This window comes from Enhygromyxa salina (assembly GCF_000737335.2).
GTDB classification, from domain to species: domain Bacteria; phylum Myxococcota_A; class Polyangia; order Nannocystales; family Nannocystaceae; genus Plesiocystis; species Plesiocystis salina_C.
This window is the reverse complement of the sequence record NZ_JMCC02000083.1, coordinates 1-56,777: the sequence shown is the minus strand read 5'-3', so window position 1 is coordinate 56,777 and position 56,777 is coordinate 1. Positions and strand designations below refer to the sequence as shown.

Genomic DNA, 56,777 nt, shown 5'->3' with positions numbered 1-56,777 from the left:
ATTCGGGCGACGGCGACGGCGACGGCGACTCGGGCGACGGCGACGGCGACGGCGACGGCGATTCGGGCGACGGCGACGGCGACTCGGGCGACGGCGACGGCGATTCGGGGGACGGCGACTCGGGCGACGGAGATGGCGACAGCACCGGCGACGGCGATGGCGACAACATCGGCTGCGATGGCGTCCCCAGCCCAGACGGCCAAGGAAACTGTCCGCCCCAGTGCGCGAGCTGTGCGGGTGGCCGCTGCCAGATTCAGTGCCTGATGGGCGGCGGCTGCAATGGCCAAGACCTGAGCTGTCCGCCCGGTTGGCCGTGCGACGTCGCCTGCGACGGCCAAGGCGCCTGCCAGGGCACAACCGTCAACTGTGCCGACGGCGACTGCTCGATCTCGTGCGGCAACAACGGCTCTTGCAACGACGCGACGATCGTCTGCGGCCAGGGCCAGTGCGATGTCGCGTGCACCGGCCAGGGCAGCTGCGGAAATACGGACGTCACGTGTGGCCCGGACTCGTGCGCGGTCACGTGCGGGGGCGGCGATAATTTCCAGCCGCAGAACCTCGACTGCGCCAACTCGTGCGATTGCAGCAGCCTCGGTTGCTGACGGTTCACGACCGCAGCCCCCTCGATTCCATCGTGCGAAGCATTCGACCTGCGCTGTTCGTGCTCGGGCTCTCGCTCGCAGGGTGCAGCACCGCTCCCGCCGCGCAGACGGTGGTGCGAGAGGAGATCGCCGGGCACCGCCTGCTCGTCCAGCTCGAACCTGCGCAGCCGGGGGTCCCGGTGCGATTCGCACACCCGGTCACCAGCAGCGAGCACGAGCTCGCCGAGCGCCTCGATACCCTGCTCGCGGAGCTCGCCTATGGGCGGCCCAAAGGTCGTCGGCTGGCCCGCCCGATCGAGCTCGAGGATCGCCAGCGTCTCGCCGCCGCGCTCGCGCGCGGGCTCACCCACGCCGGCCCGCGCGAGCGCGTTCGATTCTTGCTCAGCGTCGAGGACGACGCCCACACGCCGTGGCTCACCCCTGACGATCGCCAGACTCGGGGCATCGCGTTTGTCGACCTCGACGGTCGCTTTCACCTCGCGTTCGACCTGCTCGACGATCGCGTCGCGCCCGACGACGTCGATCCCTACGATCCAACCGAGCGGGCCCAGACCCGCGCGCGGCTCGTCACGGAGACCGGCGAGGATCTTGGCCCGGCCGACGACGGCGCGCCGCGGCTATGGGTGGCTTGGCGTCTGCTCGCAGACCCTGCCCCAGCCACCGCGGCGGACGATCTGGACGCGAACACGGCGAAGCTCGAGCTGCTGAACGAGCTGCTCCGCGACGGGATCATCGACCGCGAAGAATACGAGCGTCGGCGCGCTCCACTCGGCCCCCGCACTCCCCCGACCAGCCCGAAGGCCCGACGATGACCACGACCCTCTCGACCTTGTTCTTTCTGCTTGGCTTCTCGGGTCCGCCGGCGTCCGAGCCCGCTGCGAGCAGCGACACGCCCACCGACTCGGCCGCCGACTCGGCCACCGACCCGGCCACCGACCCGGCCGTCCAGGGCGAGCCCGAGAGCCCCAGCGAAGCCGCCCAGACAAACGCTGACGAAGGGCTGCCCACGGTCCGTCTGCTACCCGAGGCCCAGCGTCCGGACGAGGCCCACCCCGCGGCCAACGGCGCGAGCGAGTCCGCTGGTGGGCCGGGGCCGCGACGCAGCCTGAGCCCCGAGCCTGTCACCACCCACGGCGGCGGCGAGGTGGCCGAGAAGAGCTGGGGCTTCGAGTTCAACGGCTACCTCAACGCGCCGATGCAGCTTGGTATTGGTGAGCACCCGGACACGGGACGCACAACCTTGCACGCGCCGCTGGTGGCCGACGATCAATTCTTGAGCTGGCAGCACACCTCGCACATGCGGCGCAGCTGGTCGGAGCTGTACTTCTCCGTGGGCAACGACGTGGCCCGCGGAACCGCCGTCATCGAGGCCTTCAACTTCACGGACGTGGCCTGGAACCAGCAGCAAGCGCAGCTCGGCATTGGCCAGGCCTTTGTCACCCTCGCGCCGCGGTTTCGCAACAGCGCGGTCCGGCTGCGGGCCCGGGTTGGCGCGTTCGACAATCGCTATGGCATGTCCGGCCGCTACGACGTTGGCGAGTACGAGACCTATATCTTTGGGCGAACCCGCGCGATGGGCGAGACGGTCAGCGTGGCGATCCCCATCAAGAAATTCACGATCAACCTCGAGCACGGGTTTGGGGTCAACCGTCCGAACCCCAGCATCTACAACACCTCGCGGTTCACGGTGCTCAACCACGCGCACGCCGGGGTCGAGTGGAATGACAAGGTCGAGTTCAACTTCCACTATCTCGCCGCCTACGCGATGGAGGAAGATCGGCGCGGCGAGCTCAACCCCGAGAACCGCCGCGGGCGCATGCAGGTGTTCGGGCCCGAGCTGCGGGTCAACGCCAACCGAGCCGGCTACTGGTACCTTGGCTTCTCGATCATCGACGCCAACAAGGCGCGCACGGTTGGGCCCGCGATCGAGGTCATTCACGCCCAGGGCGGCGGCAACTTCACGCTGGGCGTTGTCGACAATTACCTCGAGGGCCCGACCCAGCAGTCCGACGGTGACGGCGGCGTGTACACGCTTGGCCTCCAGACCGAGCACAGCCTCAAGAAGATCCTCGAGGGTGACTCGTTCTGGGGCGCCGGCTGGGACGTGCGGCTGACCGTCTACGGCATGTTGAATTTCATCGACTCGCCAGACCCCGACGTGGACGGGACCCACAAGCTCAAGTATGGCGCCGATCTGTTCTACAGCGCCCTGCCCTGGCTGGGCGCCGCGCTGCGCTTTGATCGGGTGCAGCCGCACAGCAGCCTGCCCGACCAGAGCTTCGCTATCTTCTCGCCGCGCCTGGTGTTCCGCAGCTCCTGGCTGACCCGCGAGCAGATCTACATTCAATACTCGCGCTATTTCTACGCGCAGCGCGAGTGCGCCGACCCGGCCGAGTACTATTTTTGCGTCCAGCCGCCCGTGACCTCGGTCCTGCCCGACGGCTGGGGCGCGGCGTCGTTGGACAACGATCGTGGGAGTCCGCTCAACCTGCCGGACTACAACGTGATCACGATCGGTGCCAACATCTGGTGGTGAATCGAGCTCGATGAATACCTTGTCCAAGAGTGCCCAACGCCATGCAACCATCCTCCTGTTTGGCGCAACTGGCGACCTGGCCCAGCGAATGCTGCTGCCGTCGCTATTCGCCTTGCATGCAGATGGCCTGATCGCGCCCGACCTGCGGATTATCGGGACCGCGCGAACGCCACTTGACGACGCCGGGTTCCGCGAGCTAGCCCGCGCTGCGCTCGAGAAGCATCTCCCCGATGATCGCAAGGCTGGCGATCGGCTTCACGCCTTCTCGAGCCGCCTGTACTACCAGCCGCTCGACGCCTCGACCGTAGAAGGGTTCGACCGCTTGGCTGCCAAGGCAGGCGATATCTCCGGTGGCCTGTCGATCGTCCTGTCAACGGCGCCCTCGCTGTTCGAGCCCACGATCAAGGGCCTCGCGTCGGCGGGGCTGGCGGGCGACAACGTCCGCATTGGGCTCGAGAAGCCGCTTGGCACCAATTTTATCAGCTCGGCCAAGATCAACGACGCGGTGTCGGCGGCGTTCCCCGAACACCGGATTTTTCGCATCGATCACTATCTTGGCAAGGAGACGGTCCAGAACCTGATGGCGCTGCGCTTCGGCAACATGTTGTTCGAGCCGGTCTGGAATTCGGCGCATGTCGATCATGTCCAGATTACCGTCAGCGAGACCGTGGGGCTCGAGGGCCGCGCCGATTTTTATGATGGGGCCGGGGCGCTGCGTGACATGGTCCAAAATCACATGTTGCAGCTGCTCGCGCTGATCGCAATGGAGCCGCCCGGGGCGTTTGATGCCACGGCGATCCGCGATGAAAAGGTCAAGGTCCTGCGGGCCCTACGCCCGCTGAGCGAAGGCGACTGCGTGCGCGGTCAATACGGCCCCGGAACCTCGAGCGCGAAGTCGGTGCCCGGCTACGAGGGCGACCTGGGAAAGCCTTCGGACACCGAGACCTTCGTCGCGCTCCGGGCCCGGATCGACAATTGGCGGTGGCATGGTGTCCCGTTTTACCTGCGAACCGGCAAGCGCATGGCCGAGCGACGCAGCGAGATCGTCGTGCAATTCAAGTCCGTCCCCCACAATATTTTCAAGGGCCGCTACGGCAAGCTGCAGGCCAACACCTTGATTATTCGGCTACAGCCCGAGGAATATGTGCGGTTGCTGGTCATGGCCAAAGAGCCGGGGCTCGAGCGCGAGCGGGTGATCCTGCGCGAGGTGCCGCTCGACCTGTCGCTGAGCGAGGCGTTTCACGGGTCGCGGCGCCGGATCGCCTATGAGCGGCTGCTGCTCGACCTCGTCGAGGGTGACCAGACCTTGTTTGTCCGGCGTGACGAGGTCGAGGCGCAGTGGCGCTGGGTCGACGCGATCCGCCGAATTTGGGCTGAACAGGCCGAGGCGCCCAAGGGCTACACCGCAGGCAGCTGGGGGCCGGTCGCGGGTCTGGCGTTGACTGAACGCGACGGGCGTAGTTGGCATGAATAGTCGTCACGACATTCGGTGGTGCGACTGTTCAGACGCCCACGCCCTGGCAACCGCCGTCGCAAGTGCCATGCGCGATGCGATCGAGGCTGCGGTCGCCACCCGCGGCACGGCGTTTGTCGCGCTGTCGGGCGGGAACACGCCATGGCCTGCCTATGAAGCGCTATCCCACAACGAGCTGGCGTGGGATCGCGTTGTCATCATTCCAACCGACGATCGGCTGGTACCGTTTGGCGACCCCCTCTCCAACGTGACCGCGACGACGAAGATATTTGAACCGCTCGGCGCGCGGGTTCAGCCGCTGACGGACGCGACGGGCTCGGGTCCGATCGCAGACCAGCGCCTGCGCAGCCTGCCCTGGCCGCTCGACTTCGTCCTGCTCGGGGTTGGCGGCGACGGACACACCGCCTCGATCTTTCCAGGCAAGGACTTCGCTGCCGCGGTGGATCCCCACAATCCGGCGCGGGCGCTTGGGGTGACGCCTGATCCCCTGCCGCCTGAAGCGCCCGTTGCGCGAGTCAGCCTGACGCTCGCAGCGATCGCCGCCGCGCGAGCCGTGGCGGTCGCCGCGACCGGGTCGAACAAGCGCACCGTGATCGAGCGAGCAATTGAAGAGGGCAGCAATTCTGGCTTCCCTGTCGGCCGCGTGCTGGCGGCCATCCCCACGCCGGTCCGAGTATACTGGGCACCCCAATGACGCTACATCCCGACATCGAACGCGTGACCGCGCGCATCACCGAGCGCTCTCGAGCAAGCCGCGGCGCGTATCTGGATCTGGTCAATCGCCAGCGCGACGCCGGGACCCACCGCCCGCAGCTGTCGTGTGGCAACCTGGCGCACGGGTGCGCCGCGGCGGGTGCCGACCAAGCGCGGATCAAAGCCGGCAACGCGATGAACATCGGGGTTGTCACGGCCTACAACGACATGCTGTCGGCCCATCAGCCCTATGGCGTGTACCCGGATCAGATCAAGAGCTGGGCGCGCGAGGTCGGAGCGACGGCGCAGGTGGCGGGCGGCGTGCCGGCGATGTGCGACGGCGTGACCCAGGGTCAAGATGGCATGGAGTTGTCGCTGTTTAGCCGCGACGTGATCGCAATGGCGACCGGCGTGGCCCTTTCGCATCACATGTTCGAAGCCGCGCTGTTGCTCGGCATCTGCGACAAGATCGTGCCGGGCCTGCTGATCGGGGCGCTCCGCTTCGGGCACTTGCCCATGATCCTGGTCCCCGCCGGGCCCATGCCCTCGGGCCTTCCCAACCGGGACAAGGTCCGCATCCGCCAGCTTCACGCAGAGGGCAAGGCATCCAACTCCGAGCTGCTCGAAGCAGAGAGCGCCAGCTATCACAGTCCCGGGACCTGCACATTTTACGGTACCGCCAATTCAAACCAGATGATGATGGAGATGATGGGCCTGCACATGCCGGGCGCCAGCTTCGTCAACCCTGGCACGAAGCTGCGGCAGTCGCTGACCCGGGCCGCCGTCCACCGTGTGCTCGAGATCGGCTGGAACGGCCCTGACTACCGACCGCTCGGCAGGTGCATCGACGAAAAGGCGATCGTCAACGCGATCGTTGGCCTGCTCGCAACCGGCGGCTCGACCAATCACGTCATCCACCTGCCGGCAATTGCTCGGGCGGCGGGCGTGTTGATCGACTGGACCGACATCGACGAGCTCTCGCGCGTGGTCCCGCTGATCACCAGCATCTACCCCAACGGATCGGGCGACGTGAACGCCTTCGCAGCCGCTGGCGGCATGCCCTACGTGATCCGCGAGCTCGTGGGGGCCGGCCTCGCCCACGACGACATCGCTACGGTCTACGGCGACAAGCTGTCGGACGGCGCGAAGCAGCCGTCCCTCGTCGAGGACGCGCTGGTCTGGGCAGATGGACCCTCGGCGAGCACCAACAACGTCATGTTGCGGCCCGTGTCCGATCCGTTTCAGCCCGAAGGCGGCATGCGGCTGCTGCAGGGCAACCTTGGCCGGGCAACAATGAAGGTGAGCGCGGTCGCCCCAAGTCGCTGGACGATCGAGGCCCCGTGCCGCGTCTTTTGCGATCAGCATGCAGTGATCGCGGCGTTCGAGGCCGGGGAGCTCGACCAAGACACGGTGGTCGTCGTCCGCTTTCAGGGTCCCGCGGCCAACGGCATGCCCGAATTGCACAAGCTCACCCCGCCGCTGGGCGTGCTGCAGGATCGCGGCTTTCGCATCGCGCTGATCACCGATGGACGCATGTCGGGCGCGAGCGGAAAGATCCCGGCCGCGATCCACTGCAGCCCAGAGGCACAAAAGGGCGGCGGCCTTGGCCGGCTGCGCGACGGCGACATTGTCCGGGTCTGCGCCGAAGCCGGTGTTCTGGAAGCAAAAGTGGAACCCAAGACCTGGCAGGCGCGCACGCTCGCCGATCCCCCGGCCTTCGTGCCGGGGAGCTCGCGCGAGCTGTTTGCGATGATGCGCGCGATGGCGACCGAGGCCGAAGCCGGGGCGTCGGCGATGCTCGGGGCGGCGGGGCTCTAGTGGAGATCGTCACCGCAGATATCGGCGGCACCCATGCCCGCTTTGCGATCGCAACGGTGGAGTCGGGGCGCGTCGTCGCGCTGTCGGAGCCCGTCAATATGGCGACCTCGGAGCACGCCAGCCTGCAGATCGCCTGGCAGGCGTTCGGCGCCGGTCTGGCCCGGCCGCTGCCACGTGCCGCAGCCATCGCGATCGCCGCCCCGGTCCGCGGCGATGTCATCAAGCTGACCAACAACCCGTGGATCGTCCGGCCGGCGCTGATCCCAGACAAGCTTGGCGTCGACACCCACATTCTGATCAACGACTTCGAGGCGATCGCCCATGCCGTTGGCGCGGTCGACCCGGCCAATTTCTCACGCGTCGCCGGTCCCGACATCCCGCTGCCCGACGCTGGGGTGATCAGCATCATTGGTCCCGGCACCGGATTGGGGGTCGCGGCCCTGCTGCGAACGCCTCGCGCCGCGCACGTCATCGCAACCGAAGGCGGGCACAGTGACTTCGCGCCGCTCGACAGCATCGACGATCGGATCCTCGCCCACCTTCGCGCCAAGCACACGCGGGTCTCGGTCGAGCGGGTCGTCGCCGGGCCTGGGCTTCGCGCGATCTGGGAGGTGCTCGCCGCAATGGAGGGCCGCGACGTTCCGCATGGTGACGACAAAGCGCTCTGGACCCGGGCGCTGACGGGCGCCGACAGCATCGCCGCGGCCGCCCTCGATCGCTTCTGCCTGGCGCTGGGATCGGTCGCCGGGGACATCGCGTTGACCCACGGCCCTGGCGCGGTCGTGCTCGCGGGCGGACTTGGCCAGCGGCTTGCGAAGCACCTCCCCAATTCTGGATTCGCCCAACGCTTCGTCTCGAAGGGCCGATATCGCAGCTTGATGGAGGCCGTTCCCGTGAAGCTGATCAAGCACCCCGAGCCCGGCCTGTTCGGTGCCGCCGTCGCCTACGCCCAGGAATTCGTGGAATGAAACCAATCGAGACCATCATGCGCATGGCGCCGGTGATCCCGGTCCTCGTCATCAGCGATGTCGCGCACGCGATCCCGGTGGCGCAAGCCTTGGTCGCGGGCGGACTGCGGGTGCTCGAGGTGACGCTGCGAACCCCGGCCGCGCTCGAGGTGATCGCCAAGATGAAACAGGTTGACGGTGCGATCGTCGGGGCGGGAACCGTGATCAACACCGCCAGCCTCGAGCGCGCGATCGCAGCTGGTGCCGAATTCATCGTCTCGCCCGGATTGACCGAGACGCTCGGTCACGCCGCCATCGCCACGCGCGTGCCGTTCTTGCCCGGCGTCGCCAATGCCAGCGACATCATGCGCGGGCTCGACCTCGGCCTCGAGCACTTCAAATTCTTCCCCGCCGAAGCATCGGGGGGCATCAAGGCGCTCTCGGCCCTGCTGGGGCCGTTCCCGGATCTGCGTATCTGCCCCACCGGAGGCATCACCGCCAGCACGATGGCCGACTGGCTCATGATCGATCAGGTCTTGTGTGTGGGTGGCTCGTGGCTTGCGAAGGACCCAACCGATCCCGAGCAAATCCGCCGCTTCGCCCAGGCGGCTTGCAGCGCGCCAAACCATCAAAATGCGCACTAGCAGGGTGCGCACTCGCCCCAGATCCCACGCTGGGCTTGACCGCTCCGGGGCGGGTTCGGATACTAGGCTCGCCCCGCTGAATGCTCCGCCTACTCCTGCTCACGTCGGTCATGGGGCCAGCGCCGACGTCACCAGAACCCAAGGCCCCCAGCGCAGGATCCCAAGCCTCGCCCGAGGTGTCCGTGGGGGGCATCGCGTTCGGGCTGGTGGGCGACTGGCCGGAGCTCGCCGCAGAGGATCTGCAACCCGTGCTCGCCGCCAGCCTGGCCGACCTGGGCATTGAAGTCAGCGTCACCAAGCGACCGCTCGACAACGTGTTCGTGCAGCTCGCCTGGGCTCGAAAACTAGGGGCCGAGCAGCGCGGGCGAGCGGTGTTTTGGCTGGTGCGGCTCGATCCCAACACCGTCGAGCTGTTCGTGCTGCCGCCCGGGACCGACCTTGGCTACGTTCGCGACATCGCGGCTCCCGAAGGGTCCGACGAGCTCGCGGAGTTGCTGGCCGTGATCGTCCGTGGCGCCGCAGAGTCGCTGCGCGCGGGTGCTCCCAGCGGAATGCGTAGCCTCGAGCCGGAGCCAGAGCCAGAGCCGGAGCCGGAGCCGGAGCCAGAGCCAATCCCAGAGCCCGAGCCAACCCCAGAGCCCGAGCCAATCCCAGAGCCCGCAGCTGTCAGCGTGGGACCTGCCGCCAGCCCTCGCATGCGTGTGGGTCTGAGCTACCTCGGAGCAACGTTGGCGTCGAACGCCGCGTGGCAGAGCGGCGCCACCTTGGATGTCGGCGTCCGGTTCCCGATCGGTCTGACCGCGGCCATCACCGCTGGCTGGATCATGGGCCAGGCCCGCGACGAGCTCACGGATCTACGCCTCCATCGGGTCCCCGCGAGCTTGGCCGCTGGCTACGCCTTCAACCCGACACACACGGTGAGTGGGCGCCTCATGGCGACCGGCGTGGCCGAGCTCATCTGGTGGAGTCCCAGCGCGGGCGCCGGCCTCAACGCGGGTTCGGATGTTCGCGTGGGCCTGGGGCTTCGGGCCGATCTCGTCGTGCAGCTTCACCGCGGCCTGGGCCTGGTCGTGAGCGGTGCCGGGGTCGGGTGGCTCAGAAACGTGCGGGTCGATGTGCAGGAGCTCGGCGTGGCCCGAGCGGTGCTCGACCCTTGGCCATTTGGCGGCGAGGCGCGTGCAGGACTGCAGTACGAATTTTAAGGCGCGCACACCATGCAGCTGCCAAACACCACGGTCTTGCCCGAGAGCACGACGATGTTGTCGGCGGAGGGCTGCCCACCAAAGCGCCAGTCCGTTGAGTTGAGCTGCTCGCCCTCTGCGTTCCAGTAATTATCGACCGTGCCGCCAAACCGAAGATCCCGCGTCCAGATCACATCGTCGCGGGTCTGATTCGTCACGTAGATCTCGTGGCACGCACCTGTGTCCCACTGGCTCATGAGCACGATCTCGGTGGTGACACCCTCGTTTCCTCCGAGATCCACGACCTCGCACGCGTCGGGGATCGGGCCGCCCGTGTCGCCGGTCTCGTCACCGCCCGTTTCGTCGCTCGTGTCCTCGCTGTCACCGCTGTCACCGGTGTCATCGCTGGTGTCGGAGCTCGAGTCCGTTCCGCTGTCGGAGCTGGTGCTGGACGTGTCGGTGAAATCGCCCGAGTCTTCGGTGGTCATCGACGACGTGGCGCTTCCGGCGCTGTCGGCTGCGCCATCGACTTGCCCAAGCTGGTGCACCTGCGTGCACCCGCCGGCCAATGAACCCGCGACCGCGATGAGCAATATGTGCACCGAGTTCACGACCGAGCCAGTATACCTTCACACCGGGCCAATTCGGCGCTTTGCTGGTTTTTTCGTCCGGTTTGAAGCTCTGCGGGCCACCAGGGTTACGAGATGTCCACGGACGCGAGCAACGGTGCAGAGGACCAGGTCGATCGGGCCATTCTCACGGCTCTGCGCGGGCGCGCCGACGCGGGTGCGGTGTCCGAAGAGGACGACGCGGCACTGATCTCGGCGGCGGTCACCGCCCACCTCGAGAGCGTGCACCGTGACAAGGCGCGCCAGCGGGTGGCCCCCTGGCTCGCTGCAACCGGACTGCTCGCCGCCGCAGCCGCGCTCGCATTGTGGCTACTCCCAAGCAACACCAACCGTGAAGTGCCCACGGTGACTCAGGTGGATACGGGCGGGCTGACCCACGCGAGCTGGGTGTTGGAACAAGAGGGCACGCCCCTCGAAGGCGTCGTAGCGACGACGGATCGCCAGACCTGCGGGACCCGAGACGGCGCCCGTGCCTGCCTGGCACCGGGCTCGCGCGGGGCCTTCGAGCTCAACGGCAACGTCGAGCTCCACGAAGGCACCGCCCGCGTCGAGGCCGAAGGGCCAATCGTCTTGTCCGTGGCTGGCGTTGGCGTGCAGGCAACGACCGACACGGCAGACTTCAGCGCGACGCGTCAGGCCGCCGCGTGGAAGGTCGTCGTCGAGCGCGGCGCCGTGACGGTGACCCGCCCCGACGGGGCGTCCCGCGTGCTCGAGGCGGGCGAGTCAACCGGCAGCGAACCCGAGGTCGCGGTGCCGGTCGATACGGCGGAGTCAGCCGATCCACCCGCCGTGGATCCACACCAAGACCAGCCGGCAAGCGCACCAAGCTCCCACGAGCATCAACACCAAGCTCCCAGCGCCGATGCTTTGTTAGAGCTCGCCCGCAGTCAACGCGCGGCGAGCGACTTCGCTGCAGCCGCGAAGACCTACGAGCAATTAATTCGAGCGTACCCCAGCTCCGCGAAGGTGCGGACAACCCACGTCTCGCTGGCGCAGCTGTACCAGGGCCCGCTCAACGATCCAGCCAAGGCGCTTCGCCACTTTGACCGATACCTGAAGCGGGGGGGCCCGCTGGCCGAGGAGGCACACTACGGAAAGATCCGTGCGCTGCGATCGCTTGGGCAGACCGCGGCAGCCAAGACCGAGCTCGACGCGTTCTTGCAGACCTACCCAAACAGTGCCCACGCAGACGCGCTGCGCGGAGACTGAGTCTTCAGTCTTCAGTCTTCAGTCTTCAGGGTCGTCCGCGCTGCGCACGCCCAGGTTCAGATCACGACGAACCAAGCGGCGCAGCTCCTGGTGGCCCTTTTGGATCCGCGACTTCACCGTTGGGATCGGGGCATCCGTGATTGCTGCGATCTCTGGGATGGTGTGGCCCAGCGCAAAGCGCAACAACACGGCAGCGCGCTGCACATCTGTGAGCTGATCCAGATACTCGTCGAGCGGCCGCGGCAGGCGATCCAACGTCTCGGTCCGGAGCACCGCCCGGCGATCTTGCGCGTCGGTCTCGTGGGCCTGCGCCAGCGCCCGCTCCCGCACGCGCCGCTGCTTGTTCATCCAACGCATGCTCGATCGCGTTGCAATCCGCTGCGCCCACGCCTCGAGCGGACCACGGCCCGTATAGTTGGAGGCCGAGCGGAGCAGATCCATCAGCGAGATCTGGGCCGCATCGTTCGCGTCGTCACTGCCCCGCAGCAGTCCCCGCGAAACTCGACGCACGGTGGGCAGCAACCGGCGAGCAAAGTCCTCACACGCGCGCTTGTCCCCGCGCGCAACAGAGCGGGCGAGGTCCAAGTCCTCGGTGTGCGCGCTCCCGACCGCCTGCTCGGACCCATCTGGCGTGTCGTCCACGAGAGTGGCGTCACCCCCGGACCCCATACGAGCGAGCGTATCGGAGCGCTCCGTGCTTGTCCACGTGAAGTCCACCCGAGCGCGCGTGGTGAAACCCCTCGCGCTCCTCGTCCACACGAACAGCTGCTTGTGGGCTAGACTCGGTTTTCTGCTGTTTTCGAGGTGCCCCATGCCTTCTCGTAGGCGTCTCGCCTTTCTCACGAACGACTTCGAGCACGAATTTCAAAACGCGCTCTTGCGTGTGCTCGTTCCGGCGTTGGACGAGCACCAGGTCGAGCTCGTGAGTCTACAGGGCGGCATTCTTGGTCACGCCCGTGATGCGGCGCGCCACTTTGTGTTCGACCTCGTGTCGCCGACCATCGTCGACGCGGTCCTGATCAGCGCTCACACGATTGGGCATCTCTCGACGCGGGGCGAGCTCGAGCAGTTCGCGGCGAGCCTGGCCCCGTTGCCCACGGTGTCGCTTGGCGTCGAGCTCGAGGGCGTCACCTCGCTGCTCGTTGACAACGAGTCGGGCATCTACAAGCTCGTCAGTCATCTCATTTGTCACCACGGCCATCGGCGCCTCGCGTTTGTCAGCGGTCACGAGAAAAACCCAGAGACCCAGGCGCGCTACGCCGGATACAGCCGGGCGCTGCGCGATCACGGCCTGACCCAGGATCCCCGGCTCCACTATCAGGGCAACTTCGAGAGCGAGTCCGGGAAGGCTGCGGTGACCGCCTTCTTCGCAGCCCACGGCGTATGTGTCGACGATCTCGACGCCATCGTCTGCGCCAACGACGAGATGGCTGCAGGCGTGGTTCAAGCCCTCGCGCTCCGGGGTGTGCGGGTGCCGGGGCGCATCGCCGTGACTGGATTCGACGATCTGGGCCTCGCCCGGCATCTCGAGGCCCCGTTGACAACCGTGCGGCAGCCAATCGAGAAGCAGATTCGCTACGCCGTCGAGCGCCTGGTCGCCGCGATCGATGGCGCGCCGTTGGTGCCCGGGGTCGTCATGTTCGACACGGAGCCCGTGTTCCGGCGCTCCTGCGGCTGCCCGCGTCGCCCCTACGACGTCAGCTTGTCGCGGCCGCCAACACTCCAACAAGTGAACCTCGACGAGGTCGCCAGCAACTTGGAGAGCGTGGAAGCGGAGCTGCGCCGGGGCGCGGGCGGGGGCCTCGAAGGCCTTGGCCCCGACTGGTCGAACAGGCTCGCCAGCTCGTTCGTGCGTCAGGTCCGGGGCTCGGCGCCGGATCTGTTCTTCGACACCGTCGAGGACCTGCTGCACGAGCGCCCCGACCACCACGATGGGATCACCGCCGCGTTTCAGGACGTGCTCCTCGCCCTCCGCCGGCAGGCCATGGGCTGGGCGGCTCCGGGTACGGAGCTCGCGGCGCACGTGGACGCGACCTGTCAGGAGGCGCTGTTCATCGCTAGTGACATCGGGGCCGTGGCCCTCGCACGCCGCGGCGCAGAGTTGATGCAGCGCATGGTCGTGCTCAGCGAAGTCACAGGTCAGCTCATGGCGTCGCCAAACCTGTCGACCCTTGGCCAGGGGCTGCAGGCGCTGCCTCGGGTCGGCATCGGCTCGTCTGTCGTCGCCCTGTTCACGGACGTGCTCGACGCCAGCTCGCCACCAAAGGACCACGCGTCGGTCCGGCCGCCGGGCGTCACCGCCAGCTTGCCGCCGGTGCCAGACGTGCTCGTGATCGCGGTGGCCTCGGACCCAGACGCCTGCGAGGGCGCGGTCGGGTGCTATCCAACCTCGCAGCTGGCCCCGGCGGGCTACTTGAACGGGCGCCACGTCATCGTTCAGCCCCTCACGCATCACGGCACGCGCCTCGGGCTGGCGCTGCTGGAGTACGGCAGCGAGGGCTTCGTCTACGAGCTCCTGCGCCAGGGGATCAGCTCGGCCGTGAAGGGGGCCCAGCTCACCCGCGCGGTCGAGCGCCTCGCGATCATCGATCCGCTGACGGGCCTGTTCAATCGCCGCCACCTCGCGGCCCGGCTCAATGATGAGCTCGCCCGCTGCAACCGCTACGGTCACGCGCTGTCGGTCACGGTCGTCGACCTCGACGGCTTCAAGCGCGTCAACGACGTGCGCGGGCACGATGCCGGCGACAGGGTCCTCGTCCGGGTCGCGGACGCGCTGCAGCGCACGCTCCGGACCACCGACGTGGTCGCGCGGGTTGGGGGCGACGAGTTCGTGATCATCGAGCCAGAGACGACGGCCGAAGCCGCCATGCTCGTCGCCGATCGGCTGCGCGCTGCCCTTGCAAACGTGGACGCCAACGGCTTCGTCGCGGCCAGCCTCGGGGTTGCGACCTTGGATGAGGCGGCGAGCGCTGCTCTTGGCGGCGGCGGCCCCAGGAGCCTCGAGCCGGGGCTCGCCGAGCGGCTGCTCCGCAACGCCGATCAGGCGCTGCTCCGCGCCAAGGCCGACGGCAAGGGCCGCGTGTACCACTGGAACGACGTCCGCCAGCACGGTCACGCACCACCCGAAGCCCCATGAATCGACTCTGATCGATCACCGCTCGCTCGGCCTCTTAGTTGGCGAGCAGCTGGCCCTCCGTGATCCGCATATCCTGCGTGCCTTCGCCGTGTCGGGTCGTCTATGATGATGTTCGATGTCGAAGATTCAGCACGTCTATGGCCTATTCGAGTCCCCCGAGGATGCGATGACCGCGTTGGCGTTGGTACAAGCGCGTGGCTGCTCCACTGAGCACTGCAGCGCCATCCTGCATGAGAAGCACATTGACGAGAGCATGCTCTCCACATCTGAGCGGGCGAGCCGCGAGGGCGCACTCGACGGTGCGGCTATCGGTGGCACCGCGGGCGCGATTATCGGAGGACTTGCAGCCTTGGGGGGCGGGATCCTCGGCGTCGGGCCGTTGGCGGCTGTGGCGTTGGCGGCTGGGACGTTGGGGGGCTACGGTGCCATGCTAGGAGGAATTTCAGGCTCAGATGATGCGGAGAAGCATCTCAGGGCTCTATACGCAGAGGTCGAGAATGGAAAGATCCTCATCGCCGTCGAGACCGACGACAGCGAGCTCGAGAAGATGTGTGAGACGATCTTCGCGGAGCATGGTGGCCGCCAGGTCGTGTGTTAGCGGGCGCGAAGGTCCGTCCGAAACCCGGGGGAGGACAATGGAATCGGCTCACGACCGTCCACGTGCATGAACCCCTCTTGATGGTTGTTGAGGAGCGTGCAGCTCTCTCCGTAGCCGCCGTGATTCGGCCTCGCGGGCTCGAGCTCGACGCCGGTAGCGAGGGCCATGGTCACCGCGAGCACGGTCCGGCCAATCGTGTTCATGCCCTCGAAATTAATCGTGTCGTACTCGTCGCTGGGCATGTGGTAGTCGCCGTGGGCCAGCGTGTAAAAGCCCAGACTTGGCACCCCGGCCTCGCTAAACGAGTACAGGTCGCTGGCCGCTGACGCCTCCAGGCAGATGGAGCCGACGCCCTCGCTCGCCTGCGCGACCAGCTCGGGCCAGGTCGTGCTCGTGCCCACGCCCGAGATGATCAGGCCAAGCTCCGAGAGCCGCCCAACCATGTCGAGGTTGACCATGGAGTGGATCTTGCCGAGCTGCGCCGGCCAGTCACGAACCAGCGCCGAGGAGCCGAGCAGCCCCAGCTCCTCGCCGCCAAAGTGGGCAAACACGATCGTGCGCCGCGGCTGAACACCCGAGTCTGCGATCGCCTGGGCCACCGCCAGGACCATGGCTGTGCCAGAGGCGTTGTCGTCGGCGCCGTTGCAGATCGTGTCAAGCACGCCGTCGTCGCCAAGCAGGGGCATACACAGACCGTTGTCGCTGGTCCCAACGTGATCCCAGTGCGCCCCGAGGACCACGAGCTCGTCGGCCAGATCACTACCGGGGATCATGGCCAGGACGTTGTCGGAGCGGTGCATGAGCGGCGCGACGCTGGCGTGCAGCGACGCCCGACATGCGCGAGCAGAGCTTCGTGCTCGAGCGCGGTGCACCCGACATGCCCGGCGGTCGCTCGGCCCTCGCAGCGAGTGAGATCGATCCACGCGCCCTCGCGGCCAGCGTTCGCTACCATCTTGGGCGCGTGGAGTATCCGCTCCCCGCTGACCTGTTCGAGCCTCCAGCACCCTACAAGCAGGTCGAGCCGGAGTCTGCGGACCTGCACATCGGCAGCATTGGAGCGTCGATCACCGAGCAGGCCTGGGCACACGGGTTCGAGCGGCGCTACTGGGTCACCGACCAGTGGCCGGTGGCGGCGCGAACGGTCTTCTTCCTTCACTCCTTTTACGCGATGGCGGGGGGGACAGGCCTCGAGGTCTATCTGGTCCAGAACGACCCGGCCGAAGTGGTCGGCACGCTGGAGGCGCTCGTCACCAGCGGGTGTGTTCGGCTCGCGCACCTCTACCGGCAGGCGCTCGGACTCGCGGTCGAACAAGCCGCCGAGGCTTGCACACGCTGCGACCCGCAGTGGCTCGAAGCACAAGCGCTGCCGCTGCCGCTGCCCGATCGTGAGTCCGAAGGCCAGGGCTGGGGGGAGATCGACTCCCATGACGAAGGCGGGACCTATTGGCTCATTCGCCACGAACTCGAGCCCGCCGCGGCGGTGTACCTGAATGAATCGAGAGCGCGTTGTGATGCGGCAGCAAACAATAGGAACACAGATCGAGGTGGAAGTTGGCGCGTAGCCAGTCTTTGTATTCGGGATATTTCGCGCTCGGCCCCAAATCGGGTGGTTCCGAGAGGGGTAACTCAGCCACGCCGCCTCCGTTCCAGCAATAGCTTGGCCTCTTCCACCGCGGCATGGACTTGGTCGGACTCGGGCGTTGGGGTTGGCATCGACGCCAGCAACCCTGCGTTGATCGCAGCGAGAATCGCCTCCTCTTCTTGCGACAGCTGCTCGCCGTCGAGCTTGCGGCCGACCAAGTCAAAGCGCAGCTCCTCGAAGCGGCGCGCCAGATCGGACGCTCGCTCACCAATGTCCCGAGGCGGGAGCGTCGGCCCCTCGCCCAGCGTGACCCGGACCTGTCCGAGCAGCGCCCGGCGGGCGAGCGCGAGCGTCGTCTGCGGGGCCGCGAACGCTGGTGCGGGATAGCGACGCGCGGGGTCGTCAAGGCGAATCGTCATATTGGGCTCCCATCTCGAGGTGTGTCCGCTCGGTGGCGAGTTCGAAGAACGCACGCTTGGCGATTGTCTTGGCGGCGAGGACCTCTCGCTTGATGCGACCATGGTCCTTCCAAAACCCGTTGTTCACGGTGATCGTTGCCGAGGTCTTGGTCTGGACCAGGAGGGACTCATCGGCGTCGGGACCCTGCCTCGCGGCGATCTGGACCATGACTTGCGCGTCCATGCGACCTTTGTCGCGATAGTAGAGTTTGATGTCGACGCCATCGAGCCCATCGTGCTGCCCCTCGAGTTGAACCCCGAGGTTGAGGTGAAACGCTTGGGATAAATCGAAGTTGGTAGACGCGAATCGAAATGTATTGATGTACCCATACGCAACTTGCTCGAAGGCCGGCATGATGAGTGCGTCGTCGTAGGTTTGCGAGCAGGCATCCAACCAGGGAGCCAAGGCTGGTTCGAGCGAGCGCTCGTAGGTCTCGTAGCGGTGCGTCTCATCGGCGAAGCGATGCACGCTGAGGTAGCGGTGGCCGACTCGGGCCCGCAGCTGGCCGCTGTCCCACGACCACTGCTGACTCCAAAATGGCGCGACGGGCCCCTCGCGGGGGATCTCGGCGACAATCAGCGCAGGTTCGCGGTGGAGTTCTCGCCCTGGACCGCTCTCTCGTAGCGTTCGCTTGGCCGTGAGCGCGATGGCAGCTGGTTCCTCCGGGATCACCGGTACCGGTCGTCCGAGCACGAGCGCCCACGCTTCCGTGATTGTCGAGCGCTCGCAGAACGTGACCTCGCGCATCACTCGGAGCCTACTCCCCGATCTCCGGCATGTCGACGTTCAGCAAGCCAACAGCGCGCCGATGCCAGCGCCGCCCATCCCAAGGTCATTGCAAGCGTCGCGGATTTTGCCCGTCGTGGGCGGCGCATGTGACTAGCGCCGCAGCGCGTCTTCGATCCACGCGTCCACTTCGCCGCCCCACAGCATCTGGACCAGCTCGCGACCGTTGACGTAGACCGTTGGCGTGCCCGGCAGATCCAGCTTCTCGCCGTTCGCACGATCCTCGGCGACCTTCAGCTTGACCGGCTCGGACGCGACGTCGGCCTGCCACTTGGCGACGTCGAGGCCGGGGACCTGCTTGGCGTAGGCCAGCAGATCCGCGTCTTCGAGCGCGTCTTGATTGGCAAACAACAGATCGTGCATCTCCCAGAATTTACCCTGCAGGTGCGCGGCCTCGGCTGCGGCCCCGGCTGCCTCGGCGCGCGGGTGGTGCTCGGTCAGCGGGAAGTGCTTGAACACCAGCTTGGCGCGCCCGCGCTGGCCCTCGATCGCGGCGCGCAGCAGCGGCGCCTCGTGCTTGCACATGGGGCACTGGAAATCTGCGAACACGACCACGGTCACCGGCGCGCGCTCGTTGCCAAACACGGGGCGGCCCTCGATCGGGATCTCGCGCGGGGTCAGGGCCTTGACCACGGTGTCGACGTCGAGCTTGATGTCGCCCGCCGCGGCGCCGCTGGCCAGGCGATCCGCGATGAACTGGGCGACGTGGATCGAGTCGCGGCACTCGGCGTCGTCGCGCAGCGAGGTCGCCAGCGAGTGCGCCTGCCCGCACGCGCTGGACTCCGTGTTGATGACCTGGAAGAAGCTGTCGCGCTGGGCCGGGGCGAGCTTCGAGAGATCGACGCCGGGCGCCTCGAGGATCATGTCGGCCGGTGGCGCCTCGACCGGGTTGGGATCCGCGGCCGGACCTGTCGCCGGTGCGCCGGTCTTGCCAGCGGGCTGGGTCGCGGTCTTGGTCGCGGCCTTGTCCTTGGCCGGCTGCGCGTCACAAGCGGCTACCCCAAAGGTGGCGGTGGCGACGAGTAGCGCACAGACGGTTGACAGTTCACGGACGGCACGGAGCACGGGCGACGCTAACTTAGGCCCGGCGCGCTCGCAACACGCCGGCTTCACAGTCCCAGACGCGATCGCAAGCTTCGCTGCCCGCGCTGAACCAGTCCGCGAGTCCGTCCGCGAGCGGGCGAGAAGCCCTGAAAGCCCCAAAATCCGGGTCCGTGGCGAAGGGTCTTCGCCGAACGCTTCCCCAGTTGTAGCTTGCCCGCCATGGCCGACGACATCCTGCCCTACGGGCGCCAGTGGATCGACGAGGACGACATCGCCGCCGTCGTCGAGGCCCTGCGCGGCGCGTATCTCACAACCGGCCCAACTGTCGCTCGGTTCGAGGCCGCGCTCGCCGAAGCGCTTGGTGCCGCGCATGTGGTCGCGGTCTGCAACGGCACCGCGGCGCTCCACGCAGCGTGTGCGGTGGCGGGGCTCGGGCCTGGCGACGAGGTGCTGGTCCCTGCCCTCACGTTCTTGGCGACGGCCAACTGTGCTCGCTACGTCGGGGCCGAGCCGGTGTTCGTTGATGTTGATCCGCGCTCGGGGCTGATCGATGTCGAGCACGCCGCGAGCCTGGTCGGGCCCAAGACCCGCGCGATCATTCCGGTCCACCTCAACGGTCGGCCGGTCGATCTGCCCGCGATCCGAGCGCTCGCGGATCGCCACGACCTGGTCGTGATCGAGGACGCCGCGCACGCGCTCGGGGCCCAGACCGCCGACTCGACGATCGGAGACTGCCGCTACTCGGACATGGCGATCTTCTCGTTTCACCCGGTCAAGCACGTGACCACCGGCGAGGGCGGGGCGATCACCACGGCCAAGCCCAAGCTGGCGGCGGCGCTCGAGGTGTTCCGCAGTCACGGCATGGTCCGCGACCCCGCGCTGCTGCGACACGCGTCGCCGGGGCCTTGGTACTACGAGCAGCACACGCTCGGGTACAACTATCGGATTACGGATCTGCAGTGCGCGCTGGGGCTCAGCCAGCTGACCAAGCTGGATCGCTTTGTCGCCCGGCGCCGCGAGCTGGCGGCGCGCTACGATCAATTGCTGACGACCGTCAGCGGCGTCGAGCCGGTCGCGGTCGGGACCGCGGGCACGCGCAGCGCCTATCACCTCTATGCGGTCCACGTTGATTTTGCCGCGATCGGTCAGCCGCGCGCCCAGGTCGTCGCCGCGCTGCGCGAGCTTGGGATCCTGACTCAAGTCCACTACATCCCGGTTCCAACCCAGCCCTACTACACGGATCGCGGCGCGGATCCGCTTGGGTACCCGGGCGCGACGGCCTACTACGAGGGGATCTTGAGCTTGCCGCTGTTCCCAGCCATGCGCGACGAAGACGTCGATCGGGTGGTCGCCGCGCTCACGCAGGTGCTGGGCTGAGCGTGGCGACGCCGCGCGTGATCGTGATCGCCCAGGCCCGGATGGGCTCGTCGCGACTGCCGGGCAAGGTGTTGCGGCGCGCGGGGGATCGCAGCTTGCTCGAGCACTTGGTTCGCCGGCTTCAGCGGTCGCGCGAGGCCACGGATCTGATCATCGCCACGACCACCGACCCGGGTGACGAGCCGCTGGTTGGGGCTGCGCGCGCGCTTGGCTGTGCGGTCCACCGCGGCTCGGTCGACGACGTGCTCGATCGCTACCACGCGGCGATTGAGTCGCTGGGCGCGGACCCAGGCGATCTGGTCGTGCGCGTGACCGGCGACTGCCCGCTGCTCGATCCGGCCGAGCTCGATCGCCTGGTCACCGAGTTCATCGCCCGCCGCGGCACCCCCAGCGCCGTCGAGTACCTGACCAATCAAGCCGGCGAGCGGCGCAGGATCCCGCGCGGGCTCGACGTCGAGGTGTTCGAGGTCGCCGGGCTGCAACGGGCCGCGCGCGAGGCCAGCTTGGACGGCGACCGCGAGCACGTGACGCCGTACTTTTATCGGGTGGCGGGGCGCTTCGCGACGGCCGTCAGCGACCCGCCCGGCCCGGATCTCGGGCACCTGCGCCTGACCGTCGACACGCCCGCAGACCTCGCGCTGGTCGACGCGGTCGTTCGTGCGCTGGGCGACGACGCGCGCACCGAGGCGATCGCCAGCTGGCTGGCCGCACACCCCGAGGTCGCCGCGCTCAACGCTGACGTGCGGCAAAAGGGGCTCGACTCGGACATGCAGGCTCGCGCCGCGCGGGTGCTTGGCCGGCGCTTGCTCGCGCGGGCCGACGCGGGCGGCACCACGGGGTTTGGCCACGTGACCCGGGTGGGCGCGCTGCTCGATGCGTGGGTCGCCCTGGGGGGTCGCGCGACCTTGGTGGGGCGTGGCGTGGTCGGATCCGTGCGGGACCGGCTGCTCGCGTACGGGGTCGAGCTCGTCGAGGGTGACGACGCGCAGTTCGACGCGCGGGTCGACACCGCGGACGCCCTGGTCGTCGACGGCTACGCGTTCGGCCGCGAGCATCAGGCCCGGTGGCAGGCACGTCGGCCGCTGTTGGCGATCGATGACCTCGCCGCGCACGAGCAGCTCGCGGATCTGGTCGTCAATCAGATCCTCGACTTTGATCCGCAGCGGTATCGCGTCGCCGCGTGGACCCGGCTGCTGGTCGGTCACCCCTACGTGCTGCTGCGCCAAGAATTTCGCGAGCAGCCGGCGGCTCCGCTGGCGGGCGGCGACCGACGCAGGATCATCTTGACCTTCGGCGGTACGGATCCGGCCCAGCTGAGCGAGCCCTTCGTTCGCGCGCTGCTCGAGATCCAAGGCCCCGATCAACTCGACCTGATCATGGGCAAGGGCCAAGATCCCCAAGCCCGCGCCCAGCTCGAGGCGCTCGCCGCCACTCACGAGCAGCTCGAGATCCACGTCGACGTCCGCGAGATGGCCGCGATGCTCGCGGGCGCCAGCGTGTGCGTGTGCGCGGCGGGGACCACCGTGTGGGAGGCGATGGCCAGCGGCGTCCCCGTGGTCTGCGTGGCCGCAGCCGACAACCAGCGCCCCGTGATCGCCGGCATCGATCGCCTGAACGCGGGCGTCAGCCTGGGCTGGCACGGCGACCTGGACTTCACCGCCGCCGCCCGCACGATCCAAGCGCTGCTCGCCAACCCCACGCGGCTGGCCACGCTCGCCACCAAAGGCAGCGCGACCGTCGACGGCCGCGGCGTGTACCGTGTACTCGACGCGCTGCTCGACGTGGTAGATCGACGCGCAGCCCCGTGAACACCATGCAGCCCAGCTTCGAGATCCGCGGACGCACCCTCGCCCTGACCGGGCCCTGCTTCATCATTGGCGAGGCCGGCAGCAACCACAACGGCAGCTTCGAGCAGGCGCTCGCGCTGATCGACGTCGCCGCCAAGGCCGGCTGCGACGCCGTCAAGTTCCAGGTGTTCAAGGCCAAGCGCCTGTACCCCAAGGCCGCCGGCAGCAGCGACTACCTTGGCGACGAGCGCAGCATCTTCGACATCATCGCCGCGATGGAGCTGCCCGAGGACTGGCTCCCGCGCCTGCGCGCCCGCGCGGATCACCACAACCTCGCGTTCATCGCCTCGCCGTTTCACGAAGAGGCGGTCGCGCTGCTGGATCCCTTCGTCGATGCGTTCAAGATCGCGTCCTACGAGCTGACCCACGCGCCGCTGCTGCGCGAGGTCGCCAAGCGCGACAAGCCGGTGATCATGTCGACCGGCGCCAGCAACCTCGACGAAGTCCGCGAGGCCGTCGCCACCCTCGAGGCGGCTGGGTGTGATCGGCTGGCGTTGATGCAGTGCACCGCCGCGTACCCGACCCCGCCCGAGGCCGTGAACGTGCGCGCGCTGGTGACTTTGCGCGACACCTTTGGGATCCCGAGCGGGCTCAGCGATCACTCCGAGCACCCCGAGATCGCGCCGATGGCCGCGGCGGCGCTGGGGGCTGCGGTGCTGGAGAAGCACTACACTTTGTCCAAGTTTTTGCCGGGGCCGGACCATGCGTTCGCGGTCGAGCCCGATGGGCTCTCGCGCTTGGTCGCGGGGGTGCGGGCGGTCGAGCGGGTGGTTGGTAGCGGTGACAAGACCGTGCATGGGGTCGAGGACGAGCTGCGGGCGTTCGCGCGGCGGGTGCTGATGACCACCAAGGCCGTCGCGAAGGGTGAGCGGTTTTCTCGCGACAACGTCGACGTGCTGCGGCGCGGCAAGCTCGTGGGCGGGCTGGAGCCGAAGCGACTCGAGGCGCTGCTCGCTGGGGTCGCGACCCGGGATCTGCCCGCCGAGACCCCGCTGCAAGAGACGGACTTCACGAGTGGCTGAGCTCCGGTTTCGGCCCGCGCTGCCGGCTGACGCCGAGCTGGTGTATCGCTGGGCGAATGATCCCGTCACGCGGGCGGCCTCGTTCTCGAACGAGTTGATTGGCTGGGATCAGCACCTGGCTTGGTTCACCGCGCAGCTGGGCCGGGACGACCGGCATCCCTTCGTGGTCGAGGTCGACGGGGCTCCCGTGGCGTTCGTGCGGCTCGATGCCAGCGCGGCGAAGGACGGGCTGTGCACGATCAGCGTCAATGTTGCCCCGGAGGCGCGCGGTCGCGGGCTGGGCGTGGGGGTGCTTCGGGCCGCGACGCCGATCGCGGCGGGGCTTGGCTTTGCGCAGATCGAGGCGCTGATCCGGCCCGATAATCACGCCAGCCAGCGCGCCTTCGTGCGGGCTGGCTACGAGCAATCGGCCAGTGTTGTCGTCAACGGTGAGCCGGCGCTGCGCTACCTCGAGGCTACCTAGACAGCCGAATCGCTGAGGATGGCCAAACGGTGTAGGCGGGCTGCGTGTTCACGAGGGCTCGCACTGCCACTCGCGCTGCTTGGTGTCGAGCCATTCGCGGTCCGCTCGCAGGCGGACGTTGGACCAGCCCAAGCGCTCGAGCTCGGTGATGAGCGCTGCGAAGCGGCCGAGTTCGCGGCACGCGGTCGCCCCCTCGCCAGCGTCGCTCGCGGCCAACGCCAGGCGGCAGTGCGACACGGCGAGATCATGGATGCGCTCTGGCGTCCGACCAAACTCCGCCACGATCCCACGACGAAGGTCCAGGCTCTCCCTGTACAGCTCCAGCGCTGACCGTTGCTCTCCATCCACCTCCAACGTCCCCAATCCCTGCCCTCGCATCTCGTCCCCGAGCTTCTCCAGCGACACGCTCACGTCTCGCATCGCATCCGGCGTCCGACCAAACTCCGCCACTAGCCCACGACGTACCTCCAAGCTCTCCCTGTACAGCTCCAGCGCTGACCGTTGTTCTCCATCCACCTCCAACGTCCCCAATCCCTGCCCTCGCATCTCGTCCCCGAGCCTTTCCAGCGACACGCTCACGTCTCGCATCGCCTCCGGCGTCCGACCAAACTCCGCCACCAGCCCACGACAAACGTCCAGGCTCTCCCTGTACAGCTCCAGCGCTGACCGTTGCTCTCCATCCACTTCCAACGTCCCCAATCCCTGCCCTCGCATCTCGTCCCCGAGCTTGTTGAGCGACACGCTCACGTCTCGCATCGCCTCCGGCGTCCGACCAAACTCCACCACCAGCCCACGACAAACGTCCAGGCTCTCCCTGTACAGCTCCAGCGCTGACCGGTGCTCTCCATCCACCTCCAACGCCCCCACCCCTTGCGCTCGCATCTCGTCCCCGAGCCTGTTGAGCGACACGCTCACGTCACGCATCGCATCCGGCGTCCGACCAAACTCCGCCACCAGCCCACGACGTACGTCCAGGCTCTCCCTGTACAACTCAAGCGCTGACCGTTGCTCTCCATCCACCTCCAACGTCCCCAATCCCTGCGCTTGCATCTCGTCCCCGAGCTTGTTGAGCGACACGCTCACGTCACGCATCGCATCCGGCGTCCGACCAAACTCCGCCACCAGCCCACGACGTACGTCCAGGCTCTCCCTGTACAACTCAAGCGCTGACCGTTGCTCTCCATCCACCTCCAACGTCCCCAATCCCTGCGCTTGCATCTCGTCCCCGAGCTTGTTGAGCGACACGCTCACGTCACGCATCGCATCCGGCGTCCGACCAAACTCCGCCACCAACCCACGAAAAACGTCCAGGCTCTCCCTGTACAGCTCCAGCGTTGACCGCTGCTCTCCCTCCACCTCCACCGTCCCCACGCCCTGCGCTCGCATCACGTCCGCGAGGTAGACCAACGCCACGCTCACCTCGCGCCTCGCCTCCGGTGTCCGGCCGCGGGAGAGCTGGCGTTGTGCGTATGCAACCCACGCATGAGCGAGCAAGAACGCGACATCGAGATAGCCCGCCCGCCAGGCACGATCCACGAGCGAGCCAGCAGGCCGTTCACCGCGTTCGAGCCCCCGCAGCGCCCGCACGAGCAGCGCTTCGAGCGGCGCGTCTCCATCGATCGTCCACGCCCCCGCGCCCGCTGACCACACCACCGCCATCGCAGCGTCGCTCGGCCCCTCGCGGTCAGACGCGACCACCCCCCGCGCGGCCCCAAGCGCATCGTCCCTCGCAGTCTCGCGCAGCGCCCACGCAGGCGCGCGCGCGAACGCCAGCGCTTCGACACCAAACGCATCCACCGCACGCAGCGGCGCCCGGTTGGGTCGCTCCGCGACCGCGACGATCCGCCCCGGCTCGAGATCGACCCACGCGGCCATCAACGCCGCCCGCTCCCAGCCTCGCTCGGCCAGCATCGAAGCAGCCTGATCCCACGCGAGCAGCCCGGCATCGATCGACCACATCCCCGCGAGCTCGGGCGCAGCATCGACGGCGACCCACGGTCCAACCCGCCCCGCCCGTGCCATCGCCATCCGCACCTGCCACGCCATCCGCTCGCTCCCCACGTTCGACACCAGCGGCAAGCCCGGCTCCCCCAGCGCCTCGACCAGGTCCGGATGCCGCGCGTTGGCGTCGAGTTCAACAGTGCCCTCGCTCCACCCCGCCTCGGCGAGGGCGTCGCGGAGCCCCGGCCCACGCCAGACGAAACCAGCCCCGCTATCCAGCGCCACCCGTACGCTCTCGACCGCAAACGCAGGCACCCGCTGGGCCGGAACCGAATGCAGGCTCGAGATCCAATCATAGAAATCGACCGCCCCGCGCGACACGGCCCGGTGCGCCGCGTCATCGAGCCACAGGACCGTGCGTAGCTCGCGTTCCACGAACGCTGGCCGATGCAGGTTGAGCCACTCGGCGTCCTCCGCCCGCGCGCGCAGCAGAACCCGGCTCGCGCGTGGGACCTCGAGCACCTCTGCCACGTTCAGGCAAACCTCGAGCATCCCCTCTGGCCGGCCCTTTGCCCACGGCGGCCCGCTCGACAGCGCGCGCACGACAGACCCCAGCTGCGTCGGCACGGCGTCCACGAGCGCGAGCAGGATGCCCCCGCGCGCCAGCTCGAGCTGCGCGATTAGCTTGTCGAGCCAGCGCGACCTAGCAGCGCCAGCGTCAGCAACGGGTGGGGGTAGTACCATGTCGTGTTGTTGGGATACGCGAGCAGACGCTTCTCGCGGAGAAGGTTCAGGGCGAGCTCGCCACCAGGCAGACCACGAAGGGGATCGGCTATGACGCCCTCGAGCAGCTCGATCTCCTGCTTGTCCATGTAAAATTCACGCCGCTTCCGCTCCTGTCGCAGCACGCGGTCCACGATCTCGCCGTCAACCTGCTCGCGCCCGTCGACCAGCACCTCCGCGGCCGCGTCGCGCACCATCGTGACGAAGTCGCGCGCGACCCCGCCCGAGTAATACGCGAGGCGCTCGAGCTCGGCCTGCGGCAGCGGGTCGTCGGGCCCGGTGAGCTCATCTTTGGCCAACAGCGCGCGCACGTGCTCCAGCCGCCGCGCGACCAGCTGGTTGAAGAACTCGATGCCCGGGCCCGGCTTGCGCGGATCGTTGCGATCGAGCACCGGGACGTTGCTCAGATCCTCGAGTCGAAACGGCTCGATGCGCTGGCCGTGCATGCGCATCTGCGGCATGGACACAGTGAACAGCGCGTCGCACATGATCTCGCCGAGCAGGCCCGAGTTGACGAACAGCGCCTCGGTCCGCGAGGGATCCGTGATGCGGTCGAGCCCATCGAGCACCAGCAGCAGCGGGCGCCCATAGGCTGACTGTAGCGCCGTCACCAGGCGGTTGACCGCATGCAGCACGCCGCGGACCTCGCCGTCTTGATCGCCGCGCTTCTTGTTGCTGGACAGGCCGAGCTTCCAGGTCCACTCCGTCGCGTCGCTCACCGCCTCGATCACCGCCTCGCCGAGCTTCGCCGCCGTCTCACCAGCGGCCGCGCCCGCGCTCGCCCCCACCACGCCGCCGAACGCTGCCCCCGCCGCGCCACCGGCGATCACCGTCATGCCGTGCGCGAGCTTGCCGACATCGATCTCGGCCTTGGCGCCGGGCGCGTCCGACTCGCGCAGAGCCGCGAGCGCCCGCTCGAGCGCTTGGGGCTCGTCCGTCCATTTGTGGCCAAAGCGCTCGCTGCCAGCCCGGTAGACCGCGAGGCCCAGCAACCCGAGCAGCTCCCAGATCTGCAGGCGATCCATGGCCTTGGGGTCGCGCACACGGCTCTGCATGTGACCCCACAGGTCGAACATCACGACGATGCGAGTACGCGTCAGCCGGGTCGCAAAGAAGTTCAGCTCGGAGCTCTTGCCGTTGCCGACCGCGCCGGTCAACAGGTAGCGGTGGCGATCGGGCCCCGTGGGCGCGCTCAGGCACCGCTCGATGACCGTCAACGCGTTGTACTCCCGCTCGCGCGCGACGTGCAATTGCGGTTGATCCACGCCAACCGGCCGCGCCGGGTCGAAGCAGTGGTGGACCTCCTGCCAGAACCTCGTGGCGCCGAGCATCGCCGGGGAGCATAGCAGCGGCGTCGAGAAAGGTCTCGACCCGAGATTCTTGGTCGCGCGCGGATCTCCATGGGCGCCCTCGGCGTAGCCACCGATGATCAGGAACCGAGCCTCAGCGTCGGACCACGCGAAAGCTAGACCGAGGAGGTCGTCGTTCAACCGGCTCGTCACATCCGAGGCCAAAGACCTCCACGCTGAGTTCCCACACCACCGCGAGGCGGTCCTCGGGCGGGATCTGCAGCCAAAACTGCAGACTAGCGTCGTCCATCTGTTCGGGATCCCCCGACCGAAACACTTGCGACGTCCACCTTTGACGGCGGGCCTCCCGACGTGCTGCGGCTTCGTCCACGTGCTCAGGATACCACCCTGGACCACCACCGCCGCGGCTGACACACTGCGCCCATGCCTCGCACCGTACTCCCGGAAGGTTGGTCGCGCCCTCGGGGCTACGCCAACGGCATGGCCGCGCGCGGCGAGCTGCTGGCGATCGCTGGCCAGATCGGCTGGAACACCAAAGAAGAGATCGAGTCCGACGCGTTCTCCGAGCAGTTCCGCCAGGCGCTCGCCAACGTGGTCGCCGTGGTCGAGGCCGCGGGCGGCAGCGCCACGGACATCATCAGCTTGACGATCTACGTGACCGACAAGCGCGAGTACGTCAGCGAGATCACCCAGGTCGGCCAGATCTATCGCGAGCTGCTCGGCAAGCACTTCCCCACGATGGCGCTGATCGGCGTCAGCGAGCTCCTCGAAGATCGCGCCCGCGTCGAGATCCAGGGCCTCGCCGTGCTCGCCAGCGCAGGAGCCCCAACGTGAACGACCAACCCAGCCCCGATCCCGACTTCCGCCCGCTGCCGATCCCACAACCCAGCAGCTTTCGCTACGAAGAGCGCGATCGCGTCGGCGTCATCACCCTCGATCGGCCGGATCGCTACAACGCGCTGACCTTCGCGGTCTACCGCGAGCTGACGGATCTGTTCACGGTCATCGATCGCCGCAGCCTCGATCCCGCGGGCGCCCGCGCGCTGGTGATCCGCGGCGAGGGCAAGGCGTTCTGCTCGGGCGGCGACGTGGAGGACATCATCACCCGGCTGTTCAACCGCGACATGGAGGGCCTGCTGCGCTTCACCCAGATGACCGGCGAGCTGATCCACGCGATTCGTCGGTGCAAGACCCCGGTCGTCGCCTCGATCAAGAAGGTCGCCGCGGGTGCGGGCGCCGTGATCTCGCTGGCGGCCGATCTGCGGGTCATGGGCAGCAAGAGCTTCTTCTCGTTCTTGTTTCCGCAGGTCGGGCTCTCGGGCGCGGACATGGGCGCGAGCTGGCTGCTGCCGCGGGTGGTCGGGTTTGGCCACGCGAGTGAGATCCTGCTGCTCGGTGACCGGGTCTACGCCGAGCGCTGCGCCCAGATCGGCCTGGCCAACCGCGTCGTCGAAGAGGGCGAGGATCCAGCTCAGAGCAAGGTCGACGAGGCCGCGTTCGAGCTGGCGCGGGCGATCGCGAACAAGCCCCACTTTGCCACGCGCATGACCAAGACCATGCTGCAGCAAGAGCAGGACATGAGCTTCACCGACGCGATCGAGGCCGAGGCCCAAGCCCAGGCGATCTGCATGCAACACCCGGACTTCAAAGAAGCGAACGACGCGTGGCTGGCCAAGCGGGATCCCCAGTGGAAGTGAGCCAATGACCGATCCCGCCCCGCTCACGGCCGCGCAGCTGGTCGAGCTACGCACCCAACTGCTGGCCCTGAACGAAGAGCTCGAGCAGTTGATCGCGCAGACCAGCGAAGGCGCCGCGCCCGTGGATCTCAACGAGCCGATCGGTCGCCTGTCACGCATGGAGGCCATGCAGCAACAGGCAATGACCGCCGCCAATCGGCGCGCCAGCCAGCAGCGCCTGAAGCTGACCCACTTGGCCCTGAACCGGCTCGAGCGTGGCGAGTACGGCGAGTGTCAGTCCTGCGAAGAGCCGATCGAGTTCCGCCGCCTCAAAGCCCGCCCCGAGTCGCCGCTGTGCCTCAACTGCCAGCGCGCCAGCGGTGGCTGAGTACGCGCACTCGAGTCACGCGCTGCGAGTCCGTACTGGGATCGATCGGTCGCGCAGCGGCGCCAGCACGTGGGTCTGCATCGCGGCGTGGGCCATCTCGAGATAGGTATCCGTTCGCATCCAACCAAGCGGATGTGCCTCGGAGTCGGGCTGTGGCGCCGCCCCCTGGGCAATCTCGCTCCACAGCTGCTCGATCGGCGCGATCGCTCGCTCGGCAGAGATCGCCAGCTCCGCCCGCTCGCCGGGGCCCATCAGCGGCAGCGCCCAATCGAGAAACCAAAATCCGAAGGTCCCGTGGGCCGCCTCGTCGCGCACGATGGTTCCCAGAATGGTCTTGGGCAGCGGGTGCTTGGCGGCGTGCCACGCCCCCCGCAGCAGTGGAATGCTGACAGCCTCGCCCACACAGTAGAGCCGCACGACGATGTCAGCGGCCCGCATCAGCGGCGACAGCGACGAGAGCGGATCGCGGATCAGCTCCTGCGGCTTGTGCAAGATATTGGTGCCCCCACCAAGCGCGCCGGCCATGCGAGCGCACAGCTCCACGTGGACCAGCTCGTCTTGGGGAAAGCGCGTGGCAAACCCAACGAGATCCAGCGGCGCTCGTGCCTCGACCATTGCCCGCAGCGAGACCAGGATCGCCGCCGCGGTGCGGTGCTCTTGAAACGCGGCGCGGGTCCAGGCAGCGCGGGCTGCCAAGCGCACGTCCTCGTCGTAGACCGACGCGTCGAAGTCGTCCCACGGCATGGCCTCGACCTCGGGGCGCATGCGTCGGTAGCGTCGCTCGGGGCCCTCTCCAAACAGCTCGAGCTCGAAGGCCTCGAGCTCGTCGGTTGGCCAATCGGGATCGGTCGGGCTCATTGGACTGACTCGAGCGGGACCGCGCCGCCCTCTGTCCCGCCAGTCTCCGTGTCGCCACCCGTGTCGCCGCCCGTGTCGCCGCCCGTGTCGCCGCCCGTGTCGGTCTCAGTGCCACCGCCCGTGCTGGTGTCCGTGCCCGTGTCTCCGGGGCCAGTGTCCGCGTCGGTGTTCGTGTCCGAGCCACTGCTGGTGGTCTCGTCGCGCGGTTCGTCAGATATCTGCAGGTTGCAGGCGGTCTCCGCGACGCCAACGCACACGAGCGTCGCCATCCGGGCGTTTGAACTCAACAACTTCCGTGCCCGCTTGCGCTGTGTCATTCGCCCACACTAGCCGAAAACGAGCGCCCAGTGGGACTCGAGCGATAGACTGCGCCGCATGGCCCCTCCCGCAGCGTTCGTCAGCAAGCGCATCCTCGAGCGAGACCTCGCCACGATCCACGGGCTCCCCAACTCCGCGCCAGCGTGGACCCAGCTCGAGGACCGGCTCGAGGCCTTCTGCGCCGAGCTGCGCCAGGCCAACATCGACGAGTCCAACGAGCACGCGGCGACCCGCGAGTACGTGCGCCGGCTCGCCGCCGCGGGCCTGACCAAGCTCGTGGTCCCGGCGGAATTTGGGGGCGAGCACGAGCAGGTGTCCGCGACCGCGATCTGCCTCGCTCGCCAGTGGCTGGCCCGCGAGAGCGGGGCGCTCGACACCGCGTTCGTGATGCAGGGCCTGGGCTCGTTCCCGGTCGTGCTCGCCGGTCAGCCCGAGCTGCAGCGCGCGCTGCTGCCCGAGGTCGCGGCCGGCACCAAGATCTGTGCGTTCGCGTTGACCGAGCCGGGCGCGGGCTCGGATGTCTCGGGCATGCAGACCCTCGCCGAGCCGCAACCCGACGGCGCCGTGCTGTTGCGCGGACACAAGACCTTCATCTCGAACGCCGGCGTCGCCAACAGCTACGTCGTGTTCGCCCGCGAAGCCGAGACCAACGCTGAAGGCAAGCCCCGCTTTGGTGCGTTTTGGCTGGCGGGCGACGCCCCGGGACTCAGCGTCGAGCCGATGAAAGTCACCGCGCCGCACCCGATCGGCACCGTGCGTTTTGACGGCGTCCGGGTCCCTCGTGAGCACAGGCTTGGCGAGCCCGGCGAGGGGCTGCGCATCGCGTTGGGCAACCTCGATCAGTTCCGAGCCACGGTGGGCGCGGCCGCGCTTGGCATCACGGATCGGGCGCTCGAGGCGTCCGTCGAACACTTGTGCACCCGCGTGCAATTCGGGCGTCCGCTGGCCAAGCAGCAGGGTCTGCGCTTCGCGATGGCCGACTTGGCGGCCGAGCACGTCGCCGCCCAGCTCATGGTCTATCGGGCGGCCGCGGCTCGGGATCGCGGCGACGCCACGCCCGACCAACCGGCAATGGGCAAGCTGCTGGCCACCGAATTGGCCCAGCGCGCCGTCGATCGATGTATCCAGAATTTCGGCGGGCGCGGCGTCGTGGTGGGTGAGGTCCCCGAGCGTCTGTATCGCGAAGTTCGAGCGCTGCGAATCTACGAGGGGACCTCGGAGATCCAGAAATTGGTCATCGCCCGCGCGATGCTCTGACCGCCCTCCCGGATCGCATGGCGGCGCGGTCACTTCCGTGCGGAAACCAGTGAATTGCCTGCGGCCACGCATGGCAAGCGCAGTTTTGTGACCCTGGCCTGAAGGTTGGCGAGGATCGCCGACGCCCGACCGGATGCGATCGGGTGCCATCAATTCCACACCCTTGGGCGGGCGGGCATTCGCAATTATTGGCAAGGGGCGCTTCGCTGGATTCGTGCTACATGCCCCCGACGATGATTGGGTTCGACGAGCAGCGCTTGCTGGGCGCCGCCGCGGCGCATCTGAGTGTGCCCGAGCCGCTCGAGGCCGCGTTCTTGCCGGCCTTCCGGGCGCTCATCGCTGGCATGCGCGATGAGGCGAAGCTCAGCCAGGTCGGGAGCTGGCGGGCCGGGGCGCGGATCATGACGACGCTCGGCCAACGGGCCGCGCTCGCCAACTTCGAGCGCGACACACCCGGGCTGGCGCAGATAGAGATCGACGCGCCGATCTTCATCACCGGCATGCCGCGAGCCAGCACCAACTTGCTGCACAACTTGCTCGCGCGCACGCCCGGGCTGTGGGCCCCGCGGCTGTGGGAGCTGCAGCGACCCGTCGCCCCGCCCCGCATCGACGAGCGCTGGATCGATCGACAGATCACCACGACCAACGCCCTGCTCGATCAACTCTACGAGGCCGCCCCCGAGCTTCGCCAGCTGCACCCGCTGTCGGCGACCTCCCCTGACGCCTGCAGTTGGCTGTTTCGCAACAATTTCAGCTCGCTGATCCACGCCTGCCACTGGTTCATGCCCAGCTACGTGGACTTCATGCTCCACGCGGATCTCGAGCCGGCCTACCGCGACCACAAGCGACACTTGCGGGCCCTCGCCCATCGCCACCGCCACGATGATCACGCCGGCCCACGCATGGTCCTCGAGGACATCTGGCACCTGTGGCAGCTCGAGCCCCTGCTCGCCGTGTACCCCAACGCGTGGGTGATCCAGATCCACTGCGAGCGCGACCACGCCTTGCAGACGCTGAGCCGCTCGTGCTGGACGCTGATGCAGGTCGACGCCAAGCACCCGCGCTCGGCGTCCGAGCTGCTCGACTACTGCGCGACGATCGTCGACGCGGGGCTGGCCGCTGGCGAGCGGGCCCGGGCAAGCTCGTCCAGCACCCGCTTCATCGACATCACCCACGCCCAGCTCTACGCCGATCCAATCGCGACTGTCCGCAGCCTCGGCGCGCGGATGCAGCTGGGTATCTCGGACAGCTCGCTGAGCGAAGCGGGGTGCTGGCTCGCGGGCCAACGCTCGCTCGCACCACGGCCCAAGCCGCGCGCCGACGCTCCGCTGCCGCGACCTGACAGGTTCAGCTCGGGCGAGAGCTCCCGCCCGAGCTGAACCCCTCCGCCAAGCTCAAACCTCAATGCGCTCGGTGCTGCTGCGGCTGATCGAGCGCGCGCTCGATCATCCCCAGCGCGGGTAGGAATTTGGTCGCGTCGGTCGACTGTCCACGGCAGCGCACGCCCGGCCGATCTGCTCGTGCAAGCGGCTTCGGTCCGACCGTCGTCGACTGTCTTCGATGGTCGGCAACGATCCCGACGATGCTGTCGACGGCCACTACGGTCGCGTTCGATGCCGTATCGATCCCTTGGGGGCCGGCACGGTTCTGGCAATCCCACGAGCTCGAACGTGGCCACGGTCTACACGCCGCTGCCGTCCCACCTATCGATCCGAACGGAACATCCAATGAACACCTCATCCCCCCATGTGTCCCGCGTCCTCGAGCTTCGTTGCCTCTGCCTGCCTGTGATCATGGCAACGTCCCTCGTCGGGCTCGGGGCCTGCGCCTCTGAAGTCGACATCGACGGCGCTGCGCTGCTAGACGAGGACGCGCCGGTCGTCGAGTTTCGCGCCATGCAGGGGCCCTACCCGGGCCGCGACCAGCGGGCGCTCAGCAAGCCCATTGACGAGGCGCTCGCCAACCTCGCTTGCCAGAACGGCGCGGACCTCAACACCGTCAAGGAGTACGACGCGGGGAACCACGTGCAGACGATGATCTACACCGGCCCGTTCTCCGACAACACGTCCCGCGTCTGGTACGCCCGCTCGGATGGCGACGGCGCCTATGAGGACCATGAGCTGCGCCGTAACAAGGTCAGCTCGTCGCAGCTGGAATGGAACGGCACCATCGAGGCCGACGGCGGCGACATCGCCCACGAGAAAAACAGCAACGTGAGCGGCGAAGACCACGTCGCGCAGCTCGAGTGGTTGCCCGACTACGGCAGCGACTCCAGCTACGAGGCGGGCTACCTGTTCGTGGCCGCCGAGGACTCCAAGGACGTGCGCGTCCTCTATCACCACAAGGACAACTCGGGCGATCCCTCCGAGGTCACCACCGGCAACACCCGCCTGCAGCGCAACGACGGCGGCAAGATCAACCAGGTCTACATTCTTCATCGCAATGGCTGGTACTGGTTGGCGATCGGCGAGTCGTCCAACTTCGAAGTCTGGGTCGCGGAGGAGAGCGAGCTGTTTCCCTCGGGCGCGGGCTCGCTGGATCCCACCGCGTTCTCGTACCATGCCGAGATGGACGACGTGGGTGGCGGCGGCGCCAACTGCTTCTTCGTCACCGACTCCGAGGACGACGTCTATCGCCTCTGCTACAAGAACAGCTCAGACAGCAACTGCTATACCAGCTCGGGCAACGACAACTATGTCCAGGCCACCGCGGTGACGGTCCCGAACAATCCAAACTCCGGTACGTTCAGCATCGCCGGCTCGACCACGCACTCGGTCAACCTCGGCTCGTGGGGCCAGTCGAGCGCCGAGTGTGTGACCGAGTGCCGAGGGATGCGCCAGCCCTCGTTCCGCTGGAGCGGCACGCACTACGTCGACGCAGACGGCAACCTGAACGTCTACTCGCTCGCCGCTGGTGGCGAGAGCGGTATGTGTGCCAGCTCGGGCAGCTCCGATGGCCGCGTCAAGTTCTGCGCCGAGGACATCTACCCGTACGCCCTTGCGCAGGCGACCGCGACGAACGTCGTCGAGCTGAGCCAGAGCACGAGCAACAGCCTGTCTTCGACCACGATGTCATCCTCCGCCGTGATCACTGGCAGGATAACTTGGACGGGGCCAGCGGACGGTGGCGCAAGGACGCTGGTCGAGATCGGCGGCAGCACCAACGGAATCAACCTGACCCTCATCAACGGAGAGCTCCTCATGCTTCACGGCGCCAGCGGGGGCATCCCCTACCTCTACGGTTCCGGGCCCGTGTCCATGTTGCCGGGCACGACGTACAGCTTCCTCATCGAGATCGACACGGTTGACGACAAAATCGCGCTCTACTGGCACCAGGATCATGCGTCGTTGATCAACGCGCGCACGGACGCCCTCTCGATTGGAACGCTGATGGACGACACGTGGGCCGGCCCCAACGCCATCGGCCTGGGCGAGATCAATGGCTCGGCCGCCGGGGATTCCGTGGGGAACTTCAACGGGGGCTATTTTTTCGGGCCCGTTCAAATCTTCGAGCAGGTCGATTTCTGATCTGAGCCGCGCTACCCAAGCCACGCCCCTTCCGCGCCTCTTCCGCGGAAGGGGCGACTCGCCGTCGATCGCCAGATCGACGGCGAATCGCATTGCGGCGCCCGAGGTCGCCCTCGGCTGCTCAGCGCGGTCGCGGCTTGCGGGTGCGACACTCCGGCTCGTCCGCGCCACACTTCATCCGCACGTGAATGTGCCCATCGTGCCCAGACGAGTGGCGAATGATCTTCTTGCCCTTCGCGCCCTGCCGCAGCGGCCAGGTGATGACCTCGTCCAGCTCCTCTGCGCTCACACCCATCGACATCGCCGCGTAGTACAGGTGCCGCTGCAGCTTGTGATCCAAGAAGATCATGGACACCTCGCCGGTCGCCAAGAACGCGTCGATCAGGCCCCAGGTTGCGCGCCAGTCAACCTGCTCTGGCGGCGGCCCCACCATGGTCTCGAACCACGGCAACAGCGGCAGGCGAATATCGACGTCGCGCCCGGATTGATGCGAGCGGTGCGGCGGAAACCGACGCCCGCGCGGGCGGCTGATCGACCCAACGAGGATCTCCCCTTTGTAGCCGCTGTCGTGCCTGAAGTTCGCAAACGCCGTGACGATCAGCTCAATCGCGTGGCTGCTGCCGTGGGCGATCCGATCAAAGCGGCGCGTGTAGAGCTCGGGAATGTCCGGTAGCTGACACGGCTCGCCTTTGATGCGCCCGCGGTTGGGGTGGCCCGAGCTGAGCGCGCCTTGGGGAATGTCGAGCCACGCGGGGTCGATCTCCAACCCGGGGAATCGGTTGACCGTCCACGGCAGCGCCGGATCAACCCACACCGTCAGCGCCCGCCCAGGCGCGAGCATGTCCAGGCTGTCTTCGCTGGCGGCGTCGTTATAGAACTTGAGGTCGTGAACGTCGACGCGATGGTCAACGGCCACGCTCTCCCAGGTGTCGCCGGTCTCCGCGACATACGCTATCGCCTCGCGCGGAGGTGGGAGCCGGATCGCCTTGAGCCGCAGCTCGACCCCCTCACGAATGAAGCGACCGCCCCGCGCGAGGGTCTTCTCGTTCCATCCCCGCAGCATGCTCGCGTCAAATCCGTAGCGGGCCGCGAGCCAGGCCTTGGTCTCGCGCGGGCCGGTTGTGTGGCGGATCCAGCGAGGGTGCTCGAGCAGCTGGGTCTGTTCGCCTCGCCAGTAGCGCTGCCACGCCGGGACCTCGATCGGCTTGGCCGCGATCGCCGGCAGCCAGGTCGCCTGCACGTACTCGTTGGGATCCGCGCCCTCGGGTAGTTGCAGCGTCGCGGGCGGCTCGACCCCCAGCACCCACGCAAACACGATCACAAACATCGACATGCTGAGCAGCCATCACGGTAGCAGCACAACCGCGATCAACCCAAGGCTGTTTGGCTTGGCAGATAGATCACAGCCGTCAGTGTGGGCGCGCTCGCTCGATTAACGCGTCGACGTCCACCCCGACCGGGAGCGTGCCATAGCAGCGCCCTTCGCTCGCCAAGCGCCCCGCACAGAACGCGTCTGCGACGAACGAGGGCGCATGACGGACCAACAGCGAGCCTTGCAGTGCCAACCCCAGCGATTCACACACCGCTCGCGCGTCGCGCTGCTCGATCGGCTTGGTCAGCCGATCTGCGATCCCCGCTACAAACTGATCCAAGCGCCGATCCCCGCCCGCGCCCGCGCGCAGCTCGTTCATCAGCGCTTCAACGCAGGCCGGCTCGCGGCCGATCGCGCGCAGCACATCCAGACAGATCACGTTGCCCGAGCCCTCCCAGATGCTGCTGAGCGGAGACTGACGGAACACCCGCGCCATCACCCCCTCCTCGATGAAGCCCGCGCCCCCGTGACACTCCATGGCCTCATAGACCAGCTCGGGGGTGCGCTTGTTGAGCCAGTACTTGGCAACCGGTGTCGCCAAGCGCGAGAACAGGCGGGCCGGCTCGGGGTCGTCGCCCGCGGCGTCGTCAAAGCTCCGAGCCACGCGCATTGCGAGCGCGGTCGCGGCCTCGCTCTCGAGCACCAAGTCGGCGAGCACCGCCCGCATCAGTGGTTGATCGATCAACAGCTTGCCAAACGCGCCCCGGTGCGCAGCGTGCCAGCACGCGTTGGCGACCGCCTGCCGCATCATCGCCGCTGGCGAGACCACGCAGTCCAGCCGCGTGTGCTGGACCATCTCGATGATCGTGGGGACGCCGCGGCCTTCCTCGCCCAGCATCTGCGCCCAGGTCCCCGCGTACTCGATCTCGCTCGACGCGTTGGCGTGATCGCCCAGCTTGTCCTTGAGCCGCTGAATGAAGAAGCGATTACGGGTCCCGTCGGGCCGCCAGCGCGGGACCAAGAAGCAGCTGAGCCCGCCGGGCGCCTGCGCCAAGGTCAAGAACGCGTCGGACATCGGCGCCGAGCAAAACCACTTGTGGCCAACGAGCTCGTACTCGGCTCCCGGCCCGCCGGCTGCAAGCGCGTGGGCCTTCGTGGTGTTGGCGCGCACGTCCGAGCCGCCCTGCTTCTCGGTCATCGCCATGCCCATCGTCACGCCCAGCTTGGTGTCGGCCGGACACGCCCGCGGATCGTAGTGTCGCGCGGTGAGCTTGGGCACCCACGCGTCGGCCAAGTCGCTCTGGTGGCGCAGCGCGGGCACCACCGCGTAGGTCATGGACAGCGGACAGCACACCCCCGGCTCGGCCTGGGTCATGAGGAACTCATAGGCCGCGTGCGCCACATGGCCGCCGCGCTCGCTCGTCCACGCGACGCTGTGGACGCCGGCCTCGATCGCGAGGGTCATCAACGCGTGGTAGCTGGGGTGGTAGCGGACCTCATCGATGCGCTGGCCATAACGATCGAAGGTCAGCAGCTCTGGCCGGTTGCGGTTGGCCTCGAAGCCCCACGCGATGACCTGTGCCGAGCCCACCCGCTCTCCGAACGCCTCGAGCTGCGCCTGCGCCCAGCCGCCTCCTTCGCGCACGGTCGCCTCGCGCAGCGCCGCGTCGCTCGACCACCAATTCACGCCCTCGAACGCGGGCGGCTGGTTGGAGACGCTGTGCGTGGGGAGCTCCGTCAACGGACGCAGGTGGGCCATTGGATCGCTATACCAAACAAACTTGAAGATCAGTTGGAGAAGGCCGATCGTGGGGCATGGATCGGAGTTCGCTCGTACTCATCGTCAGCTTGGCCGGTCTCGGGCTTGCCTGTGGCGCGACCGACCCAAGCCTGGGCGCGAGCGAGACCCGCGGTGGCTCGGAGTCGGAAGCCGGAACCACCGAGGCCGCCGAGACCGAGTCGGACTCGGGCAGCGCAGAGACCAGCGAGACCAGCGAGACCGGCGAGCCGCTCGCGTGTCACGAGCTGCCCGGCCCCTGGGATGCTGGCTACGCGATCCCCCGCCAGCCCAGCCTGCCCGGTGATCCGCAAGCCGGGTTGGATGTCCTGCTCGAGCAAGCCTACGTGTCGTGTGGCGTGCCGTGGGAGCTGTTCGGGTTTCTCTCGCCGTTCATGGGCTCGTTCACCAGCGGCCCAAAGCTGGCCTGGCGACCTGGCAAGAACGCCCAGGTCCCTGTCGGGTGGAACGTCGTCGAGCTAGGCGACGGCTCGGAGCTGGTCGTCCCCAACTGCTTTGGCTGCCACGCGAGCGAGTTTGACGGTGAGCTGATCTTGGGCCTTGGCCGCGCCGACGCCGACTTCACCACCGACCTCGGCACGCTGATGCAGCTCGCGCCCGTGCTCCCGCCGCTGAACGACGCGGGTGCGGCGTTCAACAAGTTCCTCGAGCGCTACCAAGTGGTGGGGCCGCCCTCGACGATGCTGAGCGTGGGGACCAACCCGGCGATCATGTACGCGGTCGTGTTGGTCTCGCATCGCAACCCGTTCACGCTGGCGTGGCAAGACGAGGCATCGATCGAGCTGCCGCCCAACTTCATGGTCCCGGCTGATCCACCGCCGTGGTGGCGGGCCAAGAAGAAAGCCTCGCACTTCGCCAACGGCATGTCGCGCGGCGACCACCGCGGAACCATGATGCTCGCGTCTTCGCTGTGCACCGACACCGCCGCCGAGGCTTCCGTGATCATGGAGCAGTTCATCGACGTGCAAGCCTGGCTCGAGACGGTCGAGCCACCCACCTACCCGCGGCCGGTCAACGCCGCGCTCGCGGCCGAGGGCGCCGAGCTGTTCGAGTGTCACTGCGCTGGCTGCCACGGGACCTACGCCCAGGATCCCGAGGCCGAGACCTATCCCAATTTGCTCGTGCCGCTGGAGTGGATTGGCACCGATCCCATCATGGCCACCTACGCGGCCAACCAGCTCAACTACCTCGAAGACTGGTTCGAGGACTCGTACTTCGGGACCGTGACGGAGCTCGAGACCAAGTCGCCCTTCGTTGGCTACGTCGCCCCGCCGCTCGACGGGATCTGGGCTTCGGCGCCGTTCTTCCACAACGGCTCGGTGCCAACGATCGAGCTGGTGCTCGACAGCGCCAAGCGCCCAACCTACTGGCGGCGCACCGACTACGACAGCGGCAACTTTGACTGGGACGCGCTTGGCTGGCCCTGGACGCCCAGCCAGACCTCGCAAGACGACGCGCCGATCAGCGAGCGCAAGTACATCTACGACACGACCAAGCCGGGCCATCGCAACACCGGCCACAGCTTTGGCGACGCGTTCAGCGACAGCGAACGCAGCGCGGTGCTCGAGTACCTCAAGACGATCTGAGCTCGGCGCGTCTGCCGAACGGCGCTCCCACGGACCTGAGCGGCCGCGCAGCTCTAAAGTTGCGCTCTCCGGCGTCCGCGGGCTCCTAGACCCAAATCAAGCGCTGAATTGGAAAAGGTGAATGATTTGGGGCTAGTACGAGCCGACAGGCGAGCGTTTGGGGTGAGCGAAGGGGGCTCCGCCGCCGAAGCGAGGGGCTTTCGAAAGCCCCCTTGAAGACATAGTAGGCCCGAGTCGAGCGCGCAGCGCTTGATTCGGGCCTAGAGCGCCAATCAGTTTGAATTCACGACGCCAGGCACATCTGGGGCCGCTCCTGCCGTTGTCGGTCGGCGCTCGCAGTATGCCGGATACAGCTTCGGCCTCCCTCCTAGGCAGGAACGGCCCCAGACGCACCTGACGACGCGACTCCAAACTGATCGGCGCTCTAGGTACTTGTGCCCGAGCCACGCGCCGGGTAACTCCGCCCCGGGGCCCCCGTAAGTCATCTGCGGAGCCCACGGAGCAAGTCATGAGCCTCATCGAGCTGACCAAGGAGAACTTTCAACAGACCATCGACGGCGACGGCATCGTGTTCGTCGATTTCTGGGCGAGCTGGTGTGGCCCGTGCCGACAGTTCGCGCCGACCTTCGAGGCGGCCGCGGCCAAGCACGAAGACATCACCTTCGGCAAGATCGACACCGAGTCCCAGCGCGAGCTCGCGTCGGCGTTTCAGATCCAGTCGATCCCCACGTTGATGGCGTTCCGCGACAACATCCTGGTGTTCAGCCAAGCTGGCGCCCTGCCGCCTCCAGCGTTCGAGCGGTTGATCGGTGAGATCCGCGGGCTCGACATGGACGACGTCCGCAAGCAGATCGCCGAGCACGAGGCCAGCCACGAGCACGGCCCCGACTGCAACCACGACCACTGATCGCTGATCGCTCGCCAGTCCCGAGCTTTAGATCGGTCAACCAACCCGCCCGCCCGCACGAGGGCGCTCGAGCCCAGCGAGTTTGCCATGAAGGCAGGCTCCTGGGCTCGAGCTGTTTTCAGCTCGGGCGACACCGCCGGTGTGATCCCACTGCACACACCCGCGACCATGGATGCGCGTGGATGCGCGCCACTCAGAACGGGTACGTGCATTGCACATCCAGCCTCGGTAGCTCGCCTTGGCGGTCTCCAACTTCCGAGATCTCAACATGGTTCCAGGCACTTACAAGCAAGCGCAAGCTCCGCGGGGCGACTCGGGCGGGCATCTGTCGTTGAAAGGTTTGCGTAGCTTACGCAAACCTTTCATAGCAGATGCCCGAAAACGTTGTAATCCCGGCCACCAAGCCGGTTTTACCCTGACCGAGCTGATGATCGTGCTCGCGGTGATCACGATCGTCGCAACCCTGGCCTTCGTCGGCCTGCGCAACAACCAATGGGAAGGCGCCTACCTGCGCTTCACCGATGACCTGGTCGGCACGATGATCCAAGCGCGCAACCGCGCGATCGACGACCAGACGATCGTCCGCGTGGAGGTGTCGCAAGATCGCCTCGAGGTGTTCTGGATCGACCCCGACGATCCCCCGCCCGACCCAACCGTCGCCGGCACGGGCACGCTGATGTGGGGCAACTATCGCGACCGCGTTGACGGCGGCCTGATCGCCGACCAAGCGTGCATCACCGGAATGGAGCCCGGCATCTCGGCGCCGAGCGAGGGCAACGCGGGCGTGCTCCCGGTCGCGTGCGGCACCGACCTGCCCAAGAGCATCCTGTTTCAGCCCGACGGCAGCTTCGCCCTCGAGAACGACCCGCTGCCCGACACGGGCATGACCTTGGTGGTCCAAGACGCGAGCTCTCCCCAGGTCTATTACTCCATCATCGAGATGTTCCCCGGCGGGCTGATCCGCAAGTTCGACGAGATTCCAGCGCCATGATGACTCATTGCAATCGCAATCGTAAGCGCCGCGATCGACAAGCCGGCTTCACCATGGCCGAGGTCATGGTCGCGCTGATCGTCTTCATTGTCGCCGTCGTTGGGCTCGTGGCCATGGAGAGCCGCGGGATCGAAGCCCAGCGCGCCTCGATGGAGACCCGCGAGGGTGAGCGCCTCGCCCAAGAGGTCATGGCCGAGCTGCTCGCAACCAGCTTCGACGAGCTAATCGAATACGACTTTGCGGGCGGGCAAAACCCCGCCCTCCCCTACGACGACGTCGACCTCGACACCTGGCAACTACGAGACTTTGGCGCGGTGCCCAACGCAACCGGTGAGCGTGGCCCCGGCGCCCGCACGGACTTCTATTGGGTTGGGCGCGCGATCAATCGCTGGCCCACGAATGGGGTCGGCAACCCCGACGCTGTTCAGCTCGAGGTCACGGTCTTGTGGATCGAATACACGAACCCCGCCTACCCGCCGCCCGCCAACATCGACGTTGATGATCTCATCCCCGACAACCTCGATCCTGCCTCGCCCAATTACCTACCCTGGGTCCGCGGCGTCCAGCTGCGAACGGTGCGTGTCAACGACGCCCGCAACCCTATCTGAGCTGTCTTCGAGGCCATCATGAGCGTGACAAAAACACTGCAAAACCGGGCTCTGTTCCCCACCCGTGGGCGCCAGGCCCAGCGCGGCTTCACCCTCATCGAGCTCATGGTTGCGATCTTGGTGTCGTCAATCGTGCTCATGGGTGTGTTCGCGTTTGCGAGCATCCAAAAGGACACCGCCAGCCTTCAGCGCCGGCAGATCGTGCTGCAGCAGGCGCTCGAAGGATCCATGTATTCGCTCGGCACCGACATTCGCATGGCGGGGCTCGGCTTTGGCCGCCAATGTAGCGAGGTCCGAATCTGGTCCCCGGTCCACAACAAGCTGATCAATCCCGGTGGCGCCTCGGGTGACAACATCGCCGATGTCTACACCGACGAGATCACGACCGAGCCCTATTGGGTCTTGCGAGACGGCGTGCAGGCCCACTGGCGCAGCGGCCCCGACGTTGGCGCCAACGACATGGCTGGCCTCGAGGTGACCTCGGCGTCGCCAAGCAGCGCGGCCGACAGCATCGACATCTTTCGCGGCGAGCTCAACCTCGCGGCTGGGTCGGGCCTGTTTCAAATTCAAGCATTGCCAGGCTCGACCGCCTCGGATGCGGTGCTCACCTTCGAGAGCAGCAACCTGCTCGACAACGGCGACGGCTTGCAATTGGCTGCGGTCCGCCAGATGTTCGCGCCAGGGTCGTTCGTGCTGGTTGTGCCCGTCAGCGGCACCCAGGCCTACGTCTCGGAGACTCAATCGCAGTGCGCGTTGGTCCAGATCACTGGCGAAGTCGAGGCCGGCGGCGCTGGGTCGACCAGCTGGGAGCTACCGATCTCGAGCGACTCGCCGTTCAACACCAACCTCGAGGTGCTGCTTGGGCTCGGCGGGTTGGCCACCCCCGACGACGCCGACCCAGGCTCGGTGGGCAACAAGAACGGCTCGCCGTTTGGCGCCGACTGGGATCCAGAGAACTTCGATCGCCTCGACCTGATCCCGCTTGGGCGCGCGCGCTGGTCTCGCTACGAGATCGACTACACCGTCGAGACGCGCCCCATGCTGGTCCGCTCGGACATCCTTGGCTGGCGCGAGGGCGACCCAACCGTTGGCGTGATCAACGACTATCCAGGCTGTACCGGCGGCGCGTGTCGGATGCCCCGGCTGTACCTCCCGTCCGACAACGTCCAGCCGCCTCGCGTCGCGATTGGGCCCATGATCGAGGACATGCAGGTCGCTGTGGGTTGCGACGGCTGGGCGCCAGACAGCCAGCCGGTCATCGCCAATTTGGTCCCCCCACCCGACGTCGGCTTCGAAGAACAGGGCCCGGCGTCGGGGCCGCTCGCTAATGCGGCGAATCGCAAGATCGACGATCGCGCAGAGGATGGAGATCGCGGCAACGACGAATGGCTCGGAAACGCGAGCGCCGAGGCGTGGGGGCCAGACTGCGTTTCCTGGGGCACTGCGGAGCGAAACGCCGCCGAATGGGCCGCTGGTGGCCCCGGCTTCGAGAGCCAGTCCGCCCCTGGGTTTCGCATGAGCCCTCAAGTTGTTCGGGTCACGCTGCTCGCTAAGCCTGATACAATGGCAGGTGGCGCAGACGCGGTCACGGACGCGTTCTACAACGAATTGGTCGCCATCGAAGACCGCCCAACCATGGACTCGGTGGTCGGCAGTCGCGAATACCGCACATTGACCGAGCGATTTCGCGTTCGCAACACGCATTGGCGCGATCCTGCGCTCAAGTAAGAGGCACTAAAATAAATATGCTGCACACCAGGGACTCCCAAAAGAGCCTCTCAGACCGGCTTTGCCATCAGCTTGGAGCGACCATGGTCAGCGTGATGCTGCTGACCGTGTCGCTGATGACGGTCGCTGTATTGGTTGTGCGCACATCCAACCGCGAGGTCTCGCAGGCCAACGCGGTCGTCGCCCGTGAGCGCGCGTTAATGGCCGCGCAAGCATCAATCGAGCTCGCCGCCGCCCAGCTTCGCCAAGAGATCAACAACGCCGGCAGCGCGCAGGTCGTCATCAACCAGGCGCTGACTGGCTACAACAACCCCGGCGACCAGTCGGTGTGCGCGTCACTCTACGAAGACTGCATACCCGGCGGCAACGGCAACAACCAGGTCCCCGGCACCGGGCAAAAGAACCGCTGGGTCACCGGCAAGTCCGACTGCGCCGGGCGTCCGTGCATGCGGCAAGGCGCGATCGCGTTCTTGCCCAACGCAGAGGGCGTGGCGATCAATTGGGTGCAGGTGCCGCTGCGTGACCTGCTCGAGGGCGCCGACTCCGAGGCCCGCGTGAGCGTTTGGATCCGCAACAACGCGGCGGACGCCATCGACACCGGCGCCGGGACCTGGACCAGCGACACCGATGGTCGCGTTGTCGTCACCGGTGTGGCCACCGTTCGCAACACCACAATCGCAATTGAGCAAGAGCTGGTGTTGGCTCCCGGCAATCAGCAGCAGGCCTGGTCCATGAGCTCTCCTGATGTTGGCTACGGCGGCGGGCACAACAACGACAACGTCATGGCGGACGTCTGCGTTGAGAACTTTCTGGGCTACGAGGAGAATTGACATGCGCAAGCAACACGACCAGCTATCACAGCGCAGTGCTCTACTCACTTGGGGTCTGAAGCTGGCCGGCGCGGCCTTGCTGCTGGTCGGCATGCTCAGCCACGCGCAGCAGGCCCAGGCGCGCCTCGATCCTTTTTATATTGTCACCGGCGCGAGCTACGGCACCGTCTCGCCCCGAATCCTGTTCGTGCTCGACAACTCGGGCTCGATGGCGATGGACGTGACCTACAATCCGCTGTCGATCTACCCCAACACCAAGTGCTGGTGGCACAACTGCGAAGACGACGACGCCGGCGTCTTGCAGAGTCGGGTCAACGCCGCGCGCGAGGTCATCACCAAGCTCGCGCAAGCCAACAAGAGCAAGGCAGAGTTCGGGCTCATGACCTTCGGCACCGCGCTGCCACCTGACGGCAGCAACAAGGCCCAGGTCCCCGACCCGTGCGTCGCGCGGGTGAACGCCGGGCCGCTGGTCAAGAACCAAGAGTACCGGTTCACGTGGGTCAAGAACGTCAACCAGCCCTACTCGAACCAATGGAAGCCCAACCGCAACGCGTTCGGCACCCAGGGCATCTGGCTGCTGTGCGGCGACAACCGGCCATTCCCCTACCTGCGCCACGACGAGCTTGGCGGGTTCGCTATGCCCAACAACAGCGTCGAGCCGCTGCCGGACATGCCGCTCTACCTCGCGCAGTCAAACGTCGCGGCCTACGAGAGCGCGGCCAACTACAGCCGCCGGGTCCAGTGGTTCCCGCGCTTCGTTGGCCGCCGCGCCAACCTCGATTGTAGCGACCCCATTAAAGAGGCGATCGTCCTCAACACCCACGGCGACTTTAGTGGCAACAACGCCGCGCAAAAGAAAGCCAACATCTGCGACAAGGACTTTTACTACTGGCCCTACGTTGACGGCAACCCTGGCTACTCGTTCTATGATGGCCTCAGCGAGGACAACATGGCGCACCAGGAGTGCACCGACAACGCCGTGTGCAAGACCGAGACCGATCAGGTCCACCGGCTTGGCATCGCCCGCCGGGATCAATGGGTCGGCGCCAGCCTCTACGCGCCGTTCTACTCCAAGGCCGTCATCGATGACCCCAACATCGCCTCGGAAGACAAGGGCCCGCGCTCGCTCGCCGACGCGTGGGTGATGTTCGATGGCATCACCGCCAAGAGCTACGCTGGCGGCGCAGACGTGACCGGCGGCACGCCCATGGCGGTGGCGATGGGCGTGATGGAGTACCTGGTCCACCTCGACCAGAACGACAACATCACAGGCCCCAAGCCCGCGCTGCCGATGACCAACAAGCCGTTTGGCCACGACACGATCGCCTCGTATCTGGCGTTCATGCGCGTATCTGAAGAAGACGCGATGTGTCGCCCGGTCACGATGATCATCGTGTCTGACGGCGTCCCGGATCCGTGGAACAAGCAGGGCGGCGCCAAGCTGTACGAGCGCCTTCGCAGCATTCGGCGGCTGTTGGGGGTCAAGACCTACATGGTCGCGTTCACCGAAGAGGTCTACTCCAACCCCATCAACCACGAGCGCGTGCACGAGATCGCGTGTGCGGCCGCGGGCGGCGACTCCATCCCCACGCCCTGCTCGGGCGGCAACGACTTCGCCCACTGGGACACCTGCGCCAACCCAGACGATCCGGCAAATGGCTGCGCGTGGCTGAGCGAGAACCAAGACGACCTCGAAGCCACGCTCACGCAGATCATCTCGAAGTCGCTGGAGATCGAGGTCCCTGGCGGCTCGCCCACGCTGGCCAACGACTTTCAGCTGGCCGATCCCAACAACCCCGAGTCGGCGCAAGCGGCGGTGCAGACCTCGATCAGCACCTGGACAGAGACGCCCGCGTGGGTTGGCCACGTCGCGCGTGGGGCCTGCAACGACGAAGACCCCAACAATCCAGGTCAGCTCGCGGACTACTGCGCGAACGCGGCGGACGTCCCCGTCGAGACCGCCGAGCTCGAGAGCTTTGGCCCGTGCCCGATCAGTCGGGTCTGGGACGCCGGTGAGTGTCTGCAGCAGACCAATTGGAACGATCGCCGGATCTACACCCACGACTTCAACAACAACGTCTTTCGGGTCGCCGATCCAGACGGCTCACCGTCGGGGCCGTTCGTCGCCTTGGTCGAGCAGCTGAACGCGCAAGGTCGCATCGATCCGCCGCTGTCCAACAACGGCGACGAGAAGACCGCGCAGATCGTCGCAATGACCGAGTGGCTGCTCGGTCGCAACATGCCCAACAACTGGAAGTTGTCGGGCTTGCCAAACTCGGCGCCCATCCTGATTCGCCGGATCCCGCAAGCCAACGCCGACTTCCGACCCAGCGTTGGAATTCGCGACCCGCACTGCGCCGGCCGCCGCAACGCAGTTGGTGACGACGTCCCCGCCACGCTCGAGGCATTCTCCGCGCAAGCGTGGGAGGTCACCTCGGGCGGCGGCCTTGACGATCACTACGACTACACCGAGGCGGTCCTCTTTGGTGACGACTTCGGCATCCTTCACGGTGTTCACTATGACAGCGGAAATGAGCTGTTTGGCTTCGTGCCGCTCGCGCTGATCAACAACGCGCGCAAGCTCTCGGTCGTCGGCCCGGCGAGCTACGGTCAATCAGAGCAGATCAGCGAGCATGTGTTCGGCGTGGCGTCGACCGTCAACAACGGTTGGGCGTGGGACGAGCAGGCCAGCAAGTGGCGGCACCTCGCGGTGTTTGGGCTTGGGCCCGGCGGCTCGAAGATCCTCACCCTCGACGTCTCGCACATGGGTCGGCTCGAGACCGATGACCCCATCGAGGTCGTGTGGACCACCAGCACAACCGACAACGCGGTCGACTTCGCCAACACCCTTGGCGAGACCTGGGCGCGACCGGCCCTGACCTACGCCTCGCCCAATCACGAGATGTCGGTCGAGCCCGTCGCCTACCTGGTGTTTGGCAGCGGCTACCGCGAGGGCCAAGGCGCCGCCGAGCGCGGGCGCACGGTCTGGGTGGTCGACGCCATCACAGGTGAGACCGTGACCAAGAAGGCATTCATGGGCGTCCCGGCCGCCAACACCACATACGACGTCGCCGACGACTACGCCGCGATCGCGGACATCGCCGTGGGCTCGCACTGCCTCTCGCGCTACTGGGGCGAGATGCAAGAGGCATATTGGGCGGATCCTGCTGGCCGCTTGTATCGCTGGGACCTCGCCACCGACGTCTCCAACGTGACGCAATTCGCCCACGCGGCCGACAGCGGCGGCGCGGTCTGGCCGCTCAACCCCCAGGGCTTCTCGCTCGCAACCGAAGGATTCCGGTTCCCCGCGTGCCAGGGCCTGGGCGAGTTCTCGTGCGCGATCAACCCGATCGGCGTTGGCGGCAGCAAGGGCGACGTGTTCACCTTCTCGCCAGCCGTCGTGGCCAACAACCGCATCGACGAGATCAACAACCCCGGCACGATCCTGCCGATCGGCGACCGCGATCAGTTCCTGCTCGCGCTCGTCAGCGGCAGCCCCAACGACAACAAGATCGACGGTGGCGATGACGCCAACGACTTCCACAGCAGCCTGTACTTGATCGCCGACGATCACCGCGTTGATCAACACGGTGGGTTTGACATCCCCGCGAACGCGCCAGCCACCGCGCCCGGGGCCCACGCCCACTTCATGCGGATGCCGCTCAACCAGATCGAGCGCACCCGAACAATCGTGTTCCCCAACGGCGACACGGAAGACGAGACGCGCAACTTCTCGAAGGCGGCTCGGCCAATTCGCGCGCCCATGGTGCGCGTGACCGGGCTCGCCAACGGCACGCAACAGCTCGACGCCGAGGTCTACTACATCAGCTACACGATCTACGAGCCGGGCTCGGGCAGCTGTGACTCGCGCTGGTTCGACGAAGAGGCTGGCGAGTGGGTCGCGGATCCCGGCGCCACCTACGAGATCAGCTTCCGCCTGGTCGTTGCCGGCGGCAGTCCGTTTGACTTCATGGGCGGCTACCAGCTGCCTGAGGACTTCAACGACGGGTTTGGGACCTCCGGCAACCTGACCGCGCCGATCGTCGAGCAGGCGATCTGCGAGGGTGACAACTGCGGCGCGGTGCTCAGGGCGCCCAAGACCTCGCCTTGCGATCCAAACGTTGACGCACCGCCGATCGGTGGCGCGATCTCGGTCCAGACCGGCTGGGCCGAGCTCGAGGGCTTCTCCCCCCTCGAAACCATTATTTAGCTAGCGAGAGACGAACACGCCGCGAAGGTCCTCGGTTCGCGACAGCGCGCTGGGGGCCGGGTTGCCGTCCTTCCACGAGGTCGCCACGAAGCGGTAGTACATTCCGGGGGTCAAGGCGGGGCCGCCGTAGTCGACGCTGACCGTCGAGCTGCCCGACACGCCGGGGACCTGATCGTCGCGCCAGATCTCGTTTCCGAGCGCGTCGTGAACGACGACTTCGTAGCGGTCTTCGCTGCTGTCATCGTCAAACACGAACACGGGCGTGCCGCTGACCTCTTCGGGTCCGTCGCGTCCGGGGCTGACCACCCCGAGCGCTTCGGTGACCTTGAAGCTGTCCTGCAACTCCAAGTCTTCGCCAGCGGCGACGGTGATCTGAAGGATCTCGGTGCCAGCGATGCTGGTGTCGGGATCGCGGACCAACAGATCGTTCTCGAGCGAGGCGATCACGTAGTAGCTGCCCTCGGGGACCTCGGCGATCGTCCACGCCGAGCTGACGTTGGGCGCGACGCCGGGCTCCGGCGCGCGCAGGCCGAAGGGGACCGGGCCAAACTCGAACACGGGGTTGAACAGCGCGGTGGGGATCAAGACCACAGAGGTCTCGCTGCCGCCCGGAGCATTGACGATGTTGACGCTCCCGCTCACGCTCGCGAGGGCGTCGCCAGCGAGCTCGAGCACGACACCCGAGACATCGGCGTTGACCTCGAGCGACTCGGGCACGAGCTGCAGCCCGCCACGATAGCCGCGGACAGTCGTGCTGCCGGCCTCCACGTTGAACAGGGTGAACGCGCCGCTGCGGTCCGCGACGGTGTAGACGTTGCGCCCGCCCTCGGCCACGACCAAGGTCCCGCCAGTGTCATCGCCTTCACCCGCCACGCGACCCATGACGGTGAACCCGCCCTGGTCGGCGTCGTCGAGCGGCAGCAGGCCCACGGTCGTGGATGCGTTCTCGATCACCTGTAGATGATCATCGGTGTCGTCGTCGGGGTCGTCCTCGACCGGCATGACGGCGGCGGTGCTCACGGGGAACGCGGGCTGCAGTCCGCTTGGATAGATCTTGTAGTCCTTTGCGCTGCCCGAGAGCGTGAGCGTGAGCGCGGTCGCAGGGTTGCCGTCGGCGTCGCGTGCGATCGAGATCGGCAGGGCGTAGTTGCCTGCTGCGTCGGAGATCGCCACGTCACTGATCGGCGCGCCGGTGTCGTCGAGGGCGAGGATCCGCGCGCCCGCGATCGGGGTCTCGTCGAGGGCGTCGATGACCATGCCCCGCAGCTCGACCGGTCCAGCGCAGACGAAGGGATCTTCGCCGCCGTTCCTGGGTTCGCACACCAAGCCCGCCGCGCACGGCTGCTCGTCGCTGGGCGTGCACGCGTCGCCAAGCTCGCCGCCAACCTCGAGGTCTCGCGTACAGCCGACAGTGACACACGCAGCCGCGAGCAGCCCGTGCAGGAGAACAGCGCTCATCGTTGACTTCACGGCGCTTCGACAGGGCCAAACCACGCAATTCCAAGGTGCCTGCCATAGCCCAGCGCGCTGCGATGTCTGGAGTTTTTTCGAGCGTCGTGGCACGACTGCCGAGCGTTGCTCGGGCCTCTGCTTCACTCGCTCGTGCTCACGGGAATGCTGGCGTTCGCGCCGGCTGACACCGCGGTCCACGAATTCGCCGCCGACGGGCTCGATCCGGTCGCGCTGCAGCTTGGTCTGCGTGCGCGGGTCGGCGATGCGCTCGATCAGTGGACGATCCAAGTGGATGCGGTCGAGCCAGTCGAGCCGGTCGAGCCCGGCGGCAGCAGGCGCTACGAGCTGACCTTGGTGTCCGCGGGCAGCCCCAAGCCGGACCACCGCACCGTCGAGCTGAGCGGACAGACGGACGCCGATCGCAGCCGCGAGCTCGCGTCGATCCTGACGCTGATCATCGAAGCGGCCGCCGACGACCCCGAGCCACGCGAAGCGGCCGAGCCACGCGAAGCGACCCAGCCGAGTGTTGCGACGGCGCCAGATCGCCAGCCACCCACACCTCGCTCTGGCTTCATCGCCCTCGAGGGACACGTCGGGCTGGGACCTCCGCGAGATCTGGCGCCCGAGCTCGGCGTCGGACTTGGCGCAGGTGCGTGGCTGCTCAACGAACATCTTCAACCCCGCCTGCGCGTGCGTTGGGCTCACGGCTGGGCGGGCGAGGTCCGCGTCCATCAGCTCGGCGCCGGGCTCGGTCTCGCTGCAGGGACGCCCGTCGGGGACGGGCGACTGTGGCTGGGCGGCCTGGCGATGCCGGCGGTCAAGTGGACCCACGCGAAACAAGTCCGAACGGCCACGGCGTGGGCGGGCGGCGGCGAGCTGTCCGTGCTCGCGCAGCTTCGCCTCGCGCATGTGATGGTGGGTGTCCGAACGGGAGTCGAGACTACATTCCCTGCACTGCGCGCGAGCGGCACCCAGGACGCGCTTCGCTGGGGGCACCTTCGTTGGCTGCTGGTCCTGGAGATCGGCCTCGTGATCCGCAAGAAGTCGGAATTACCTCGCTAGGTTCGGTCTGCAGTCTGTGCGCCGGTCTACACTGGTGGCCGTGGCCAACCCCCACGCCGCTGACGAACAACCCGCCGCCGCGACCGGAGCCGCGGCCGGAGCGACGGTTCATGCGCTGCCGCAGCGGGACATGCAGGGCTTGGTCGCCCGCGCGCGCCGGCACGACCCCGCCGCGCAACGTCAGCTATTCGAGCTGCACAAGACCCGGGTCTGCGCTCAGGTTCAGCGCATGACCGGGGATCCGGCGACGGTCGACGATCTCGTCCAAGAGGTCTTCATCGCCGCGTTCGCCAACCTCGACAAGTTCCGCGGCGACAGCCAGCTCCACACGTGGCTGTACCGGATCGTGGTCAACAAAGCTCGCAACTGGTGGGACAGCGAGCAACGCAGGCGCCGCCGCGAGCTCCGGGCCTCGCAGGTCCCTGCGCAGAGCCCCAACACGCCGCACGATCAGCTCGAGGCATGTGAGCATCGCGAGCAGCTCTACGCCGCGCTGGGCGAGCTCTCGCCCAAGCTGCGCGAGGCCTTCGTCGCCCGCGTCGTCGAAGGCATGTCGCTGCTCGAAGCCAGCGAGGCGCTCGAGGTCCCGGTCAGCACGGTCTCGTATCGGACCCGCCGCGCCGAAGAGCTGCTGTGTCAGGCGCTCGGCGTCGCCGGCTTCCCCACGCCAGGGCGCCGATCATGAACGAGACGCCACCCGAGCTGCAGCGCTTCGTCGAGGCCGCGCGCGAGCAGGTGATCGCGCCGACCCACGTGACCGCCGACGCGGTGTTGGCAGGCCTCGAGCGGCACCGCGATCGCACCCAAGCGCGGCGAACGATCACGCTGAGCGCCGCGATCGCGCTCGCGGCCTCACTGATCACCGTGAGCTTGTTGTGGCCCATGCTGTCCGCCCGCGACGCTTCGCCCCCGCGTGACCCGGCGGGTCATGCTGGTCATGCTGGACATGCCACCGGTCATGCGGCCGGTCAGGCCGGTGGGATCACCAACGTCGACGCGCCCGAACACCAGGCGGCTTCGCTCGACCTCGACAGCGCGGTTAGCTTGCGCACCAACACCCAAGTCGAGGTGCGCGGGCCGTGGTCGCTCGCGCTCGGCGAGGGCGTGCACGAGCTCGAGGTCCAAGCGACCCCCGGTCAGGCGCTGCGGGTCAGCCTACCGGGTCTCGAGCTCGAGCTCGCCGAGGGCAACGCCACGATCGAAGTGGTTCAGAGCAGCGCCGCGGTGAAGCTGCACAACGGCGTCGCCGCATGGATCGGCGAAGACGGCCAGCGAACCGTGCTGAACGTCGAACATGTCGATCTTCAGGCCCCCTCGGCGACCGAGCTCGCGCGCGAGGCCGAGCGGCTGCTCGCAGCGGGCAAACCCGACAAGGCAGTGGCGGTCCTGCGCAGGCTGGTGGCGGCCTACCCCAAGGCCAGCCAAACCCGGACCGGACTGTTGGACCTGGCGCGGCTCCTGCGAAATTCCACGCGCAAGGACGAGGCCCGGTGCGCGTATGAGCTGTACCTACAGCGCTGGCCCGGCTCGGCGGTCGACGGTGAGGTTCGCGCCGCGCTCGCGCGACTGGGTCCCGGCCGTGCGTGTCGGGGCCTCGATCCGCGCTGACCCCCTCATTGAAAAACAGACCTAGAATCTCGGTCCGCGGCGCTGTCCAACCCAGCAATGACCACGGCTCGATTTCCCCTCCTCCTGAGCGCTGGGCTCTTGCTGTCTCTCTCGGGCTGCGGTGGTGATCGGGGCGCGGGCGCGACGAGCGGAAGCGAGACCGGAACCGCGAGCGGCGACGGCGACGGCGACGGCGACGGCGACGGCGACGGCGGCAGCAACAGCAACTCGGGCGACGGTGACGGCGACTCGGGCGACGGCGACGGTGACGGCGAGCCGGGCGACGGCGACGGCGAGCCGGGCGATGGCGACGGCGACCCCTCGACCTGTGGCGACGGTGTGCTCGACGACGGCGAGGAGTGCGACGAAGGCCCCGAGAACGGCGACACCGGCGCCTGCTTGTCCGACTGCAAGATCAACATCTGCGGGGACGGCTTCGAGGGCCCCGAAGAGGGCTGCGACGACAACAACAACGTCGACGGTGACGGCTGCTCGGCCACCTGCATGCTCGAGAACCTGGACGCCGAGGTGATCATGTGCGGCAACAAGGTCTACGAGTGCGGCGACGCGATCGACAACGACGAAGACGGCAAGGTCGACCTCGCCGATCCAGAGTGCATCTCGCCCTGCGACGACGACGAGTCGACCTTCAAGACCAACCTCCCGGGCCAGAACAACGACTGCAAGGGTGACTGCTACTTCGACTCGAACTCGGGTGGCGGCGACGACCACTGCGAGTGGAACCTCAAGTGCGACCCAGAGAACCCCGGCGCGGACATTGGCTGTGAGTACGATCCCAATTTCGCAATGTGCGATCTGGAGATGCCGCAGAGCTGCCTGGATTTTTGCACGCCGCTGGTCCCCAACGGCTGTGACTGCTTCGGTTGCTGTGAGGTCGACGGCCAGTTCGTATACCTTGGCGGCGGCGAGTGCTCGCTCGACAACCTCGACGCGTGCGACTCGTGCACCTTCTTCGACAACTGCAACAACCCCTGCGAGCCCGAAGAGTGCGAGCTGTGCTTCGGCCAAGATCCCGACGATCTGCCCGAGGGCTGCGAGGAGCCCTCGTGCCCCGAAGGCGTCGCGCCCTGCCTCAACATCGATGACTGCCAAGAGGGCGAGTTTTGCCAGACCGGCTGCTGCGTCGGCATCGACCCTGCGTGACGCGGCGATCGCATGCCCACGCTCCGGTTGCGGGTGATTCGGGGCCTGGGTAGTGTCCGCGGCAATGAGCGCGCTCCCAGCCCACCTGCTCTCGGATAACGCCACGATCGCGCCAGACGGCCGCCTGCAGATCGCAGGTCTGGACGCGGTCGCGCTGGCCGAACGGTTTGGGACCCCGCTGTTCGTCTACGACGAGGACCACATCCGCGCCCGTTGCCGCGCGGCCCGTGCGGCGTTCCCCGATGGCGTCGCGTATGCCAGCAAGGCGTTCTTGTGCCGGGCGATCGCCAAGCTCGCCTACGAAGAAGGCATGCAGATCGACGTGGCCTCGGGCGGCGAGATGCACGTCGCGCTCGCGGCTGGGGTACCGGCCAAGACGCTGGTGTTTCATGGCAACAACAAGAGCGAGGCCGAGCTGCGCTACGCGATGCGCGAAGGCGTGCACCGGATCGTCGTCGACTCGTTCGACGAGCTCGATCGGATCGAGGCGCTGGTCGCCGAGGGCCTGCCGGCGCCCGCGATCTTGCTGCGCATCACCCCGGGGGTTGTCGCGCACACCCACGAATTCGTGCAGACCGGCCAGCATGACTCCAAATTTGGGTTTGGTGTTGGAGCGGGCGTCGCCAAAGCAGCGATCGAGCGGGCCACGGCCAGCTCCGCGATGCGCCTGCTCGGGCTCCACGCCCACGTTGGTAGCCAGGTGTTCGATGTGTCCTCGTTCGAGAAGGTGATCGAGGTGCTCGCGCCGATCTTCAACCCGCTGGGCCTCGAGGAGCTGTGCATCGGCGGTGGCCTTGGGGTCGCGTATGTCGAGGGTGAGTCGACGAGCGACATCCTGGAATGGGGCGCCGCGATCCGCCGGGCCTGCGCGGACCAGGGCATCACAGGAAGGATCACCGCCGAGCCCGGCCGGTCGATCGTCGCGGCCTCGGCCTTGACCCTGTACCGCGTGGGCACGATCAAGCCGATCCCCGGGGTCCGCACCTACGTGGCCGTTGACGGGGGTATGAGTGACAACCCGCGTCCGGTCCTCTACGGCAGCGGCTACGAGACCTTCTTGCCGCGCGCCGCCAGTGCGGATCGCCCAAGCACGATTCGCCTGGTTGGAAAACACTGCGAATCGGGTGATCTGTTGGTCCGCGACGGCCTGGTGCCCAGCGACCTCGCGGTCGGCGACATCATCGCGACCCCGGTCACTGGCGCCTACGGCTACTCGCTGGGGTCCAACTACAACAAGGTCCCGCGGCCCAGCGTGGTGTTCGTCAAAGCTGGCGAGGCCCGCGAGGTCATCCGTCGCGAGACCTGGGATGACCTGCTCCGACTCGACCTCTAGGTCTAGGTCTCTCATAGCGCGTCAAGAAGTTTGAAGTCACGACGCCAGGCACATCTGGGGCCGCTCCTGCCGTTGTCGGTCGG

The 56,777-nt window shown here is 67.2% G+C and carries 47 protein-coding genes and 1 pseudogene; 34 read left to right on the top strand and 14 right to left on the bottom strand.

Annotated elements, in window-relative coordinates; translation table 11 throughout:
- The 9 genes and pseudogenes from DB30_RS41735 to DB30_RS41730 all read left to right on the top strand — a co-directional run.
- Nucleotides 1-602, top strand: a pseudogene (locus DB30_RS41735) (hypothetical protein); the annotation flags it as partial.
- 32 nt (nt 603-634) lie between these two features.
- Complete coding sequence (locus DB30_RS28210; protein WP_146660958.1) at nt 635-1,414, top strand: SHOCT domain-containing protein; 780 nt, start codon at nt 635-637, stop codon at nt 1,412-1,414.
- Entirely contained in the window at nt 1,411-3,138 is a 1,728-nt protein-coding gene (locus tag DB30_RS28205; protein ID WP_052554676.1) for a hypothetical protein, read from the top strand. Before DB30_RS28210 ends, DB30_RS28205 begins: the two co-directional genes overlap by 4 nt.
- A 10-nt stretch (nt 3,139-3,148) precedes the next feature.
- Entirely contained in the window at nt 3,149-4,612 is a 1,464-nt protein-coding gene (zwf, locus tag DB30_RS28200) for a glucose-6-phosphate dehydrogenase (RefSeq protein WP_052554673.1), read from the top strand.
- Nucleotides 4,605-5,306 (top strand): 6-phosphogluconolactonase, encoded by a 702-nt coding sequence (gene pgl, locus DB30_RS28195; RefSeq protein WP_052554671.1) that lies wholly within the window; start codon nt 4,605-4,607, stop codon nt 5,304-5,306. The genes zwf and pgl overlap by 8 nt, the downstream gene beginning before the upstream one ends.
- Nucleotides 5,303-7,123 (top strand): phosphogluconate dehydratase, encoded by a 1,821-nt coding sequence (edd, locus tag DB30_RS28190; RefSeq protein ID WP_052554669.1) that lies wholly within the window; start codon nt 5,303-5,305, stop codon nt 7,121-7,123. Before pgl ends, edd begins: the two co-directional genes overlap by 4 nt.
- Nucleotides 7,123-8,091: a glucokinase gene (locus tag DB30_RS28185; RefSeq protein ID WP_052554667.1), complete on the top strand. Its 969-nt coding sequence runs from the start codon at nt 7,123-7,125 to the stop codon at nt 8,089-8,091. The genes edd and DB30_RS28185 overlap by 1 nt, the downstream gene beginning before the upstream one ends.
- The gene (gene eda / locus DB30_RS28180; protein WP_052554664.1) at nt 8,088-8,714 is read left to right on the top strand and encodes a bifunctional 4-hydroxy-2-oxoglutarate aldolase/2-dehydro-3-deoxy-phosphogluconate aldolase; all 627 of its coding nucleotides are present in this window, start codon (nt 8,088-8,090) and stop codon (nt 8,712-8,714) included. Before DB30_RS28185 ends, eda begins: the two co-directional genes overlap by 4 nt.
- Before the next feature lie 80 nt (nt 8,715-8,794).
- Nucleotides 8,795-9,916 carry a hypothetical protein gene (locus tag DB30_RS41730; RefSeq protein ID WP_205633083.1) on the top strand — a complete coding sequence of 374 codons (1,122 nt, stop codon included), beginning with the start codon at nt 8,795-8,797 and terminating at the stop codon, nt 9,914-9,916.
- Here the strand turns inward: DB30_RS41730 and DB30_RS28170 are convergent.
- Nucleotides 9,913-10,506, bottom strand: a complete 594-nt coding sequence (locus tag DB30_RS28170; protein ID WP_153258424.1) for a hypothetical protein — start codon at nt 10,504-10,506, stop codon at nt 9,913-9,915. The two genes, DB30_RS41730 and DB30_RS28170, sit on opposite strands and share 4 nt — an antisense overlap.
- A 93-nt stretch (nt 10,507-10,599) precedes the next feature.
- Here DB30_RS28170 and DB30_RS28165 point away from each other — a divergent pair, with 93 nt between their 5' ends.
- Nucleotides 10,600-11,733 carry a tetratricopeptide repeat protein gene (locus tag DB30_RS28165; protein WP_052554656.1) on the top strand — a complete coding sequence of 378 codons (1,134 nt, stop codon included), beginning with the start codon at nt 10,600-10,602 and terminating at the stop codon, nt 11,731-11,733.
- Nucleotides 11,734-11,751: 18 nt separating this feature from the next.
- Here the strand turns inward: DB30_RS28165 and DB30_RS28160 are convergent, their stop codons facing one another.
- Complete coding sequence (locus DB30_RS28160; RefSeq protein ID WP_052554655.1) at nt 11,752-12,375, bottom strand: RNA polymerase sigma factor; 624 nt, start codon at nt 12,373-12,375, stop codon at nt 11,752-11,754.
- Nucleotides 12,376-12,544: 169 nt separating this feature from the next.
- On the opposite strand from DB30_RS28160, the gene DB30_RS28155 reads away from it, so the two are divergent.
- Together DB30_RS28155 and DB30_RS28150 are read left to right on the top strand one after the other, a co-directional pair.
- On the top strand, nt 12,545-14,869 hold the full coding sequence (locus DB30_RS28155; RefSeq protein ID WP_052554652.1) for a substrate-binding and GGDEF domain-containing protein: 2,325 nt from the start codon (nt 12,545-12,547) through the stop codon (nt 14,867-14,869).
- A 115-nt stretch (nt 14,870-14,984) separates the two neighbouring features.
- Nucleotides 14,985-15,467, top strand: a complete 483-nt coding sequence (locus tag DB30_RS28150) for a hypothetical protein (RefSeq protein WP_052554651.1) — start codon at nt 14,985-14,987, stop codon at nt 15,465-15,467.
- On the opposite strand, the gene DB30_RS28145 is transcribed toward DB30_RS28150, so the two are convergent.
- The 4 genes from DB30_RS28145 to DB30_RS28130 form a co-directional block, all read right to left on the bottom strand.
- Nucleotides 15,464-16,267 carry a M28 family metallopeptidase gene (locus DB30_RS28145; protein ID WP_052554648.1) on the bottom strand — a complete coding sequence of 268 codons (804 nt, stop codon included), beginning with the start codon at nt 16,265-16,267 and terminating at the stop codon, nt 15,464-15,466. The genes DB30_RS28150 and DB30_RS28145 overlap by 4 nt on opposite strands.
- 826 nt (nt 16,268-17,093) lie before the next feature.
- Nucleotides 17,094-17,468 (bottom strand): hypothetical protein, encoded by a 375-nt coding sequence (locus DB30_RS28140; protein WP_052554644.1) that lies wholly within the window; start codon nt 17,466-17,468, stop codon nt 17,094-17,096.
- Nucleotides 17,452-18,255, bottom strand: coding sequence for a hypothetical protein (locus tag DB30_RS28135; RefSeq protein ID WP_052554642.1), 804 nt, complete (start codon nt 18,253-18,255; stop codon nt 17,452-17,454). The genes DB30_RS28140 and DB30_RS28135 overlap by 17 nt, the downstream gene beginning before the upstream one ends.
- Before the next feature lie 132 nt (nt 18,256-18,387).
- A complete protein-coding gene (locus tag DB30_RS28130) occupies nt 18,388-19,359 on the bottom strand; it encodes a DsbA family protein (protein ID WP_052554639.1) in 972 nt (323 codons plus the stop codon).
- Nucleotides 19,360-19,557: 198 nt separating this feature from the next.
- On the opposite strand from DB30_RS28130, the gene pseC reads away from it, so the two are divergent.
- The 4 genes from pseC to DB30_RS28110 are packed head-to-tail and all read left to right on the top strand — an operon-like array spanning nt 19,558 to nt 24,047.
- Nucleotides 19,558-20,715, top strand: coding sequence for a UDP-4-amino-4,6-dideoxy-N-acetyl-beta-L-altrosamine transaminase (gene pseC / locus DB30_RS28125; RefSeq protein WP_052554636.1), 1,158 nt, complete (start codon nt 19,558-19,560; stop codon nt 20,713-20,715).
- Between the two features lie 2 nt (nt 20,716-20,717).
- Nucleotides 20,718-22,523, top strand: a complete 1,806-nt coding sequence (gene pseG, locus DB30_RS28120; protein WP_052554632.1) for a UDP-2,4-diacetamido-2,4,6-trideoxy-beta-L-altropyranose hydrolase — start codon at nt 20,718-20,720, stop codon at nt 22,521-22,523.
- A gap of 5 nt (nt 22,524-22,528) precedes the next feature.
- Nucleotides 22,529-23,584: an N-acetylneuraminate synthase family protein gene (locus DB30_RS28115; RefSeq protein ID WP_052554683.1), complete on the top strand. Its 1,056-nt coding sequence runs from the start codon at nt 22,529-22,531 to the stop codon at nt 23,582-23,584.
- The gene (locus tag DB30_RS28110; protein WP_052554630.1) at nt 23,577-24,047 is read left to right on the top strand and encodes a GNAT family N-acetyltransferase; all 471 of its coding nucleotides are present in this window, start codon (nt 23,577-23,579) and stop codon (nt 24,045-24,047) included. The genes DB30_RS28115 and DB30_RS28110 overlap by 8 nt, the downstream gene beginning before the upstream one ends.
- 48 nt (nt 24,048-24,095) lie before the next feature.
- On the opposite strand, the gene DB30_RS28105 is transcribed toward DB30_RS28110, so the two are convergent.
- From DB30_RS28105 to DB30_RS28095, 3 genes are all read right to left on the bottom strand, one after another.
- Nucleotides 24,096-26,624 carry a hypothetical protein gene (locus DB30_RS28105; protein ID WP_146660946.1) on the bottom strand — a complete coding sequence of 843 codons (2,529 nt, stop codon included), beginning with the start codon at nt 26,622-26,624 and terminating at the stop codon, nt 24,096-24,098.
- 44 nt (nt 26,625-26,668) lie between these two features.
- Nucleotides 26,669-28,102: a hypothetical protein gene (locus DB30_RS28100; protein ID WP_153258423.1), complete on the bottom strand. Its 1,434-nt coding sequence runs from the start codon at nt 28,100-28,102 to the stop codon at nt 26,669-26,671.
- 112 nt (nt 28,103-28,214) lie between these two features.
- Nucleotides 28,215-28,370 (bottom strand): hypothetical protein, encoded by a 156-nt coding sequence (locus DB30_RS28095; protein WP_153258422.1) that lies wholly within the window; start codon nt 28,368-28,370, stop codon nt 28,215-28,217.
- 134 nt (nt 28,371-28,504) lie between these two features.
- Between DB30_RS28095 and DB30_RS28090 the strand changes: the two genes are divergently transcribed.
- The 3 genes from DB30_RS28090 to DB30_RS28080 are packed head-to-tail and all read left to right on the top strand — an operon-like array spanning nt 28,505 to nt 30,145.
- A complete protein-coding gene (locus tag DB30_RS28090) occupies nt 28,505-28,915 on the top strand; it encodes a RidA family protein (protein WP_052554621.1) in 411 nt (136 codons plus the stop codon).
- Complete coding sequence (locus tag DB30_RS28085) at nt 28,912-29,778, top strand: enoyl-CoA hydratase family protein (RefSeq protein ID WP_052554618.1); 867 nt, start codon at nt 28,912-28,914, stop codon at nt 29,776-29,778. Before DB30_RS28090 ends, DB30_RS28085 begins: the two co-directional genes overlap by 4 nt.
- A 4-nt stretch (nt 29,779-29,782) precedes the next feature.
- Nucleotides 29,783-30,145, top strand: a complete 363-nt coding sequence (locus DB30_RS28080) for a TraR/DksA family transcriptional regulator (protein ID WP_052554615.1) — start codon at nt 29,783-29,785, stop codon at nt 30,143-30,145.
- A gap of 15 nt (nt 30,146-30,160) precedes the next feature.
- Here DB30_RS28080 and DB30_RS28075 read toward each other — a convergent pair whose 3' ends face one another.
- On the bottom strand, nt 30,161-31,003 hold the full coding sequence (locus DB30_RS28075) for a hypothetical protein (RefSeq protein ID WP_052554613.1): 843 nt from the start codon (nt 31,001-31,003) through the stop codon (nt 30,161-30,163).
- Nucleotides 31,000-31,272, bottom strand: coding sequence for a hypothetical protein (locus DB30_RS28070; protein WP_052554610.1), 273 nt, complete (start codon nt 31,270-31,272; stop codon nt 31,000-31,002). The genes DB30_RS28075 and DB30_RS28070 overlap by 4 nt, the downstream gene beginning before the upstream one ends.
- Nucleotides 31,273-31,378: 106 nt before the next feature.
- Between DB30_RS28070 and DB30_RS28065 the strand changes: the two genes are divergently transcribed.
- From DB30_RS28065 to DB30_RS28055, 3 genes are all read left to right on the top strand, one after another.
- Nucleotides 31,379-32,578, top strand: coding sequence for an acyl-CoA dehydrogenase family protein (locus DB30_RS28065; RefSeq protein ID WP_146660945.1), 1,200 nt, complete (start codon nt 31,379-31,381; stop codon nt 32,576-32,578).
- 233 nt (nt 32,579-32,811) lie between these two features.
- Nucleotides 32,812-33,957 (top strand): sulfotransferase, encoded by a 1,146-nt coding sequence (locus DB30_RS28060; protein ID WP_165703986.1) that lies wholly within the window; start codon nt 32,812-32,814, stop codon nt 33,955-33,957.
- Nucleotides 33,958-34,371: 414 nt separating this feature from the next.
- Nucleotides 34,372-36,105: a hypothetical protein gene (locus DB30_RS28055; RefSeq protein ID WP_146660942.1), complete on the top strand. Its 1,734-nt coding sequence runs from the start codon at nt 34,372-34,374 to the stop codon at nt 36,103-36,105.
- A gap of 121 nt (nt 36,106-36,226) precedes the next feature.
- Here DB30_RS28055 and DB30_RS28050 read toward each other — a convergent pair whose 3' ends face one another.
- Nucleotides 36,227-37,438: a penicillin-insensitive murein endopeptidase gene (locus tag DB30_RS28050; RefSeq protein ID WP_052554599.1), complete on the bottom strand. Its 1,212-nt coding sequence runs from the start codon at nt 37,436-37,438 to the stop codon at nt 36,227-36,229.
- 76 nt (nt 37,439-37,514) lie between these two features.
- Nucleotides 37,515-39,176, bottom strand: coding sequence for an acyl-CoA dehydrogenase family protein (locus DB30_RS28045; protein ID WP_052554596.1), 1,662 nt, complete (start codon nt 39,174-39,176; stop codon nt 37,515-37,517).
- A gap of 56 nt (nt 39,177-39,232) precedes the next feature.
- Between DB30_RS28045 and DB30_RS28040 the strand changes: the two genes are divergently transcribed.
- The 7 genes from DB30_RS28040 (at nt 39,233) to DB30_RS28010 (ending at nt 50,075) form a co-directional block, all read left to right on the top strand.
- Nucleotides 39,233-40,801, top strand: coding sequence for a c-type cytochrome (locus DB30_RS28040; RefSeq protein WP_052554593.1), 1,569 nt, complete (start codon nt 39,233-39,235; stop codon nt 40,799-40,801).
- A gap of 508 nt (nt 40,802-41,309) precedes the next feature.
- Complete coding sequence (gene trxA, locus DB30_RS28035) at nt 41,310-41,708, top strand: thioredoxin (RefSeq protein ID WP_052554591.1); 399 nt, start codon at nt 41,310-41,312, stop codon at nt 41,706-41,708.
- Between the two features lie 268 nt (nt 41,709-41,976).
- Nucleotides 41,977-42,699 carry a pilus assembly FimT family protein gene (locus DB30_RS28030; RefSeq protein ID WP_146660940.1) on the top strand — a complete coding sequence of 241 codons (723 nt, stop codon included), beginning with the start codon at nt 41,977-41,979 and terminating at the stop codon, nt 42,697-42,699.
- Complete coding sequence (locus DB30_RS28025; RefSeq protein WP_146660938.1) at nt 42,696-43,307, top strand: prepilin-type N-terminal cleavage/methylation domain-containing protein; 612 nt, start codon at nt 42,696-42,698, stop codon at nt 43,305-43,307. Before DB30_RS28030 ends, DB30_RS28025 begins: the two co-directional genes overlap by 4 nt.
- Before the next feature lie 18 nt (nt 43,308-43,325).
- Nucleotides 43,326-45,035, top strand: coding sequence for a PilW family protein (locus DB30_RS28020; protein ID WP_052554583.1), 1,710 nt, complete (start codon nt 43,326-43,328; stop codon nt 45,033-45,035).
- A gap of 83 nt (nt 45,036-45,118) precedes the next feature.
- Nucleotides 45,119-45,865, top strand: a complete 747-nt coding sequence (locus DB30_RS28015) for a hypothetical protein (RefSeq protein ID WP_052554581.1) — start codon at nt 45,119-45,121, stop codon at nt 45,863-45,865.
- Nucleotide 45,866: 1 nt separating this feature from the next.
- Entirely contained in the window at nt 45,867-50,075 is a 4,209-nt protein-coding gene (locus DB30_RS28010) for a pilus assembly protein (protein WP_052554578.1), read from the top strand.
- Here the strand turns inward: DB30_RS28010 and DB30_RS28005 are convergent, their stop codons facing one another.
- Complete coding sequence (locus tag DB30_RS28005; RefSeq protein ID WP_052554576.1) at nt 50,076-51,533, bottom strand: hypothetical protein; 1,458 nt, start codon at nt 51,531-51,533, stop codon at nt 50,076-50,078.
- A gap of 117 nt (nt 51,534-51,650) precedes the next feature.
- Between DB30_RS28005 and DB30_RS28000 the strand changes: the two genes are divergently transcribed.
- The 5 genes from DB30_RS28000 (at nt 51,651) to lysA (ending at nt 56,694) form a co-directional block, all read left to right on the top strand.
- The gene (locus DB30_RS28000) at nt 51,651-52,589 is read left to right on the top strand and encodes a hypothetical protein (protein ID WP_052554573.1); all 939 of its coding nucleotides are present in this window, start codon (nt 51,651-51,653) and stop codon (nt 52,587-52,589) included.
- A gap of 40 nt (nt 52,590-52,629) precedes the next feature.
- On the top strand, nt 52,630-53,274 hold the full coding sequence (locus DB30_RS27995) for an RNA polymerase sigma factor (protein WP_146660936.1): 645 nt from the start codon (nt 52,630-52,632) through the stop codon (nt 53,272-53,274).
- On the top strand, nt 53,271-54,197 hold the full coding sequence (locus DB30_RS27990; protein WP_052554568.1) for a tetratricopeptide repeat protein: 927 nt from the start codon (nt 53,271-53,273) through the stop codon (nt 54,195-54,197). The genes DB30_RS27995 and DB30_RS27990 overlap by 4 nt, the downstream gene beginning before the upstream one ends.
- Before the next feature lie 57 nt (nt 54,198-54,254).
- Complete coding sequence (locus DB30_RS41725) at nt 54,255-55,361, top strand: hypothetical protein (protein ID WP_052554565.1); 1,107 nt, start codon at nt 54,255-54,257, stop codon at nt 55,359-55,361.
- A 64-nt stretch (nt 55,362-55,425) separates the two neighbouring features.
- Nucleotides 55,426-56,694: a diaminopimelate decarboxylase gene (gene lysA, locus DB30_RS27975; protein ID WP_052554564.1), complete on the top strand. Its 1,269-nt coding sequence runs from the start codon at nt 55,426-55,428 to the stop codon at nt 56,692-56,694.
- The last annotated feature ends 83 nt before the right edge of the window (nt 56,695-56,777 follow it).

What these genes read in the sequence shown, in the direction of transcription:
- DB30_RS28205 (WP_052554676.1), top strand. Translation starts at nt 1,411, where the DNA reads ATGACCACGACCCTCTCGACCTTGTTCTTTCTGCTTGGCTTCTCGGGT.
- zwf (WP_052554673.1), top strand. Translation starts at nt 3,149, where the DNA reads ATGAATACCTTGTCCAAGAGTGCCCAACGCCATGCAACCATCCTCCTG.
- pgl (WP_052554671.1), top strand. Translation starts at nt 4,605, where the DNA reads ATGAATAGTCGTCACGACATTCGGTGGTGCGACTGTTCAGACGCCCAC.
- edd (WP_052554669.1), top strand. Translation starts at nt 5,303, where the DNA reads ATGACGCTACATCCCGACATCGAACGCGTGACCGCGCGCATCACCGAG.
- eda (WP_052554664.1), top strand. Translation starts at nt 8,088, where the DNA reads ATGAAACCAATCGAGACCATCATGCGCATGGCGCCGGTGATCCCGGTC.
- DB30_RS41730 (WP_205633083.1), top strand. Translation starts at nt 8,795, where the DNA reads ATGCTCCGCCTACTCCTGCTCACGTCGGTCATGGGGCCAGCGCCGACG.
- DB30_RS28165 (WP_052554656.1), top strand. Translation starts at nt 10,600, where the DNA reads ATGTCCACGGACGCGAGCAACGGTGCAGAGGACCAGGTCGATCGGGCC.
- DB30_RS28155 (WP_052554652.1), top strand. Translation starts at nt 12,545, where the DNA reads ATGCCTTCTCGTAGGCGTCTCGCCTTTCTCACGAACGACTTCGAGCAC.
- DB30_RS28150 (WP_052554651.1), top strand. Translation starts at nt 14,985, where the DNA reads ATGTCGAAGATTCAGCACGTCTATGGCCTATTCGAGTCCCCCGAGGAT.
- DB30_RS28145 (WP_052554648.1), bottom strand. Translation starts at nt 16,267, where the DNA reads ATGCACCGCTCCGACAACGTCCTGGCCATGATCCCCGGTAGTGATCTG.
- DB30_RS28140 (WP_052554644.1), bottom strand. Translation starts at nt 17,468, where the DNA reads ATGACGATTCGCCTTGACGACCCCGCGCGTCGCTATCCCGCACCAGCG.
- DB30_RS28135 (WP_052554642.1), bottom strand. Translation starts at nt 18,255, where the DNA reads ATGCGCGAGGTCACGTTCTGCGAGCGCTCGACAATCACGGAAGCGTGG.
- pseC (WP_052554636.1), top strand. Translation starts at nt 19,558, where the DNA reads ATGGCCGACGACATCCTGCCCTACGGGCGCCAGTGGATCGACGAGGAC.
- DB30_RS28115 (WP_052554683.1), top strand. Translation starts at nt 22,529, where the DNA reads ATGCAGCCCAGCTTCGAGATCCGCGGACGCACCCTCGCCCTGACCGGG.
- DB30_RS28100 (WP_153258423.1), bottom strand. Translation starts at nt 28,102, where the DNA reads ATGCTCGGCGCCACGAGGTTCTGGCAGGAGGTCCACCACTGCTTCGAC.
- DB30_RS28095 (WP_153258422.1), bottom strand. Translation starts at nt 28,370, where the DNA reads ATGGACGACGCTAGTCTGCAGTTTTGGCTGCAGATCCCGCCCGAGGAC.
- DB30_RS28090 (WP_052554621.1), top strand. Translation starts at nt 28,505, where the DNA reads ATGCCTCGCACCGTACTCCCGGAAGGTTGGTCGCGCCCTCGGGGCTAC.
- DB30_RS28080 (WP_052554615.1), top strand. Translation starts at nt 29,783, where the DNA reads ATGACCGATCCCGCCCCGCTCACGGCCGCGCAGCTGGTCGAGCTACGC.
- DB30_RS28075 (WP_052554613.1), bottom strand. Translation starts at nt 31,003, where the DNA reads ATGAGCCCGACCGATCCCGATTGGCCAACCGACGAGCTCGAGGCCTTC.
- DB30_RS28070 (WP_052554610.1), bottom strand. Translation starts at nt 31,272, where the DNA reads ATGGCGACGCTCGTGTGCGTTGGCGTCGCGGAGACCGCCTGCAACCTG.
- DB30_RS28065 (WP_146660945.1), top strand. Translation starts at nt 31,379, where the DNA reads ATGGCCCCTCCCGCAGCGTTCGTCAGCAAGCGCATCCTCGAGCGAGAC.
- DB30_RS28060 (WP_165703986.1), top strand. Translation starts at nt 32,812, where the DNA reads ATGATTGGGTTCGACGAGCAGCGCTTGCTGGGCGCCGCCGCGGCGCAT.
- DB30_RS28055 (WP_146660942.1), top strand. Translation starts at nt 34,372, where the DNA reads ATGGCAACGTCCCTCGTCGGGCTCGGGGCCTGCGCCTCTGAAGTCGAC.
- DB30_RS28050 (WP_052554599.1), bottom strand. Translation starts at nt 37,438, where the DNA reads ATGTCGATGTTTGTGATCGTGTTTGCGTGGGTGCTGGGGGTCGAGCCG.
- DB30_RS28045 (WP_052554596.1), bottom strand. Translation starts at nt 39,176, where the DNA reads ATGGCCCACCTGCGTCCGTTGACGGAGCTCCCCACGCACAGCGTCTCC.
- DB30_RS28040 (WP_052554593.1), top strand. Translation starts at nt 39,233, where the DNA reads ATGGATCGGAGTTCGCTCGTACTCATCGTCAGCTTGGCCGGTCTCGGG.
- trxA (WP_052554591.1), top strand. Translation starts at nt 41,310, where the DNA reads ATGAGCCTCATCGAGCTGACCAAGGAGAACTTTCAACAGACCATCGAC.
- DB30_RS28030 (WP_146660940.1), top strand. Translation starts at nt 41,977, where the DNA reads ATGGTTCCAGGCACTTACAAGCAAGCGCAAGCTCCGCGGGGCGACTCG.
- DB30_RS28025 (WP_146660938.1), top strand. Translation starts at nt 42,696, where the DNA reads ATGATGACTCATTGCAATCGCAATCGTAAGCGCCGCGATCGACAAGCC.
- DB30_RS28020 (WP_052554583.1), top strand. Translation starts at nt 43,326, where the DNA reads ATGAGCGTGACAAAAACACTGCAAAACCGGGCTCTGTTCCCCACCCGT.
- DB30_RS28015 (WP_052554581.1), top strand. Translation starts at nt 45,119, where the DNA reads ATGGTCAGCGTGATGCTGCTGACCGTGTCGCTGATGACGGTCGCTGTA.
- DB30_RS28010 (WP_052554578.1), top strand. Translation starts at nt 45,867, where the DNA reads ATGCGCAAGCAACACGACCAGCTATCACAGCGCAGTGCTCTACTCACT.
- DB30_RS28005 (WP_052554576.1), bottom strand. Translation starts at nt 51,533, where the DNA reads ATGAGCGCTGTTCTCCTGCACGGGCTGCTCGCGGCTGCGTGTGTCACT.
- DB30_RS27990 (WP_052554568.1), top strand. Translation starts at nt 53,271, where the DNA reads ATGAACGAGACGCCACCCGAGCTGCAGCGCTTCGTCGAGGCCGCGCGC.
- DB30_RS41725 (WP_052554565.1), top strand. Translation starts at nt 54,255, where the DNA reads ATGACCACGGCTCGATTTCCCCTCCTCCTGAGCGCTGGGCTCTTGCTG.
- lysA (WP_052554564.1), top strand. Translation starts at nt 55,426, where the DNA reads ATGAGCGCGCTCCCAGCCCACCTGCTCTCGGATAACGCCACGATCGCG.